At 68.2% G+C, this 45,809-nt stretch carries 43 protein-coding genes, 3 pseudogenes and 1 riboswitch; of the genes and pseudogenes, 27 read left to right on the top strand and 19 right to left on the bottom strand.

Going from position 1 to position 45,809, the window contains the following annotated elements; translation table 11 throughout:
• The 6 genes and pseudogenes from KIT86_RS12070 to thiC all read right to left on the bottom strand — a co-directional run.
• On the bottom strand, positions 1-1,093 hold a 1,093-nt coding region (locus tag KIT86_RS12070), incomplete at its 3' end, for a hypothetical protein (RefSeq protein ID WP_297398637.1).
• Positions 1,080-1,349, bottom strand: coding sequence for an acyl carrier protein (locus KIT86_RS12065; RefSeq protein ID WP_297398636.1), 270 nt, complete (start codon positions 1,347-1,349; stop codon positions 1,080-1,082). The genes KIT86_RS12065 and KIT86_RS12070, both read right to left, overlap by 14 nt.
• Positions 1,342-2,403, bottom strand: coding sequence for a 3-oxoacyl-ACP synthase III family protein (locus KIT86_RS12060; protein WP_297398635.1), 1,062 nt, complete (start codon positions 2,401-2,403; stop codon positions 1,342-1,344). The genes KIT86_RS12065 and KIT86_RS12060 overlap by 8 nt, the downstream gene beginning before the upstream one ends.
• Before the next feature lie 127 nt (positions 2,404-2,530).
• On the bottom strand, positions 2,531-2,671 hold the full coding sequence (locus tag KIT86_RS12055; protein ID WP_297398638.1) for an oxidoreductase-like domain-containing protein: 141 nt from the start codon (positions 2,669-2,671) through the stop codon (positions 2,531-2,533).
• Between the two features lie 87 nt (positions 2,672-2,758).
• Positions 2,759-2,986, bottom strand: a pseudogene (locus KIT86_RS12050) (DUF1653 domain-containing protein); the annotation flags it as partial.
• Between the two features lie 9 nt (positions 2,987-2,995).
• Positions 2,996-4,864, bottom strand: coding sequence for a phosphomethylpyrimidine synthase ThiC (thiC, locus tag KIT86_RS12045; protein ID WP_297398634.1), 1,869 nt, complete (start codon positions 4,862-4,864; stop codon positions 2,996-2,998).
• 111 nt (positions 4,865-4,975) lie between these two features.
• Positions 4,976-5,089, bottom strand: a riboswitch (TPP riboswitch).
• A 93-nt stretch (positions 5,090-5,182) separates the two neighbouring features.
• Here thiC and KIT86_RS12040 point away from each other — a divergent pair.
• On the top strand, positions 5,183-5,731 hold the full coding sequence (locus tag KIT86_RS12040; RefSeq protein WP_297398633.1) for a glycine zipper 2TM domain-containing protein: 549 nt from the start codon (positions 5,183-5,185) through the stop codon (positions 5,729-5,731).
• A 48-nt stretch (positions 5,732-5,779) separates the two neighbouring features.
• On the opposite strand, the gene KIT86_RS12035 is transcribed toward KIT86_RS12040, so the two are convergent.
• Positions 5,780-7,792, bottom strand: coding sequence for a spermidine synthase (locus KIT86_RS12035; RefSeq protein WP_297398632.1), 2,013 nt, complete (start codon positions 7,790-7,792; stop codon positions 5,780-5,782).
• Positions 7,793-7,857: 65 nt separating this feature from the next.
• On the opposite strand from KIT86_RS12035, the gene KIT86_RS12030 reads away from it, so the two are divergent.
• Positions 7,858-8,979 carry an MBL fold metallo-hydrolase gene (locus tag KIT86_RS12030; protein ID WP_297398631.1) on the top strand — a complete coding sequence of 374 codons (1,122 nt, stop codon included), beginning with the start codon at positions 7,858-7,860 and terminating at the stop codon, positions 8,977-8,979.
• 13 nt (positions 8,980-8,992) lie between these two features.
• A complete protein-coding gene (locus KIT86_RS12025; RefSeq protein ID WP_297398630.1) occupies positions 8,993-9,601 on the top strand; it encodes a DNA-3-methyladenine glycosylase I in 609 nt (202 codons plus the stop codon).
• Between the two features lie 7 nt (positions 9,602-9,608).
• Here the strand turns inward: KIT86_RS12025 and KIT86_RS12020 are convergent, their stop codons facing one another.
• Both KIT86_RS12020 and KIT86_RS12015 read right to left on the bottom strand, forming a co-directional pair.
• On the bottom strand, positions 9,609-9,908 hold the full coding sequence (locus KIT86_RS12020) for a hypothetical protein (RefSeq protein ID WP_291116509.1): 300 nt from the start codon (positions 9,906-9,908) through the stop codon (positions 9,609-9,611).
• 60 nt (positions 9,909-9,968) lie between these two features.
• Positions 9,969-10,619, bottom strand: coding sequence for a GntR family transcriptional regulator (locus tag KIT86_RS12015; protein ID WP_297398629.1), 651 nt, complete (start codon positions 10,617-10,619; stop codon positions 9,969-9,971).
• Positions 10,620-10,734: 115 nt separating this feature from the next.
• Here KIT86_RS12015 and KIT86_RS12010 point away from each other — a divergent pair, with 115 nt between their 5' ends.
• From KIT86_RS12010 to KIT86_RS11985, 6 genes are read left to right on the top strand one after another with little or no spacing between them, the layout of a single operon-like run.
• The gene (locus KIT86_RS12010) at positions 10,735-11,286 is read left to right on the top strand and encodes a TRAP transporter small permease (RefSeq protein WP_297398628.1); all 552 of its coding nucleotides are present in this window, start codon (positions 10,735-10,737) and stop codon (positions 11,284-11,286) included.
• Positions 11,283-12,572 (top strand): TRAP transporter large permease, encoded by a 1,290-nt coding sequence (locus tag KIT86_RS12005; protein WP_297398627.1) that lies wholly within the window; start codon positions 11,283-11,285, stop codon positions 12,570-12,572. Before KIT86_RS12010 ends, KIT86_RS12005 begins: the two co-directional genes overlap by 4 nt.
• 45 nt (positions 12,573-12,617) lie before the next feature.
• Positions 12,618-13,619, top strand: a complete 1,002-nt coding sequence (locus tag KIT86_RS12000) for a DctP family TRAP transporter solute-binding subunit (protein ID WP_297398626.1) — start codon at positions 12,618-12,620, stop codon at positions 13,617-13,619.
• Positions 13,616-14,584, top strand: a complete 969-nt coding sequence (locus KIT86_RS11995; protein ID WP_297398625.1) for a C-terminal binding protein — start codon at positions 13,616-13,618, stop codon at positions 14,582-14,584. The genes KIT86_RS12000 and KIT86_RS11995 overlap by 4 nt, the downstream gene beginning before the upstream one ends.
• A 24-nt stretch (positions 14,585-14,608) precedes the next feature.
• Positions 14,609-15,268, top strand: coding sequence for an RraA family protein (locus KIT86_RS11990; protein WP_297398624.1), 660 nt, complete (start codon positions 14,609-14,611; stop codon positions 15,266-15,268).
• A complete protein-coding gene (locus KIT86_RS11985; RefSeq protein WP_297398623.1) occupies positions 15,255-16,214 on the top strand; it encodes a sugar kinase in 960 nt (319 codons plus the stop codon). The genes KIT86_RS11990 and KIT86_RS11985 overlap by 14 nt, the downstream gene beginning before the upstream one ends.
• A gap of 7 nt (positions 16,215-16,221) precedes the next feature.
• Here KIT86_RS11985 and KIT86_RS11980 read toward each other — a convergent pair whose 3' ends face one another.
• The 3 genes from KIT86_RS11980 to KIT86_RS11970 all read right to left on the bottom strand — a co-directional run bounded on the left by KIT86_RS11980 (position 16,222) and on the right by KIT86_RS11970 (position 18,168).
• On the bottom strand, positions 16,222-16,797 hold the full coding sequence (locus KIT86_RS11980) for a mechanosensitive ion channel family protein (protein ID WP_297398622.1): 576 nt from the start codon (positions 16,795-16,797) through the stop codon (positions 16,222-16,224).
• Positions 16,794-17,537, bottom strand: a complete 744-nt coding sequence (locus KIT86_RS11975; protein WP_297398621.1) for an ABC transporter substrate-binding protein — start codon at positions 17,535-17,537, stop codon at positions 16,794-16,796. The genes KIT86_RS11980 and KIT86_RS11975 overlap by 4 nt, the downstream gene beginning before the upstream one ends.
• Positions 17,538-17,643: 106 nt before the next feature.
• Positions 17,644-18,168, bottom strand: coding sequence for a DJ-1/PfpI family protein (locus KIT86_RS11970; RefSeq protein WP_297398618.1), 525 nt, complete (start codon positions 18,166-18,168; stop codon positions 17,644-17,646).
• A 95-nt stretch (positions 18,169-18,263) separates the two neighbouring features.
• Here KIT86_RS11970 and KIT86_RS11965 point away from each other — a divergent pair, with 95 nt between their 5' ends.
• Positions 18,264-19,079 carry a DUF72 domain-containing protein gene (locus tag KIT86_RS11965; RefSeq protein ID WP_297398616.1) on the top strand — a complete coding sequence of 272 codons (816 nt, stop codon included), beginning with the start codon at positions 18,264-18,266 and terminating at the stop codon, positions 19,077-19,079.
• Between the two features lie 152 nt (positions 19,080-19,231).
• Here the strand turns inward: KIT86_RS11965 and KIT86_RS11960 are convergent.
• Positions 19,232-19,411 (bottom strand): annotated as a pseudogene (locus KIT86_RS11960) (IS3 family transposase); the annotation flags it as partial.
• A gap of 169 nt (positions 19,412-19,580) precedes the next feature.
• Here KIT86_RS11960 and KIT86_RS11955 point away from each other — a divergent pair.
• Positions 19,581-20,957, top strand: coding sequence for a hypothetical protein (locus KIT86_RS11955; protein ID WP_297398614.1), 1,377 nt, complete (start codon positions 19,581-19,583; stop codon positions 20,955-20,957).
• Here KIT86_RS11955 and xdhB read toward each other — a convergent pair.
• Both xdhB and xdhA read right to left on the bottom strand, forming a co-directional pair.
• A complete protein-coding gene (gene xdhB, locus KIT86_RS11950; protein ID WP_297398612.1) occupies positions 20,954-23,347 on the bottom strand; it encodes a xanthine dehydrogenase molybdopterin binding subunit in 2,394 nt (797 codons plus the stop codon). The two genes, KIT86_RS11955 and xdhB, sit on opposite strands and share 4 nt — an antisense overlap.
• A complete protein-coding gene (xdhA, locus tag KIT86_RS11945) occupies positions 23,344-24,846 on the bottom strand; it encodes a xanthine dehydrogenase small subunit (RefSeq protein ID WP_297398610.1) in 1,503 nt (500 codons plus the stop codon). The genes xdhB and xdhA overlap by 4 nt, the downstream gene beginning before the upstream one ends.
• 94 nt (positions 24,847-24,940) lie before the next feature.
• Here xdhA and KIT86_RS11940 point away from each other — a divergent pair, with 94 nt between their 5' ends.
• From KIT86_RS11940 to KIT86_RS11895, 10 genes are all read left to right on the top strand, one after another.
• On the top strand, positions 24,941-25,885 hold the full coding sequence (locus tag KIT86_RS11940) for a LysR family transcriptional regulator (RefSeq protein WP_297398608.1): 945 nt from the start codon (positions 24,941-24,943) through the stop codon (positions 25,883-25,885).
• A 25-nt stretch (positions 25,886-25,910) separates the two neighbouring features.
• A complete protein-coding gene (locus KIT86_RS11935; RefSeq protein WP_297398606.1) occupies positions 25,911-27,455 on the top strand; it encodes an ABC transporter ATP-binding protein in 1,545 nt (514 codons plus the stop codon).
• Complete coding sequence (locus KIT86_RS11930; protein ID WP_297398604.1) at positions 27,442-28,497, top strand: ABC transporter permease; 1,056 nt, start codon at positions 27,442-27,444, stop codon at positions 28,495-28,497. Before KIT86_RS11935 ends, KIT86_RS11930 begins: the two co-directional genes overlap by 14 nt.
• 7 nt (positions 28,498-28,504) lie before the next feature.
• Positions 28,505-29,425, top strand: a complete 921-nt coding sequence (locus KIT86_RS11925) for an ABC transporter permease (protein ID WP_297398603.1) — start codon at positions 28,505-28,507, stop codon at positions 29,423-29,425.
• 57 nt (positions 29,426-29,482) lie between these two features.
• Positions 29,483-30,634 (top strand): BMP family ABC transporter substrate-binding protein, encoded by a 1,152-nt coding sequence (locus tag KIT86_RS11920; protein ID WP_297398601.1) that lies wholly within the window; start codon positions 29,483-29,485, stop codon positions 30,632-30,634.
• Between the two features lie 128 nt (positions 30,635-30,762).
• Positions 30,763-31,779 (top strand): aromatic ring-hydroxylating dioxygenase subunit alpha, encoded by a 1,017-nt coding sequence (locus KIT86_RS11915; RefSeq protein WP_297398599.1) that lies wholly within the window; start codon positions 30,763-30,765, stop codon positions 31,777-31,779.
• Positions 31,780-31,792: 13 nt separating this feature from the next.
• Entirely contained in the window at positions 31,793-32,803 is a 1,011-nt protein-coding gene (locus tag KIT86_RS11910; RefSeq protein WP_297398597.1) for an adenosine deaminase, read from the top strand.
• A 72-nt stretch (positions 32,804-32,875) separates the two neighbouring features.
• Positions 32,876-33,970: a BMP family ABC transporter substrate-binding protein gene (locus KIT86_RS11905; protein ID WP_297398594.1), complete on the top strand. Its 1,095-nt coding sequence runs from the start codon at positions 32,876-32,878 to the stop codon at positions 33,968-33,970.
• Positions 33,971-34,044: 74 nt separating this feature from the next.
• Entirely contained in the window at positions 34,045-35,325 is a 1,281-nt protein-coding gene (gene guaD, locus KIT86_RS11900) for a guanine deaminase (protein WP_297398593.1), read from the top strand.
• Positions 35,326-35,503: 178 nt separating this feature from the next.
• A complete protein-coding gene (locus KIT86_RS11895; protein WP_297398592.1) occupies positions 35,504-36,145 on the top strand; it encodes a hybrid sensor histidine kinase/response regulator in 642 nt (213 codons plus the stop codon).
• A 73-nt stretch (positions 36,146-36,218) separates the two neighbouring features.
• On the opposite strand, the gene KIT86_RS11890 is transcribed toward KIT86_RS11895, so the two are convergent.
• From KIT86_RS11890 to KIT86_RS11880, 3 genes are read right to left on the bottom strand one after another with little or no spacing between them, the layout of a single operon-like run.
• The gene (locus KIT86_RS11890; RefSeq protein ID WP_297398590.1) at positions 36,219-37,229 is read right to left on the bottom strand and encodes a cytochrome d ubiquinol oxidase subunit II; all 1,011 of its coding nucleotides are present in this window, start codon (positions 37,227-37,229) and stop codon (positions 36,219-36,221) included.
• Positions 37,230-37,247: 18 nt separating this feature from the next.
• Positions 37,248-38,612, bottom strand: a complete 1,365-nt coding sequence (locus tag KIT86_RS11885) for a cytochrome ubiquinol oxidase subunit I (protein WP_297398588.1) — start codon at positions 38,610-38,612, stop codon at positions 37,248-37,250.
• 31 nt (positions 38,613-38,643) lie between these two features.
• A complete protein-coding gene (locus tag KIT86_RS11880; protein ID WP_297398586.1) occupies positions 38,644-39,243 on the bottom strand; it encodes a GbsR/MarR family transcriptional regulator in 600 nt (199 codons plus the stop codon).
• A gap of 116 nt (positions 39,244-39,359) precedes the next feature.
• Between KIT86_RS11880 and dcd the strand changes: the two genes are divergently transcribed.
• From dcd to KIT86_RS11860, 4 genes are all read left to right on the top strand, one after another.
• Positions 39,360-39,926: a dCTP deaminase gene (gene dcd, locus KIT86_RS11875; protein WP_297398584.1), complete on the top strand. Its 567-nt coding sequence runs from the start codon at positions 39,360-39,362 to the stop codon at positions 39,924-39,926.
• 62 nt (positions 39,927-39,988) lie between these two features.
• Positions 39,989-41,092 (top strand): fatty acid desaturase, encoded by a 1,104-nt coding sequence (locus tag KIT86_RS11870; RefSeq protein WP_297398582.1) that lies wholly within the window; start codon positions 39,989-39,991, stop codon positions 41,090-41,092.
• Between the two features lie 72 nt (positions 41,093-41,164).
• Positions 41,165-42,067 (top strand): neutral zinc metallopeptidase, encoded by a 903-nt coding sequence (locus tag KIT86_RS11865; RefSeq protein WP_297398580.1) that lies wholly within the window; start codon positions 41,165-41,167, stop codon positions 42,065-42,067.
• Positions 42,068-42,145: 78 nt separating this feature from the next.
• Positions 42,146-43,639, top strand: coding sequence for a DEAD/DEAH box helicase (locus KIT86_RS11860; protein ID WP_297398578.1), 1,494 nt, complete (start codon positions 42,146-42,148; stop codon positions 43,637-43,639).
• 49 nt (positions 43,640-43,688) lie between these two features.
• Here the strand turns inward: KIT86_RS11860 and KIT86_RS11855 are convergent, their stop codons facing one another.
• Positions 43,689-44,525, bottom strand: coding sequence for a symmetrical bis(5'-nucleosyl)-tetraphosphatase (locus KIT86_RS11855; RefSeq protein WP_297398576.1), 837 nt, complete (start codon positions 44,523-44,525; stop codon positions 43,689-43,691).
• A gap of 9 nt (positions 44,526-44,534) precedes the next feature.
• On the opposite strand from KIT86_RS11855, the gene KIT86_RS11850 reads away from it, so the two are divergent.
• Positions 44,535-45,629, top strand: coding sequence for a hemolysin family protein (locus tag KIT86_RS11850; protein ID WP_297398574.1), 1,095 nt, complete (start codon positions 44,535-44,537; stop codon positions 45,627-45,629).
• Positions 45,626-45,809 (top strand): annotated as a pseudogene (locus KIT86_RS11845) (peptidase); the annotation flags it as partial. The gene KIT86_RS11850 and the pseudogene KIT86_RS11845, both read left to right, overlap by 4 nt.

Here is a 45,809-nt window from a genome sequence, read left to right as displayed (position 1 = left end):
GCCTGGCCACGGCTGGGTCTTGCGTTGGCACGCCGCACAGGCGGCCTTCGTCGTCGCGCGAGGGCAGGAAGCCCGCGCGCGCGGCCACGCGCTGCGTGGCGCTGTCCTGGAGGTTCAGCCGCACGCAGCTGCAGCGCCGGGCGGCGGCTTCGCGCACCGCGTCGTGCAGCAGGCCGATGAGGGTGGCGTCGCTGTCATGGTGCCAGTCGATCACGTGCAGCTCGGGCCGGCCCTTGTCGTCGGTCTCCATCGCCCAGGCAATCAGGCCCACCACCTTGCCCTCCTGGCGCGCCACGCGCATCACCAGCGGGCGCCGCGGGTTGCCCAGCAGCCGCTGCTGCAGGTAGGCGCTGTCGCGCCGCAGGTGCACGCTGTCGGGATCGCGGGCACCGGGCACCACCAGCGCCGGATCGAGGCGGGTGGCGCCCTCCAGCGTGAGGCCGCGCGGCCGGTGGCGGCGCAGCGCGAGCCGGCGCAGGGCCAGGCCGCCGTTGGCCATGCGCATGACCAGGGGCAGGCCGGCCACCGCGGGCCAGCGGCGGCGCACGAAGGGCGCCAGGTCCAGCGGGTGGGTGAAGGTCAGGCGCGAAGGCAGCGGCTCGAACATGCGGCGCACGATGCCGGCCGAATTCTGGTTGGCGCCCACCGCAAGCGTGAAGTCGTACCGCGCGAGCATGGCCTGGTTGAGCCAGATGCCCAGGCCCGACTCCTGCGTCTCGGGCCGCACCAGCAGGTCCATCACCTGCGCGCCTGCGAGCCTCTGGCCATCGTGCTCGATGTGCAGTTCCTCTGTGCCGATGATGGCCAGCAGACGGCCCTTGGCGCGCAGGCACCACAGGTCGCCAAAACCGCCGCTGGCGCGCCCGAGCCGGTAGCGCCAGCGCAGATAGGTCTCGTCGTCCCAGCTGCCGTTGAGGTGCTCGCGGCGCAGCGCGATGACCTCTGGCAGGTCGGCCAGCAGGGCCGGGTTCAGGCCCACCTGCAACGCCGATGCGTCCAGGCCCAGGCTGCGCGCCACCAGCCGGCCCAGCTTCTCGTGCTCGGGCAATCGGGGGGCGGGCGCCACGGAGCGCCGCACGTCAGGCGTTTTCACTCAGTGCCCCGTGCACCTTGAGGAAGGCCAGCACATCGCCGATGCGGGTCATTTCGCGCGAGGCTTCGGCGGTGAGCTCGATGCCGAAGCGCTCGTCGAGTTCGGCCATCAGCATCAGCGCGCCCATGGAATCCCAGTCGTCGATGGCGTCGCGCTGCAGGTCGGCGTGCATGTCTTCCACGGGCAGGTTGAAACACTCGGCGAGCATGGCGAGGGCTTCGCTCATGGACACCTGGGTTTTGGCTTTCTCACTCATCGCAGACACCTTGATTCAATGACAGGCCCTCGCCCTCGTCGTGCAGCAGCACGGTGCGGTCGTCGATCTGGATCATGGCCGCCCCCCATGACAGGCCGACGCCATAGCCCAACAGCATCCAGTGCAGCCGCTGCCCCGGCGCGGGCGGGGCGAGCCTGCGTGTCATGGCCACGGCCACCGAAGGGCCGCCACAGTTGCCGCTGTCCTCGATGGACATCGGGACCCGATCGTCCGGCAGCCCGCTCTTTTTCATCAGGTGTTTCATGATGAAGCGGTTGGACTGGTGGAACACGAAGGCATCCACGTCGGCCACGGTCTTGCCCGCAAAGGCCAGGGTCTCGGCAATCAGCGGCGGCACGCGCTTGATGGTGAAGTTGAAGATGGCCGCACCGTCCATTTCCAGGAAGTGGTGGCGCGGGTTGGCCGGCGCCCGGTCCCGGAAGGCGCCGCCGCGCAGGATCAGTCCGTTGGCGCCGCTGCCATCGGTGTGCAGGACGAACTGGCCGCCCGCCCCGGGGGTCTCGTCGAGTTCCAGCGCCGTGGCCGAGCCCGCGTCGCTGAACAGCAGCACGGTGGCCTGGTCTTCGGGGCTCACGAAGCGGCTGGGCGTTTCGCCGTGCAGCATCAGCACGCGCCGGTGGCCTCCGGCGCGCAACATGGCGGCGGCAATGTACAGGCCGTACGGGTAGCCGGAGCAGCCCAGGCCGACGTCGAACGCGGCGCAGGTGTCGGGCAGGCCCAGGCGCTGTTGCAGCAGGCAACTGGTGGAGGGCAGGAAGTGATCGGGCGTCTGGGTGACGAAGATCAGCGCGCTCACGCTCTCGGGCGCCCACTCCAGGCGCTCCATCAGCCGCGTGGCGGCGCGAAAGCACAGGTCGGCCGAGGTGATGGAGGCGTCCACCACACGGCGCTCGCGCACGCCGGCCATGGCCACCACCTTGCGCACGTCTTCGGGCGGAAAACCCAGGGCCGGGTCGAGGTTGTCCACGGCCATCGGAGGCAGGCACGTGCTGATGCCTGCGATGCGGAAACCGCCGATGTTCGATTGGCTCACTCGACTTCCCTCGTTGATTCGGTGGCGCTCCCGGGCGCTGCGGCGGGGGGCGCTGGTTTTGTACTCCGGCCAGTATACGGAAGGGCTCCTGGCCCAGTCACCACCCGGGCCCGGGGCCGGGCATATGTCACAAAAGGCGGGCCAGCGCGTCTTCCCGCCAGTGGTGCAAAGCCGTGTAGAAGCCTTCCCAGACGCAGCCATTGCAACCCCGCCCGCAGCAGGTGGCGGGCTCGGGTGGCGGCGGGCGCAGGCTGCTGTCCAGGTCCATGCCCCGTTGCTGCGCGCGCCCGCGCAGGTGGGCGATCAGCGCGCGCGCCGTGGGCAGGTCGCCCAGGGCGACCAGGGCCGGGTCGTGCCGGGTGAAGCGGGCCTGCTCGCGCCCTTCGAACACCCCCACCTCCGCGAACATGGCCGCTGGCCGCACCCACAGGCCCCAGCCGCCATACAGCGCCCGGTACAGGGTCATGCCCTGCAGGGTTTCGCTGCAGCGCACGGTGTCCAGCACCTCGTACCAGCCACCTTTGTAGTGGCGGTACAGGCCGGGCGGCGTGGGGTTCAGCGCAGGCAGGTCGTCGTCGGTCATGCCGGGAGTTTAGGCGCCGGCCTTGACCGGGATCGAGGACACGGGCACGTAGAACTCGCCGCCCGCAGCCTTGAACTCGGCCGACTTGCCCGCCATGCCCTGTTCGGCGTAGTCGCGCACGTCCTGCGTGATCTTCATCGAGCAGAACTTCGGCCCGCACATGCTGCAGAAATGGGCTTCCTTGCTGCTGTCCTTGGGCAGGGTCTCGTCGTGGAAGTCGCGCGCGGTGTCCGGGTCCAGGCCGAGGTTGAACTGGTCGTGCCAGCGGAATTCAAAGCGCGCCTTGCTCATCGCGTCGTCGCGCGCGCGCGCGCCCGGGTGGCCCTTGGCGATGTCGGCCGCGTGCGCAGCGATCTTGTAGGCGATCAGGCCCTGCTTCACGTCGTCGCGGTCGGGCAGGCCCAGGTGCTCCTTGGGCGTCACATAGCACAGCATGGCCGTGCCCATCCAGCCGATCATGGCCGCACCGATGGCCGAGGCAATGTGGTCGTAGCCGGGCGCGATGTCGATGGTGAGCGGGCCCAGGGTGTAGAACGGGGCTTCGTGGCAGTGCTTGAGCTGTTCGTCCATGTTGGCCTGAATCAGGTGCATCGGCACATGTCCGGGCCCTTCGATCATGGTCTGCACATCGTGCTTCCACGCGATCTGCGTGAGCTCGCCCAGGGTCCTGAGTTCGGCGAACTGGGCTTCGTCGTTGGCATCGGCCGCGCTGCCGGGGCGCAGGCCGTCGCCGAGGGAGAAGCTCACGTCGTAGGCCTTCATGATCTCGCAGATCTCGTCGAAGTGCGTGTAGAGAAAACTCTCCTGGTGGTGCGTGATGCACCACTTCGCCATGATGGAGCCGCCGCGCGAGACGATGCCGGTGCGCCGGTTGGCCGTGAGGTGGATGAAGGGCAGGCGCACGCCGGCGTGGATGGTGAAGTAGTCCACCCCCTGTTCGGCCTGCTCGATCAGCGTGTCGCGGTAGATCGCCCAGCTCAGGTCTTCGGCCACGCCGCCCACTTTCTCCAGCGCCTGGTAGATCGGCACTGTGCCGATGGGCACGGGCGAGTTGCGCACGATCCAGTCGCGCGTGGTGTGGATGTGGTGCCCGGTGGAGAGGTCCATCACGTTGTCCGCGCCCCAGCGGATCGCCCACACCAGCTTGTCCACCTCCTCCTCGATGCTGGAGGTGACGGCCGAGTTGCCGATGTTGGCATTGACCTTGACCAGGAAGTTGCGCCCGATCGCCATTGGTTCCACCTCGGGGTGGTTGATGTTGGCCGGGATGATGGCGCGGCCGCGTGCCACCTCGTCGCGCACGAATTCGGGCGTGATGATCGCGGGGATGCGCGCACCCATCGGTTGGCCGCGCAGGCGGGCCTCGCGCGCCGCGTCACCGAGGTACTCGGCCATCCATTCGCGCCGGCCGTTCTCGCGCACGGCCACGTATTCCATCTCGGGCGTTACGATGCCGCGGCGCGCGTAGTGCATCTGGGTCACGTTCATGCCGTGGCGCGCGCGGCGCGGCGTGCGCTGCAGGCCGGTGGCAGAGGCGCGCAGGGCGGCGATGCGGTCTGCGTCGCGTGCTTCGTGCTTCACGCCATCGTCCAGCGCCTGGCGGACCCGGCCCGCATAGCTTTCGGTGTCGCCGCGTGCGGCGATCCACGCGCCGCGCACCTCGGGCAAGCCGCGCGTCACGTCGATGGCGGCCGTGGGCTCCGAGTAGGGGCCCGAGGTGTCGTACACCACCACGCGCTCGCCGTTGGTGAGCGCGATCTCGCGCATGGGCACGTTCACGCCGGGCTGCTGGCCGGGCACGTGGATCTTGCGGGAGGCGGGAAAGGGTTCGCGGCTGAGCGCGAGCGAGGCGGTGGGGATCTTGTCGGGGGCGTTCATGGTGGCGGTCTCCGGTTCCGGTGGATGGGGGGATGCTCCGGAGGACCGCCCCAGTGACCGCGTGCGCAGGCACCGCCCCTGCGCCAGGGCAGGGACCACGCCCGCATGCCGCCGTGGGGCATGCGCTCTTCTTTCGCCGGTACTAACCGGATCAAGTTCACGGGTTCGGCGTCAAGCCGTCTCAGCGCCGGACCCTTGCGAGTCCGTGCACCCCGGAGCAGGAGGGAGTGTACGCGGACACGCTTTGTCACAAGAACACGACAGAACAGCGATAGATTGCCCGGCAAGATGGATTCCTCAGAAAGGCAGGATGAGCACATGGACAAATCAATGATGAAGGGACTGGTCGTCGGCGGGCTCGCCACGGTCGTCATCGGCGCCAGCGGCGTCACCGGCTACCAGACGCTGATGAAGCCCAAGGAGGCCGAAGTCGTCGCCGTGAAAGAAGTGATGGAAACCGTGGTCACGCCGCGCGAGCGCTGCGAGGACGTGGCGGTGCAGCGGCAGGCCCCGGTGAAAGACCAGCACCGCATCGCCGGCACGGTGATCGGTGGCGTGGCCGGCGGCCTGCTGGGCAGCACCATTGGCGGCGGCAACGGCAAGACGCTGGCCACTGTGGCCGGTGCCGCGGCCGGCGGCTACGCGGGCAACCAGGTGCAGAAGAACATGCAGCAGAAGGACACCGTTGCTTCGGTGGAGCGGCGCTGCAAGACGGTGAACGAAAAGTCACAGAAGCTCAGTGGCTACCAGGTCACCTACCGGCTGGATGGCAAGGACGGCACGGTGCGCACCTCGTTCAAGCCCGGCGCGACGCTGCCGGTGAAGGACGGCCAGGTCGTGACCACGCCGCCCGACGCGAAGTCGTGAACAAGGCGCGGCGCAGTTGCAAGAAAGTGCAACGGCGCTGTGCCGCCCTCAGATGAGGATGTCGAACAGGTTGGAGAAGGTGTCGGTCCATGGCCGGAAACCCGGCCGGGGCTGCAGCACCTCGGCCCCCTGCAGGCGGGGCGGCAGGTTCGCCGCCTGAGCCGGGTTGACAAACACCACCCAGGAAGAGCGTCGGCAGAACGGATCGCCGTGGCCTGAAGGCAGTTCCAGCCGCAGTGCCACCTTGCCCAGGTGCTCAGCGGCCGAGGCCATCACCGGGCGCAGGTCGAGGTAGGTGTTGGTGATGTGCACCGCCAGCAAGCCGTCCGGGCGCATGTGGCGCTGGTAGGCATCAAAAGCCTCCAGCGTGAGCAGGTGGGTCGGAATGGAGTCGCCGGAAAACGCGTCCATGGCCAGCAGGTCGAAGGCCTGCGGGGCTTCGGCTTCCAGCATCAGACGGCCGTCGCCCAGCACCGGCACAGTGCGCGCCGCGCTGTCGGCGAGGAACGTGAAATGCCGCCGCGCCAGGTCCAGCACCTGGTCGTTGATCTCGTACAGGCGCATCTCGTCGCCGGCCCGGCCGTACACCGCGAGCGTGCCGGCGCCCAGGCCCACCACACCCAGCTTGCGCGGTCGGTCGGTGGGCAGGCTCATCAGCGCGCGGCCGATGCCGGTGCGCTCGCAGTAGTAGGCGGTGGCATGCCGGGGGTGGTTCAGGTATTGCTCGCCGTGCGTGATGCTGCCGTGCACCATCTTGCGCACCGGGCCCAGGCCGTCCGCGTCGGCGCTGTCCTCGATGCGCGTCTGGCTGTAGAAGTTGCGCACCACCTCGGTGTAGCCGCGCACATCGTCCAGCGAGAGGCTGGCCAGGCGCACAGCGTAGAGCAGCAGCGCCAGCAGCATGGCGCCGCGCCAGCGCGTGCGCAGCCCGGGCCAGAGCACCACCACCGTCAGCAGCGCACACAGAAACAGACCCAGGGGCAGCTCGAAATAGGCGTTGAAGACCACCGGCGCCACCAGCCCCACGAACAGACCGCCCAGCGCGCCGCCCACCGAGAGCATCAGGTAGAAGAGCGTGAGGTGGCGCAGCGGCGGGCGCCGCCGCACCAGCTCGCCGTGGCAGACCATGCAGAACACGAACACCGCCGCGCACAGCAGGCCGACCAGCGCCGGCACATCCAGGCCCTGGTTCATCGCGACATCGAGCGCGGCGAAGGCCAGCGGCAGTGCGGCCAGGAAGAGCGGGCGCACGTAGTAGCGCGGTGCGTCGAAGCACAGGATGAAGCTCAACAGGTAGAGCGCCAGCGGCAGCACCCAGAGAAAAGGCACCGGCGCCACGTCCTGCGTGAGGTGGCGCGTGATGGCCAGCAGGAGCATGGAGGCGGTGGCCGCCAGGCCGACCCACAGCAGGCATTCGCGCCAGCCGGGGTGGGGCGCCTCTTCCAGCGGCACCGGGTGGGTGGCGCTGCCGTTCTGCCGCCGCACCGTGTAAGCCGCCGTGGCCACGCAGACCAGCACGAACAGCGCATAGCCGCCCGACCAGGCCCAGGCCTGCGGCTTGACCGCAAGCAAGGGCTCGACCAGCACCGGGTAGGACAGCAGCGCCAGCATGGACGCCAGGTTGGACAGCGCATACAGCCGGTAAGGTTGTGCGCCCCCGGCCGCGAAGGCGCGTGCGCACCAGGCCTGCATCAGCGGGCCGGTGGTGGACAGCAGCAGGTAGGGCACGCCGACGGTGGTCGCCAACACCCCCAGCACGCTCCAGGTCGGCTGAGCCTGGGCGTCGAGTTTCCACGAGGGGTCGGCCACCACCGGCAGCCAGGCCAGGCTGAGCAGCAGCAGCGCCCCGTGCACCCAGGGCTGGCGCCGGGGGCTGAGCTTCTCGTGCACCAGGTGCACATAGGCGTAGCCCAGCAGCAGCTCCACCTGGAAGAACACCATGCACAAGGTCCAGACCGAGGACGACCCGCCGAACCACGGCAGGATCATCTTGGCCACGATGGGCTGGATCTGGAACAGCAGGAAAGCGGACAGGAAAACCGTGGCTGCGAACAGAGGCATGGTAGTGTGATCCTGGTCGGCGGGATGCCGGAGTATGGCCGGGCGGGCGCAAAAGGAGTGACCCCATGAACAGTTTTGGCAGACGGGCGCAGGGCGAGCGCCTGGAGCGCATGCGCGCTTCGCCCCGTTGGGACGACACGGGTTTTCGCAACCTTCACCCGGTGCTGCCCGGTTTGCGAGACCTCACCGTGCCCCGGCCCACGCTCAAGGAATTCCTGAGCGGCGGCGACCGGCGCCTGCCCGGCGCCCCCTTGCCATCGCTCGATCCGCGCGAGCGCTGGAGCCGCCCGGCCCAGAGCGGCCTGCGCGCCACCTGGCTGGGGCATTCCACGGTGCTCATCGAGATCGACGGGCACCGCGTGCTGACCGACCCCGTCTGGGGCACGCGCGCCTCGCCGTTCCGGCTGCTCGGCCCCAAGCGCTTCCAGCCCGTGCCGCTGCGGCTGCGCGAAATGCCCGAGGTGGATGTGGTCGTGGTCTCGCACGACCACTACGACCACCTGGACTACCCCACCATCCGGGCGCTCGCGCGGCACAGCCGTGTGCCCTTCGTCACCTCGCTGGGCGTGGGTGCGCACCTGCAGGCCTGGGGCGTGGCGGCCGAGCGCATCACCGAGCTGGACTGGTGGGAGAGCCATCGCGTGCCCGGCACGGGCCTGACCATCACCGCCGCGCCTTCGCAGCATTTCTCCGGCCGCGGCCTCAAGGACCGCAACGCCACCCTGTGGTCGTCCATGGTGGTCGCCAGCGAGCGGCACCGCGTGTTCTTCAGCGGCGACACCGGCCTGACCACGGAGTACGCCACCATCCGCGAGCGGCTCGGGCCGTTCGACCTGGTGATGTTGGAGGTGGGGGCCTTCCACCCGGCCTGGGGCGACATCCACCTGGGCCCGGCCAATGCATTGAAGGCGCATGCCTTGCTGGGCGGGGGCGCCCTGCTGCCGGTGCACTGGGGCACCTTCAGCCTGGCCATGCATGCCTGGGACGAACCGGTGGAGACCTTGCTCGCGCTGGCGCAGGGGCAGGGCACGCCCTTGCTCATGCCCCGGCTGGGCGAGGCCGTGGAGCCGGCTGCGCTCGAGGGCGTGACGCCCTGGTGGCGCTCGCTGGGCGCCGGCCACGAAGCCGCGAAGCTGCCCGAGGGCCCCCCGGCCCTTCAGCGAGAATTGCCCTGGCCCCTCGATTGAACAAGGCGACCTCATGGATTCGACCGTTGACGGCCCCGATGGCCAACCCCGCTGCCGCTGGTGCGCCGCCGCGCCCGAGTTCTTTGCCTACCACGACCGCGAATGGGGCTTCCCCGTCGACGACGACCGCCGGCTGTTCGAGAAGCTGTGCCTGGAGAGTTTTCAGTCCGGCCTGAGCTGGCGCACCATCCTGGCCAAACGCGAGAACTTCCGGGCCGCCTTCCACGGGTTCGATTTCAACCGGGTTGCCGGTTACACGCCGAAGGACGTGGAGCGCCTGCTGGCCGATGCAGGCATCGTCCGCCACCGAGGCAAGATCGAGGCGGTCATCAACAACGCCAAGCGCGCGCAGGAAATGGTGAAGGCCGAAGGCTCGCTGGCGGCTTTCTTCTGGCGCTACGAGCCCGCCGAGGCCAGCCTGGGCGCGCCCCAGACCGCCTCCACGTCGCAAGCCTCCACGCGCCTCTCGAAAGATCTGAAGAAACTGGGCTGGGCCTTCGTCGGCCCGACCACGGTGTTCGCCTTCATGCAGGCCATGGGCCTGATCAACGACCACGCCACGGCCTGCGTGGTGCGCCCGCAGGCCGCGCAGGCGCGCCTGCGCTTCCAGCGGCCGCGCTAGCGAGGCCTCAGAGCGGATCGGCCAGCAGCTTGGAGAGCGCGGCGATGTTGGCCGCGCTGGGCACCTGCGGCTTCATCTCGTCCTCTTCGGCCGTGGCGTTTTCGTGCGCCTGGATCGCGTTGACCATGGCGTACTGGTTCTCCCACGACAGCGTCTTGCCCTCGGGGCACAGGTCGCGCACGGTGCCGAACCAGTAGTAGCCGTCCTTGCCGCCGAACAGCGCGTCGATGCCACCGGCATCGCCCGGCTTGAGGCCATGCGCGGCCAGGATGAGCTTGAGCTTGTGGTGCGAAACGGAGTACTGCATGAGGTAAGCGCGGGGTGAGGGGTCGGCGATTGTACTGAAGGCCCGCCGCCCGCGCTGCCGTCATGCGATGCCGCAGGCCAGCAGGTAACGCGGTTCGTTTTCCAGCACATGCCCGCGCAGCAGGGCGCAGGCCTTCTCGGCGTCGTGGTCTTCCACCGCATCCACCAGCACCTGGTGGCTGGAAACCGCATTCGCGATGGGCGAGCGGTGGCGCAGCGCGGTGAGCTGGTGGCGCAGCAGCTCGTAGCTGCCGCGCAGGTAGTGGTTGTCGCAGCTCTCGAAGAAGGCCTGGTGGAAGCTCATGTCGATGCGGGCGAGCGCGGGCAGGTCCTTCGCGCGCTCGGCGACCTTCATCTCTTTCACGCACTGCGCCATGCGCTGCAGCAGCTCGCCCGGATGCGACTGCATGGCCTCGCGCAGCGCCTCGGTCTCCACCATCGCGCGGAACTGCAGCAGGTGCGAGAGCTCCTGCGGCGAGAGCGTGAAGACGAAGGTGCCGCGCTGCGGGTGGATCTCCACCAGGCCCTCGTTCTTGAGCCGCAGCAAGGCCTCGCGCACCGGCGTCTTGCTCACGCCCATGCGCTGGGCCAGCTGCGCTTCCGACACCTGTTCGCCGAGTTTGAGGTCGCCCTTGACGATGGCCTCGCGCAGCCGCTCGGCGACCACCTCGGTGAGCAGGCGGGGGCGTTCAAGCTCGAGTTGTCGGGTCATGGTGGTTGAGCAATCGTTGGGTGCAGCAGTGTAAGGGGTTTCCCCACATGCTATATCTGAGATATCAGATACTATGCAGGCAAAACCCGGATACCAACTTGGAGACAAGCCACCCATGGCGTTCAGCGACCCCCCCGTGCGGCCACTTTCATGGACCGCCCGCCTGGAGCACGGATTCGTGCGAGTCAACCAGGCCCTCATCATTCTTCTCATGGCTTCGATGGCGGTCCTCGTGTTCGCCAACGTGGTCATGCGCTATGTGTTCAACCAATCGATCTTCTGGGTCGAGGAATTCACGCAGATCCAGATGATCTGGGTGGCCTACCTGGGCGCTGGCCTGGCGCTGCGTGAAGGCCGCCACGTGGCGGTGGACATGCTGCAGGACGCCTTGCCCGCGCCGATCCGCAGGGCGATCCGCGGGTTCATCGCGCTGGCCACCGCGCTGTTCCTGCTCACCTTGACGGTCTTGGGCGTGCAGATCGCCGAGTTCACCTGGAACCAGGAAACCCCGGCCATGGGCCTGCCCGCCGGTCTTCCCTATCTGGGCATCCCGCTGGGTGCGGCAGCGATGCTGCTGCACCTGCTGCTGTTCTGGCGGCAGTTCATCGCGCGCGAGTTCGTGCAGGTGGACGACATCGGCGGTGACGGCGAGGAGGCCCACGCATGAGTGCCGTGCTCTTCATCGTCTTTGTCGTCAGCCTGGTCATCGGTGTGCCGATCGCGCTGGCCATGGGCGGCGCGGGCCTGCTCGCGCTGGTGGTCGATGGCAACCTCTCCCTCTTGTCGGTGCCACAGCGCTTTTTCGACGGCATCAACAGCTTCCCCTTGATGGCCGTGCCGTTCTTCATCCTGGCCGCCGACCTGATGACGGCCAGTGGCATCACGACCGCGCTGCTGCGCTTCGCGGGCGCCATGGTGGGGCACGTGCGCGGTGGCATGGGCCACGTGAACGTGGTCACCTCGGTCATGTTCGCCGGCATCAGCGGCTCGGCCCTGGCCGACGCGGCGGGCCCTGGCGCGGTCGAGACCCGCATGATGACGCGCAGCGGTTACGACAAGGCCTACGCGGCCGCGCTGTCGGCGGCCACGGCGGTCATCGGCCCGATCATTCCGCCCTCCATCGTGATGGTGATCTATGCGCTCACCGACAACCGCGTCACCGTGGCCGGGCTGTTCCTGGCCGGCGTGGTCCCGGGCCTGCTGATGGGCGTGGCACTGATGGCGATGAACCACTATCTGTCGGTCAGGCGCGGCTACGGCACCGTGGGCAAGGCACCGGGCTGGAAGGTGCGCCTGCTCGCGCTGTGGAAGGCCACCCCGGTGCTGCTGATGCCGGCCATCATCATCGCCGGCATCCTCACCGGCCTGTTCACACCCACCGAGGCATCGGCCGTGGCGGTGTTCTACGCGCTCTTCATCGGCCTGTTCGTCACGCGCACGCTCAACGCCCGCATCATTGCCCGCGTGCTGCTGCAAAGCGGCCTGGTCACCTCGGCGGCGCTCATCATCGTGTCGATGGCCTCGCTGTTCGCCTGGCTGCTCACCCTGCTGCAGATTCCCCAGACCATCGGCGCGGCCATTGGCGGCATGACCACGGACCCCGTGACCATCATGCTGATCGTGATGGTGTTCGTGCTCGTCTGCGGCCTGTTCATCGACACGCTGCCGGCGGTGATCATCCTGGTGCCGGTGCTGGCACCGCTGTCCGACCAGTTCGGCATCCACCCGCTTCACTTTGCCATGGCCATCGTGCTCAACCTCACGATCGGGCTGGCCACGCCCCCGGTCGGCGGGGTGTTGTTCGTCATGAGTTCGGTGGCGCGGCTGCGGCTGGAAGAACTCACACGGGCCATCCTGCCCCTGCTGGCCGCCTTGCTGGTGGTGCTGCTCGCGGTGGTGCTCATCCCGTCCTTGAGCACTTTTGTGCCCAGCCTCTTCGGCTACGCGCGCTGACCGCCGACGTTCCGCTTTTCCCCAACCACAAAGGAGACCTTCGCCATGAAATTCAAGACCCTTGTCGCTGTGATGGGCCTGGCCCTGCTGCTGCCCGCAGCGCACGCGCAGAAAGTGATCAAGTACGCCCACTTCCAGCCGGCCAAGGACGACCAGCCCAAGCACGTGGCCGCGCTGGCTTTCAAGGACCATGTCGAAAAGGCCACCAATGGCTCGCTCAAGGTCGAGATCTTCCCGGCGGGCCAGTTCGGCAAGGACCAGCCCACCATGGAAGCCCTGCGCCTGGGCACGCTGGAGATGGCCGTGGCACACGACGGCGCCATCGGCACCGTGCACAAGCCCATCGGCGTGCTGGGCATTCCTTTCCTGTACGACAACCACGAGCATGCCTGGCGCGTGTACGACTCGTCCTGGCTGCAAGGCTTTTCGGATGACATGATCAAGAAGACGGGCATCCGTGCGCTGGGATTTGCCGACAACGGTGTGCGCCACTTCACCAACAGCCTGCGCCCGATCCAGACGCCGGCCGACATGAAGGGCATGAAGATCCGCATCCAGCCCTCGCCGGTGTTCAAGGCCCTGGTTGAATCGCTGGGCGCCTCGGCCTCCGCCATTCCGTGGGGCGAGCTGCCGACGGCCTTGCAGCAGAAGGTGGTGGACGGTCAGGAAAACGGCGTGACCAACATCCTTGCCGCCAGCCTCTACCAGCACCAGAAGTACGCCACGCTCGACGGGCATGTGTGGTCGGTGCACGGCTACCTTGTCAACGACCGCTTCTACACCCGCCTGAGCGAGGTGGAGAAGAAGGCCGTCAACGAAGGCGTCCAAAAGGCCATGGCCATTCATCGCAAGATGACCGCCGATCAGGACAAGAGCGCCAGGAAGATTCTGGAAGGCGTGGGCATGCAGGTCTATGAACCCACCGCCGCTCAGATCGCCGAGTTCCGCAGGCTGGCCCAGCCGCCCGTGCGTCAATGGGCCGAAGGCGACATCGGCAAGAACTACGTGGACGCGCTGTTCAAGGCCGTGGAGGCGACGCGCAAGTGAGCGACGCGGCGAAGAAAGACCGCCTGGTGGTGGCCCTGGACGACGGCTACGCCGCCTACGACCAGGAAGAGGCCCTGCTGGGCGCCGAAGGCGCGCGCTTCGAGGTGCGCCCCTGCCGCCGCGATGAAAACGCGGCGGCGGCCTCGGTGGCCGACGCCGACGTGGTGCTGGTGCGGGAGTCGCCGGTGTCGCGCCGGGTGATCGACGCCATGACCCGTTGCCGCGCGGTGATCCGCTACGGCATTGGCGTGGACAACATCGACCAGGCCGCCGCGCGCGAGCGCGGCATCAAGGTGGCCAACGTGCCGGACTACGGCACCGACGAGGTCAGCTCGCAGGCCGTGGCGCTGGCGCTGGCCGTTTCGCGCCGCATCGGCCTGCACGACGCCGAGGTGCGCGCGGGCCGCTGGTCCACCGGTGTGCTGCAGCCCATGTTTCGGCTGCGCGGGCGCACGCTGGGCCTGGTGGGCTTTGGCCGCATTGCGCGCATGACGCTGGAGAAGCTCGCTGGCTTCGGTTTTGGCCGCGTGCTGGTGCACGACCCCAAGACCGACATGCCGGCGGGGGTGGAACACACCGACCTCGACACCCTGTTTGCCGAGGCCGACGTGATCTCGCTGCACGCGCCGCTGAACGCGCAGACGAAACACATGGTGGACGCGCGGCGCATCGCGCTCATGCGGCCCACCGCCATCCTGGTGAACACGGCGCGCGGCGGGCTGGTGGACACGCAGGCGCTGTACGAGGCCCTGCGCGAGCGACGCATCCTGGGTGCGGGGCTGGACGTCTTCGAGCAGGAGCCGCCGGGCGCGCACCCGCTGTTCGGGCTGGACAACGTGGTCGTGACCAACCACATGGGCTGGTACAGCGAAGAGGCCATGCGCGAGCTGCAGCTCAAGACGGCGCAGGAGGCGGTGCGCGTCCTGCGCGGAGAAGAACCCTTGCACTGGCTCAACCGCTGGTGACTTTTTTGACAGAACGGAGAAACGATGAACAAGGAATTGCAGGAGCTGGTCGACGGCTTCAACCAAGTGGCCGTGGCCTCGGTGGCCGACGCGGTGGACAAGGTCTGCGGCCAGCGGGGCTACATGGACACGCCGATCAAGCCGCGCATCAACGACAAGCGCCTCTGCGGCCCGGCTGCGACGGTGCTTGAATCGGCGACCGACGAGTTCGTGCCGCCCCAGCACGCGCTGGACCTGATCGACGAGGCCGAACCGGGCAGCGTGATCGTGATCTCCATCGACGGCGGCCAGCCCGACGTGGCGGTGTGGGGCGGCCTCATGACGGCCGGTGCGGTGGCCAACGGCCATGCGGGCGCGGTGCTCGATGGCGGCGTGCGCGACCTCACCGAGATCCGGCGCGACTACGGCTTTCCGGTGTACGCCCGCGACGTGAGTCCCGGCACCACGCTGGGCCGCTTCCGCACGGTGGCCTCGCAGGTGCCGGTGCGCGTGGGCGGCATCCTGGTGCATCCGGGCGACATCATGGTGGGCGATGTGGATGGTGTGGTCGTGGTCCCGCGCGCCATGGCGGCCGAGGTGCTGGCGGCCGCGCGCGAGATCGACGAGCGCGAACTGGAGCAGGCCAGGCTGATCATGGCCGAGAAGTCGCTGCGCAAGGGGCTGGCCAAATATGGCCGCATCTGAGGCGCCAGGCCGCACGGGGGCCGCGCAGATCGTGGCCCTGGGCGAGGCCATGGTGGAGTTCAACCAGACCGGGGAGAACGGGGGGCGCAGCTACCTGCAGGGCTTTGGCGGCGACACCTCCAACTTCGCTATCGCCGCCGCCCGCCAGGGCGCGCGCGTGGCCTACGTGAGCGCGCTGGGCGACGACCCCTATGGCGCCCTGTTGCGCCGCCTGTGGGACGAGGAGGGCGTGGACCACCGCCACGTGCTCACCGACCCGGCGGCCTTCAGCGCCATCTATTTCGTCACCCACGATGAAGGCGGCCACCACTTCAGCTTCTTTCGCAGCGGCTCGGCCGCGAGCCGGCTTGCGCCGGCCACGCTGCCGCGCGCGCCGATCGAAACCGCGAAGGTGCTGCACCTCTCGGGCATTTCGCTGGCGATCTCGCCCAGTGCGTGCGACGCCGGCTACGCCGCCATCGAATGCGCACGCGCGGCCGGGGCCTGGGTGTCGTTCGACACCAACCTGCGGCTCAAGCTGTGGTCGGTGCAGCGGGCGCGCGCGGTCATGACGGACGTCATCGGCCTGAGCGACATCTGCCTGCCCAGCTACGACGATGTGGTCGCCATCACCGGCCTGCGAGACCCCGACGCGCTGGTGGACCACTGCCTTCGCCTGGGCGCGAAGACCGTGGCGCTCAAGATGGGCGAGCAGGGTGCCATCGTGGCCACGGCCAGTGAGCGCCACCGCATCGCGCCCGCGCGCTGCCAGCCGGTGGACGCCACCGGTGCGGGCGATGCCTTCGGCGGTGCCTTCGTGGCGCGGCTGGTAGCGGGCGACGATCTGCCCACCGCCGGGCGCTACGCCGCCACGGTGGCGGCGCTCTCCACCGAGGGCTATGGAGCGGTGGCGCCGATCCCGCACGCTGCGCGCGTGCGCGAAGTGCTCGCGGCCGCGCGGCCCTGAGCGCCGCTCAGTCCAGCAGCGAACGCACCACCGACTCGCGCGTGCGCAGGCGCGTGGTGCGCTGGAAGAACAGGCTGTTGGGCACGCGCAGGTAAGAGGGCTCGGCATCGCCCCCGGTGTCTTCGCGCAGCGTGGTGTAGATCAGGTTGATGTCCATCACCTCGCCTGCCAGGCCGGGCTTGTCGCCGCCTTCGAGCAGCTCGATGCGGTCGCGCAGGCCGAACGGGCGCGACGTGAAGATCAGCACCGCGCAAAAGATGTTGGAGAGCACGCTCCAGGCCGCGAAGAACGCGATGGCACCCACGGCGGCGAAGCCGGTGAAGGCGGTCCAGATCACCATGCCGGAGACGCCCACGCGGTCCAGCACCAGCAGCAGGGCGGCGCCAAACAGCAGGAAAGTCACCACGCGCCGGCCACCGATCACCAGCTCCAGCGGCAGGCGCTTGTCTTCACCCACGCGGGTGATGAGGCGGTGCAGCAGCGAGCGCAGCAGCAGCGCCACGAAGACGATCAGCGCCATTTGCAGCGCGATCACGATGACGTCGATGAAAGGATGGGCGTAGGCGGGGAGAAAGTCTTTCATGGGGCGGTGGCGGCGGGGGCCACCGAGGCGCCCTGGATGCCGTGCTGGTTCAGGGAGGCCGCCACCGAGCCCGACGCCTTCATGTCTTCCACGAAACCATGCAGGTAGCGCGCCGCGTCGGCACCGCGGTCACTGGGCAGGCCCATGGCCTGCTGGATCACCATGAAGCGGCCGGGCAACAGCCGCAGGCCGGGATGGCGTTGCTGGTCGTGCTCCAGCTGCTGACGCACGCCGGCGGCCACCTCCAGCCCCTGGCGCAGGAACTCATCGACCACGGCCTGCGAACTGGCCGCGCGCACGATCTGCGCGTGCCGAAGCTCGCGCGTGAGAAACAGGTCGTAGGCGCTGCCCTTGCCCACGGTGACCCGCGTGCCAGGCCGGTCCACCTCGTCGTTGCCCTGCAGCGGGGACTCGTTGCGCACGAGGTAGCTGCCTTCGATCAACACATACGGCGCGGTGAACGCGATGCCCTCGCCGCGCAGCGGGTCGATCGCGAAGAAGCCGACATCGGCCGCGCCGGTCTTCACGGCCGCCACCGATTGGCCCGCCGTGTCGAACACGACCAGCTCGATCCCGACGCCCAGCCGCTGGGCCAGCTGGTGCGCGAGGTCCACGGAAACGCCGAACGGCTGTCCGGTGGCGGGGTGGCGGTTGGCAAGCAGGGGGTTGCCCAGGTTGATCGAAGCGCGCAGGCGGCCGGTGGGCGCCATCGCGGGTGACAAGGGGTGGGGTGCGGTCATGGCGGTGGCGAAGAGGGGCGGGTGGAGGTCCACGGCGATCGCGCGGCCCGGGGCCGGCGGCGAAAGATGACCATGGTAACGGCCCGCCCGGACCACCGGCGCGGGCTCAGGAGGCTGGCGTGTCGATGTGGCGCCCGGGGTGACGGTCGCGAACGATGGCCTGCACGAAGGCCGTCACGTCGTGGCCGAGGATCAGTCCCGGGTCCGCCTGCCCCGAGGGCAGGGTCAGGGCGACCCCGGCCGCCTCCAGCAGCGCGCCCGACGCGGGCAAGGCCAGGATGGCCTTGCCGCTGCGGTGCAGGTCGCGGATGAAATCCAGCGTGTGGCTGTCGCGCGCCAGGGCCTGCACGCCTTCGCCGCCATCGGGCAGGGCCAGCGCGTCGAACAGAAAGCCGGGTTCGTTCTGCAGCGATGCGTCCGCGTCGATGAACACGCTGTCGACGGTCCTCACCGGACCGATCCGGGGCGCCACGTAACAGGGCTGCGCTCCCAGGGCGAGCAGGGTGGCGTGCAGATCCACGGCGCTTTTGCCGACGATGCCGTGCGCGACCAGCAGCGCCACCTTGCGGGCACGGATCGACGGATCGCCGGCCAGCACGGCGCGTTCGAGGGAGGGTGGGAGCTGAGCCATACCGGCTCCCTGGGGCAAATGGCGTGCCCGGGGAATGCCCCCTCTGGAGCGGCCCTTCTTGTAGAGTTGCAGACGATTTTTCCGCAGGAGACGGCATGGCCAGCAGCAAGAAGGCGCCCTCGGGCGCGATCCGCTCGGGCGTGGGCGGTTGGACCTACGAGCCCTGGCGCGACAACTTCTACCCCAAGGGGCTCGCGCACAGCAAGGAGCTGGCCTACGCCAGCGCGCAGCTGAGCGCGATCGAGGTCAATGGCACCTACTACAGCACCTTCAAGCCGCCCACCTTTGCCAAGTGGCGCGACGAAACGCCCGAGGGCTTCGTGTTCTCGCTCAAGGCCAACCGCTTCACCACCAACCGCCGCGTGCTGGCCGAGGCCGGCGAGTCCATCGAGCGTTTCATTGGCAGCGGTCTGAGCGAACTGGGTCCCAAGCTCGGGCCGCTGGTGTGGCAGTTCGCGCCCACCAAGGTGTTCGATCCGGCGGACTTCGAGGCTTTCCTGAAACTGCTGCCGCGCGAGGTCGATGGCCTGCCGCTGCGCCACGCCCTGGACGTGCGCCACCAGAGCTTCCTGGACCCGGCCTACCTTGCGCTGGCGCGCAAGCACCGCTGCGCCACCGTGTTCACCGATTCCGACGGCTACCCCTCGTTCGCCGATGTGACGGGCGATTTCGTATACGCGCGCCTGATGCGAACCGACCCGAAGGTGAAAACGGGCTATGCCCCCAAGGCGCTGGACCGCTGGGCCCAGGCCGCGAAGACCTGGGCCGCCGGCGGCGAGCCGGCCGACGTGCCGCGTGTCGGCGGCGCCGCCCCGAAAGCCCAGGCGCGGGACGTGTTCATGTACTTCATCAGCGGCGCCAAGGAGCGCGCGCCCGCTGCGGCCATGGCGCTGATCGAACGCCTGGCTTAGCCGTCCTGCCCTTTGGGCAGACCGGGCATGTGGGTGTTCGCTTCGCCACGCCGGGCGCGCGAGAAATCCCGGTGGAGCTCGGAGAAGGCCTCGAAGCAGCCCTTGAGGTGGCCGGCCGGAATGCGGCCCGTGGCGGTCTGCGGAGTCATGCCCCGGCGCAGTTGCCGCACCCTGTAAATGCGTTTCTGGATGCGATCCTGCTTCAGGCTGCTGAAGAAGGACTCGGCAACCGCATTGTCCCAGCAGTTACGCCGCCTGCTCATGCTGGGTTCGAGGTTGTTGGCCGCACAGAAGTGCTTGAAGTCGGCGCGCCCATATGGACTGCCCTGGTCCCGACAAGATCAAATTTCGACCCCAATAGGGCTCAATGGCGGGAAGGGGCCGAACCGATCGCCCGGTGCTGCCACTCAGGGGCCTCGTTGGTGCGCTTCCGCACCTCGGTGCCAACCCAAACCACGCATGATTCCCTCTTTTACACGCGCTCAGCCCCACCAACCCGATTTGACGGCCATCGATTTGGCGGACCGGTTTGACCGAATGTGCGGGCAGCGTTGGCTGCCCGAAGAATGGTCCAATTTGAAGCGGGAAGCTGGTCTTCTTCTTCTCGGCGAGCAACCCGACCTTGACCTGCTGCAGCAACTGCAGCACCACTATCAAGAGGAGCCCGTTTCACTCCGCGGGTACTTCAAGAGCGGTCAGGCGCTGATTCGTCACCTGAACCGCGCGCTGGACGGTCTGGAAAACCTGCACGGCCCGTACGACCCGGTTCTCCTGCGGCGGCAGGTGGACGAGGTGCTGACCATGCTCGGGGAGGGTCCTCAGTATGGCCCTATTTTTCGGGATGCGGCGGCGACCGCCTTTGCGAACTTCCTGGGCTACGTCGCGGGCACCGCCATTCAGACCGCCATGGAGCACGGTTTTTGCAATGAGGGCGGCGACCTTCCCTACGAAAAGCGCGTGGCCGCCGAGTTGACCAACCGGCTGGTGCAACACGGGGTGCGTTTCGCGCTGCGAGACCTCGCCATTCCGGCCGTCAAGCAGTGCCTGGGGCTGAGGACGCTGAAGGCGCCTGCGCGTGTTCACCTGTGGATTCTCATGGTGGCCTTGGTGGTTTGTGCGTTCGACCAGATCGGCCTGGCCGTGGCGAACCAGCTACCCCCCGTTCGCCGCACCGGGTCACGGCAACTGCCCGATGTCGGGGACAGCGCCCTGCAGACCGGGCTGTTCGCGGCCACCGACTTGCTGGCGTGGACCACGATCGGTTACCTCAGCCAGCGCTTGTTCAAGAGCTGGTACCAGCAAGATCCTCTGCCCCTCATCGGCTTGCGCACCAAGGCCATCACGCACGGCATCCAGGCCCTCGGGGAAGGGCTGCTGTTGCCCGCCTGGAAGCACCACATGAACCGTGGCCTGTCGCCCGACAACCTGTGCCAGCGCGGTACGGAGCCCGTGGAGTTCCACAGTTTTGTCGCCCTGTTCGATGGCATCGAGATCGGCACGTTCTGGCTCATGACCCTGGTCCTTGGGTGCATGGACCGGCAAGAGGAGGCGCCCCTCAGTGGGGTCATCGAACACTCCGTGAGCAACCTGTCGGTGTCGCAAGGGCTGCGTGGGAACGGGTCGCAGATACCCATGGAGGGGCAGGGCGATTCGGTCGTGATCAGCGAGGTGCCCCGTTCATGGCAACCACTCGGGGTTCAAGGAGTTCAGAACATCATCGTCGACGACGACCAGCACGAAGCCAGCGATGAGGACCTCGAGGAGCATCGCGGGCTCGGAATTGACGGAGGTGGTGTCAGGTTCCAACATGTCACCCCCCCCAATCTTGAAGTGCTGGACGCCTTCCGGGTGGGGCTGCAGCAACAGCCCTTCGTCTAGGCCTCCACTGCCTTCAGCACTTCTTCCGCCGTGCCCGGCGCGTTCATCGCCCCGGGCCGGCCGCCGGCTTGACCCACCGCATCGCGCAGCGCTTCGAACACGCTGATCGCCAGCATGAACGGCGGCTCGCCCACGGCCTTGCTGCCGTGCACGTTGTCCTCGCGGTTGGCCTCGGGCCAGAGTTCGACCTTGAAATGCGCCGGAATGTCGCCGGTGGCCGGGATCTTGTAGGTGCTGGGCGCGTGGGTCGCCAGATAACCCTTGTCGTTCCACACCAGCTGCTCGGTGGTGAGCCAGCCCATGCCCTGAACGAAACCGCCTTCGATCTGGCCGATGTCAATGGCCGGGTTGATGCTGTGGCCCACGTCGTGCAGGATGTCCACCTTGAGCACGCGGCTCTCGCCGGTGAGCGTGTCGATCGCCACTTCGGTCACCGCCGCGCCGTAGGCGAAGTAGTAGAAGGGCCGGCCGGTGAGGGTGGTCTTGTCGTAGTGGATCTTGGGCGTGCGGTAGAAGCCGTCGCTCCAGAGCTGGATGCGGTTGGCGTAGGCCGCGTGCACCACTTCCTCGAAGGTGCGCGTGCCGGTGGGCGTGATCACCTGGCCGCCTTCAAAGCGCACCGCGCCCGCGCCGCAGCCGTCCAGCCCGGCGACGAAGGCCGCGAGGTTGTCGCGCACGTGGCGGGCGGCGAATTGCGCGGCGCGGCCGTTGAGGTCGGTGCCGCTGGAGGCGGCGGTGGCGCTGGCATTGGGCACCTTGCTGGTGTCGGAAGCGGTGGAGAGCACGCGCTCGAAGGGCACCCCCAGCTCGTCGGCCACGATGGCGGCCACCTTGGTGTTGAGGCCCTGGCCCATCTCGGTGCCGCCGTGGTTCACCTGCACGCTGCCGTCGGTGTACACGTGCACCAGCGCGCCGGCCTGGTTGAACAGGGTGGCGGTGAAGCTGATGCCGAATTTCACCGGCGTGAGCGAGAGGCCTTTCTTGATGACCGGGCTGTTGGCGTTCCAGGCCGCGATCTGGCCGCGCCGCTCGCGGTAGCGGCTGGTCTGCGCCAGGGTGGTCATGAGCGGTTCGAGGATGTTGTCCTCGACCTTCATCTGGTAGTGCGTGACGTTGCGGCTGTCGATGCCGTAGAGGTTGCGCAGGCGCACGTCCAGCGGGTCCATGCCGAGCGCCTGGGCGATGTCGCTCAGGATGCGTTCGATCACGATCACGCCCTGCGGGCCACCGAAGCCGCGGAAGGCCGTGTGGCTCTGGGTGTGGGTCTTGCAGCGGTAGCTGGAGATCGTCACGTCTTCCAGGAAGTAGGCGTTGTCGGCGTGGAAGATCGCGCGGTCGGCCACGGGACCGGAGAGGTCGGCGCTGAAGCCGCAGTTGGCGAGCATCTCCAGGTCCAGCCCGCAGAGCAGGCCGCTGTCGTCGAAGCCGACGCGGTAGTGGTAGGCGAAGGGGTGGCGCTTGCCGGTGATCATGAAATCGTCGTCGCGGTCCAGCCGCAGCTTGACCGGGCGCTGCAGCTTGCGCGAGGCCACGGCGGCCCACACCGCGAGGTGCCCGGCCTGCGTTTCCTTGCCGCCGAAGCCGCCGCCCATACGCCGGCATTCCACGGTCACGGCGTGGTTGTCAATGCCCAGCGCGTGCGACACCCAGTGCTGCACCTCGCCCGGGTGCTGGGTGCTGGAGTAGACCCACCACTGGTTCTGCTCCAGCGGCAACACATAGGCGATCTGGCCTTCCAGGTAGAAATGCTCCTGGCCACCGACCTCGAAGCTGCCCTCGAGCTGGTGGGGCGCGCGGGCCAGGGCAGCGGCTGCGTCGCCGCGCTTCACATGCACCGGCGGCAGCACGTAGCTGGCCTGGGCATGGGCCTGGTGCACCGAGAGCACGGCGGGCAGGGGTTCGATGTCGAGCTTGACCAGGCGCGCGGCGCGGCGCGCGGTCATCACGTCGTCGGCCACGACCACGGCCACCACCTGGCCGGTGAACTGCACCGTCTCGCTGGCGAACACCGGCTCGTCGTGCGCGAAGGCGGCCAGCGTGGGGTCGCCGGGGATGTCGCTGGCGCCGAAGACGCCGCGCACGCCGGGCATCGCCAGGGCGGCCGAGGCGTCCACCCCACGCAACTTGCCGTGGGGCACGTTGGAACAGACCGGGGCTGCGTGCAGCGTGCCGCGCACCTCGGGGATGTCGTCGATGTAGGTGGCGCCGCCGGCCACCTGGGCGCGCGCGCTTTCGTGGAAGCGCGAGACCCCGGCGGCGCGCGCACTCGCCGGCGGCAGGGGTGCCGCAGGGCGGGCTTCGGCCACGTCCTCGGGCGGAGCGACAGCGTCCGCGCGGGACGAGATCACCACCGGCGCGGGGGTGGGGTTGTTGGCGTCGCGTGCGTTCATGCCAGTGCCTCCAGCGTTGCCGCGTTGAGGTTTTCCAGGTTGATGTGCTGCAGGCCCTGGATCTCCAGCCAGAAGCGTTGCAGCAGGTTGCCCAGCACCGCCTGGCGGTAGGCGGCGCTGGCGCGCATGTCGGAGATGGGCTGGAACTCGGCGCGCAGTGCGGCCACGCCGGCTTGCACCGTCTCGGCCGTCCACGGCCGCCCGCGCAGGGCGGCTTCGGTCTGGCGCGCGCGCGCCGGCGTGGCGGCCACGCCACCCGCGCCGATGGAGACCTGCGCCACCACGCCATCGGTCAGCGTCATCTGGATCGCCAGGCAGACGGCGGAGATGTCGTCGTCGAAGCGCTTGCTGATCTTGTAGGCCTTGAAGGTCTCCCCGGCCGTGGGGCGGGGCACCTTGATCCAGGCCAGCAGTTCGTCGGGCCGCATCACGTTGGTGCGGTAGCCGGTGTAGAGGTCTTCGAGCCGCAACTCGCGGTGGGCGATGGCGCCGCGTTTCGCATCCCAGCGCATCAGCACCACGCTGGCGCCCAGGCCGATCAGCAGGGGCATGGAGTCGCCGATGGGCGAGCCATTGGCCACGTTGCCGCCCAGCGTGCCCGAGTTGCGCACCGGCAGGCCGGCGAAGCGCTGGGCGAAGGTCTTGAGCTGGGGGCGGTCTTTCACCAGGGCGGCGTAGGCGTCGGTCAGCGTCACGGCCGCGCCGATGGCGATGTGGTGCGGGTAGTCTTCCACCCGGCGCAGCTCGCGCACGGCGGTCACGTCCAGCACCTGTGCAAAGCGCTTGTGCATTTTGGTGACCCACAGGCCGACGTCGGTGCAGCCGGCGACCACCTGGGCCCGGGGGTGGGCGGCGCGCTGCTGCAGCAGGGTGGCCAGCCGGGTCGGGCGCAGGTAGGCGCTCGGGGTGCCTTGGCGGTTCTTGTCGAGTGCCTGGAGCGCTGCCACCGTGGCGGCTTCGTTCACGCCGCAGCCCTCGGGCAGCGGCAGGCCGCCCATCTGCTGGGCGGCGTCCAGGATGGGCCGGTAGCCGGTGCAGCGGCACAGGTTGCCGGAGAGATCGGCCTGGGCCTGGGCGCGGTCGATGCCTTGTCCCCCCTGGGTGTTCTGGTACATGCCGAACAGGCTCATCACGAAGCCCGGGGTGCAGAAACCGCACTGGCTGCCGTGGCACTGCACCATGGCTTCCTGGGCAGGGTGCAATTCGCCGCTTGCGTTGGCCAGGTCTTCCACGGTCCAGACCGCCAGGCCGTCGACCGAGTGCGCCAGCCGGATGCAGCTGTTGATGGCCTTGTATTCCAGGCGGCCGTCCACCGCCTCGCCCAGCACCACCGTGCAGGCGCCACAGTCGCCTTCGCCGCAGCCCTCCTTGGTGCCGGTGCAGTGCAGGTCTTCGCGCAGCACCTCCAGCAGGGTGCGGTCGGGGGCCACGTGGTGCAGCGTCACGGGCTGGCCGCGGCGCAGAAAGGTCAGGGTTTGTGCGGATATTTCGGTGCTCATGCGTGCCAGCATAGCGCCGCGCCCTTGGCACAACATATGCTCGGCCATATGTCCAAAATGCCCAAAACACCATTCACCCACATAGGACAAGGGTATGAAATACATGTCCATGTTCGACAAGATTGACCTGCACCTGATCCGCGTGCTCCACACCGTGCTCACCGAGCGCAGCGTGTCGCGCGCCGCGCTGCGCCTGGGCATGTACCAGCCGGCGGTGAGTGCGGCGCTCAAACGCCTGCGCGAAATGGCCGGCGACCCGCTTCTGGTGCGCTCGGGCTCGGGCATGGTGCCCACGGTGGCCGGTCTGCGCATGATCGAGCCGGCGGCCGACATCCTGCGCAGCGCCGAGGTGCTGTTCTCCGACGCGCGCAGCTTCGATCCGGCCACCGCGCGCCACAGCTTCAGCATCGCCGCCAGCGACTACCTTGACCCCCTGTTCCTGCCGCAGCTGGTGACGCAGATCAAGAGCCAGGCGCCGAACTGCCCGATCGACATCCACCCGCTCTCGCGCGACTCCGACTACCGCAACCACCTGGCCCAGGGCGATGTGGACGTGGTGATCGGCAACTGGTCGCAGCCGCCCGACGACCTGCACCTGGGCCGCCTGTTCGGCGACGAGGTGGTCTGCCTGGTGTCCAGCCAGCACCCGGCGGCGCGCCGGGGCTGGGACGTGGAGGCCTGGCTGGGCGCCGAGCACATCGCGCCCACGCCCACCCACCCTGGCGCTCGCGGCTTTGTGGACGAGCACCTGGCCACCCTGGGCCTGGTGCGCAACATCACCGCCCGCTGCCCCCATTTCGGGCTGATCCCGGCCATGGTGGCCGGCAGCCTGCTGGTGCTCACCACCGGGCGCCAATACTGCGACCGTTTCACCGGTGTGCTGCCGGTCAAGGTGCTGCCCAGCCCGGTGGAGTTCCCGCGAATGATGTACTACCAGCTCTGGCACGAGCGCACCCACGCCTCCAAGGCAGGGCGCTGGCTGCGCGATCAGGTCAAGGGCGTGGCCGCCTCGCTGAAGCGCCCCGACGCCGAGAGCTGAACCCACAAGACCCAGAAGGAGACCCATGACCACGACACGATTGCAACTCAGCGGCATCACCAAGCGATATCCGGGCGTGGTGGCCAACAGCGGCGTCTCGCTCACCGTGCAGCCCGGCGAAGTGCATGCCGTGCTGGGCGAGAACGGCGCCGGCAAGTCCACCCTGATGAAGATCATCTACGGCTCGGTGAAGCCCGACGAGGGCACGGTGATGTTCAACGGCCGGCCGGTGCACATCCGCAACCCGCAGGAAGCGCGCGCTCTGGGCATCAGCATGGTGTTCCAGCACTTCAGCCTGTTCGACACGCTCACCGTGGCCGAAAACGTCTGGCTCGGGCTGGACAAATCGCTCACCCTGCCGGAGGTGAGCGCCAGCATCACCGCCAAGGCCACGGAGTACGGGCTGGACATCGACCCCTCGCGGCCGGTGCACACGCTCTCGGTGGGCGAGATGCAGCGGGTGGAGATCATCCGCGCGCTGCTGACCAACCCGCAGCTGCTGATCCTGGACGAACCGACCTCGGTGCTCACGCCGCAGGCGGTGGAAAAACTCTTCGTGGTGCTGCGAAAGCTCGCGGCCGAGGGCTGCAGCATCCTCTACATCAGCCACAAATTGCACGAAATCCGCGAGCTGTGCACGGCTTGCACGGTGCTGCGCGGCGGCCAGGTCACGGGCGTGTGCGACCCGCGCCAGGAAAGCAACGCCTCGCTCTCGCGCCTGATGATCGGCGCCGAACCGCCCGCGCTGGAGGTGCGCGAGCTGCATGCCGGCGCGGCGGTGCTGGAAGTCAGCGGCCTCACCCTCAAGAGCGACGATCCCTTCGGCACGCACCTGGCCGACATCGCGCTCACGGTGCGCGCGGGCGAGGTGGTGGGCATCGCCGGGGTCTCGGGCAATGGCCAGAGCGAGCTGCTGTACGCGCTCTCGGGCGAGGACCGCCGCGCACCGGCCGGCAGCATCCGCCTCGGCGGACAGGATGTGTCGCACGCCGGTCCGGGCCGGCGCCGCGCCCAGGGCCAGCACTTCGTGCCCGAGGAGCGCCTGGGCCGGGGCGCCGTGCCAACGCTTTCGCTCTCGCACAACCTGCTGCTCTCGCGCCAGAACGCGCTGGGGGCGGGCGGGTGGATCCGCGTGGGCGCGCTCAAGGCCCAGGCGGCCGACATCATTGCGCGCTACAAGGTCAAGGCCAATGGGCCGGACGCGGCCGCCAAGTCGCTCTCCGGGGGCAATCTGCAGAAGTTCATCGTGGGCCGCGAGATCGAGGCCAAACCCAAGCTGCTGATCGTGAGCCAGCCCACCTGGGGCGTGGATGTGGGCGCGTCGGCCCAGATCCGCGGCGAGATCCTCAAGCTGCGCGACGCGGGTTGCGCGGTGCTGGTGGTGAGCGAGGAGCTCGACGAACTGTTCGAGATCAGCGACCGCCTGCACGTGATCGCCAAGGGGCGCCTGTCGCCCAGCCTGGACCGGGCCGAGGCCACCATCGAGCGCATCGGCGAATGGATGTCCGGGCTGTGGGACACCACCGCCACCCACCACAAGAAAGAGGAGACCGCCCATGCTGCGGCTTGAAGTCCGTCCCCAACCGTCGGCGCGCTGGGGCTACGCCTCGCCGCTGCTGGCCCTGCTGATCACCGTGGTGATCGGCGTCATCCTGTTCGCCGTGCTGGGCAAGGACCCGGTGCGCGGCCTGCAGGTGTTCTTCTGGGAGCCGATCAAGAGCACCTACGCGCTGTCCGAACTCATGGTGAAGGCCACGCCGCTGCTGATCATCGCGCTCGGGCTGGCGGTGTGCTTCCGCTCCAACGTGTGGAACATCGGCGCCGAGGGGCAGTACATCATCGGCGCGATCTTCGCCGCCGGGGTGGCGCTGACCGCCGACAAGAGCACCGGCGCCTGGATCGTGCCCGCGGTGCTCGCCGCCGGTGTGCTGGGCGGCATGTTCTGGGCCGGCATCACCGCGCTGCTGCGCGACCGCTTCAACGCCAACGAGATTCTGGTGAGCCTGATGCTGGTCTATGTGGCGGTGCAGGTGCTCAACTTCCTGGTCTACGGGCCGTGGAAAGACCCGATGGGCTACAACTTCCCGCAGACCAAGACCTTCGAGTCGGTCACGCAGATCCCGCGCCTCATGAGCGGCTCGCGCGTGACCATCGGTCTGCTGATCGCGCTGGCTGGCGTGGCGGCGGTGTGGGTCTTCCTGTTCCGCACCTACGCGGGCTATGCGCAGCTGGTGGGCGGCCTCGCACCGGCGGCGGCGCGTTATGCGGGCTTCTCGTCGCGCAAGGCGCTGTGGATCGCCTTGCTGACCTCGGGCGGTGCGGCCGGCCTGGCCGGTGCGCTGGAGGTGGCGGGCCCCATCGGCCAGCTCACCCCCTACGTGCCGGCAGGCTACGGCTTCGCCGCCATCATCGTCGCCTTCGTGGGGCGGCTGCACCCGGTGGGCATCGTGTTCTCGGCCATCCTCATGAGCATGTTCTACATCGGAGGCGAGCTCGCGCAGTCGCGCCTGGGCCTGCCCAAATCCATCACGGGTGTGTTCCAGGGGCTGCTGCTGTTCGCGCTGCTGGCCTGCGACACCTTGATCGCCTACCGCGTTGTCTGGAAAAAGTGAGCAAGACATGGAATCCATCGCACTCCTGATCGCCGCCTCGCTCAACGCGGGCACCGTGCTGGCCATTGCCTCGCTGGGCCTGCTCATCAACGAAAAAGCCGGCATCGTCAACCTCGGTGCCGAAGGCATGATGCTGTGCGCGGCGCTGGCGGGTTTCGCCACCGTCGTGCACACCGGCAGCACCACGCTGGGCTTCGCGGCCGGCATGGCCGCCGGGGCCCTGCTTGCGGCCATCTTCGGTGGCCTCGTGATCTGGCTCAACACCAACCAGTACGCCACAGGCCTGGCACTCAGCCTGTTCGGCGCGGGCTTCTCGGCCTTCGCCGGCACCAGCTACGTGCAGGAGAAATTGCCCGAGCAGACCCGCCACGCGATCCCGCTGCTGGGCGACATTCCGCTGATTGGCCCGGCGCTGTTTCGCCACCACCCCATGGTCTACCTCTGCGTGGCGCTGGTGATCGGCCTCATCTGGTTCCTCTACCGCACGCGCGCCGGCCTGGTGCTGCGCAGCGTGGGCGAGAGCCCCGAGTCCTCGCATGCGCTGGGCTACCCGGTGCGCCGCATCCGCCTGGTGGCGGTGATGGCCGGCGGTGCGCTCTGCGGGCTGGCCGGTGCCTACGTGTCCACCGTCTACACGCCACTGTGGGTGGAGGGCATGATCGCCGGCAAGGGCTGGATCGCGCTGGCGCTCACCACGTTCGCCACCTGGCGGCCGGCCCGCGTGCTGCTGGGGGCCTACCTTTTTGGTGGCGTGACCATGCTGCAGTTCCACCTGCAGGGCATCGGCGTCAACGTGCCCAGCCAGTTCCTCACCATGATGCCTTACATCGCCACCATCGTCGTGCTGGTGCTGATCTCGCGCAACCCGACTTGGATCCGAATCAACATGCCGTCCTCCATTGGGAAACCCTTTTACCCGGGCGCATAATCTTTTCTGTTTTTTGCATAGTTTCCGCTCCACCCTTTCCCAACAAAGAGGTTATCCATGACAGACCTGAGCAAACGTTCCCTGATGAAGGTTGCCGCGCTGACCGCGCTGACCAGCGCCGTCCTGATCGGCTGCGGCAAGAAGGAAGAGGCCGCCGCGCCTGCTGCCCCGGCCGCCGCGCCCGCCGCCGCCCCGGCGCCCAAGGCCGAGCCGCTGAAGATCGCTTTTGCCTACGTCGGCCCGGTGGGCGACGGCGGCTGGACCTTTGCGCACGACAACGGCCGCAAGGCGCTGGAAAAAGAATTCGGCGACAAGATCGTGACCAGCTTCGTCGAGAACGTGCCCGAGAGCGCTGACGCCGAACGCGTGATCCGCGACCTGGCCGGCCAGGGCAACAAGCTGGTCTTCGGCACCACCTTCGGCTACATGGAGCCCATGCTCAAGATCGCGCCCGACTTCAAGGACGTGAAGTTCGAGCACGCCACCGGCTACAAGACCGCCGAGAACATGCGCACCTACGACAGCCGCACCTACGAAGGCGCGTACATGGCTGGCGTCATCGCCGGCGGCATGACCAAGTCCAACACCCTGGGCGTGGTGGCCTCCATCCCCATTCCCGAGGTGATCCGCAACATCAACAGCTTCACGCTGGGCGCGCAGTCGGTGAACCCCAAGGTCAAGACCAAGGTGGTGTGGGTCAACGGCTGGTTCGACCCACCGAAGGAAACCGAAGCCGCGACCTCGCTGATCAATGGCGGCGCGGACATCCTGTTCCAGAACACCGATTCGTCGGCCGTGCTGCAGACCGCCGAAAAGCTGGGCAAGCGCGCCTTCGGCTGGGATTCCGACATGACCGCCTACGGCCCCAAGGCCCACCTGGGTTCGGCTGTGATCAACTGGGCGCCTTACTACATCAAGGCCACCAAGGACGTGCTGGAAGGCACCTGGTCCACCGGCGGCGTGTGGTGGGGTGTGAAGGAAGGTGCGATCGACATGGTCTCCGTGGCCGAAGACGTGCCGGCCGAACTGAAGGCCAAGGTCGATGCCGTGCGCAACGGCCTCAAGGACGGCAGCTTCTCGATCTGGAAGGGCCCCATTCTCGGTTCGGACGGCAAGGAAGTCCTGGCCAAGGACGCCGTGGCCGATGACAAGTTCCTCGGTGGCATCAAGTTCTACGTGAAGGGCGTCGAAGGCAAGGTCCCGAACTGACCCACCCCTGCCGCGCTTCGCGCGGCCCCTTCGAGGGGGCGGCACGTGCGGGCCGGCAGAGCCCGACCCGCCGTGCCCCCGGGCAAGAAAGCCGCCTGCGGGCGGCTTTCCTGTTGGAGTGACCCACGATGATCGAACCCCAACTCTGGCACCCCGTGATCGCATCGAACCAGGTGCGCGACCAGCCGGTGGCTTGCACGCTGCTCGGGCAGGCACTGGTCCTCTGGCGCGATCAGGCATCCGACGCCTCCCACGTGCACGCCTGGGCCGACCGCTGCCCGCACCGGGGCGCCAGGCTCTCGCTGGGTCGGGTGCTGATCGGCCTGCATGGCACCCGCCTGGAGTGCCCTTACCACGGCTGGCAATACGGCGGCGATGGCGGTTGCCGGCACGTGCCCGCCGCGCCCGACTTCGTGCCGCCTGCCAGCCACGGCGCCACCGTGTTCGAAGCGCGTGAGCAGCACGGCCTGGTGTGGGTGCGGCTGCAGGCACCGTCGCAGCCCCTGGTGGCGTCGCTGGCCGACCCACCCGCGTTCGCGCCGGGCGACGACCCGGCCTGGCGCGCCGTGTTGTGCGGCCCTTACGAACTCAACACCAGCGCGCCGCGCCTGGTGGAGAACTTCCTGGACCTGAGCCATTTCGGCTTCGTGCACGAGGGCTGGCTGGGCGAACGCGGCCACGCGCAGGTGCAGACCGGCGCGGTGGAAGAGGGCGAGGCAGGCCTTGTGGTGCGCGACGCCCTGGCCTGGCAGCCACGCGCCTACGCCAGCGCACAAGCGGGCGCCTGGGTGGCCTACCGCTACGACGTGCCGCACCCGTTCGCCGCCATCCTGCGCAAGGACGCCACCGAGGGCGACCCGGTGAGCAACGCGATCGCGCTCTTCATCCGGCCCGACGGCCACGAACGCTGTACCGCCTGGTTCGTGATGGCCACGCGCGGCGACAGCTCGACCGACCAGGAATTGATCGCCTTCCAGGACGCGGTGTTCGCGCAGGACCGCCCCGTGGTGGAATCGCAGTCACCCCGCGCGCTGCCGGTGGGCCGCACCGCCCCCGTCAGCGAGGTGCACGGCCCGGCCGACCGCGTCTCCAGCGCGTACCGTCGCCATTTGAAACGCCTGGGCATCGAACTGGGCACCTGCTGATGAAGGACATGACATGACCACCACCCCCGCCCAGCTCGCTGCCGCCATCCCCAAGGCCGAATTGCACATGCACATCGAAGGCTCGCTGGAGCCCGAGCTGATCTTCGCGCTCGCCCAGCGCAACGGCCTGAGCCTGCCCTATGCCAGCGTGGATGCGCTGCGCGAGGCCTATGCCTTCACCAACCTGCAGAGCTTCCTCGACATCTACTACGCCGGGGCCAGCGTGCTGCTGCACGAAGCCGACTTCCACGACATGGCCTGGGCCTACTTCCTGCGCGCCAAGGCCGACAACGTGGCGCACGCCGAACTCTTTTTCGATCCACAGACCCACACCGCGCGCGGTGTGCCCATGGCCACCGTGATCCAGGGCCTGGCCAGCGCGTGCGCGCGCGCCCAGGCGGAGCTGGGCGTGAGTGCCGCGCTGATCCTGTGTTTCCTGCGCCACCTGAGCGAAGAAGACGCGTTCCAGACGCTGGAGGCCGCCTTGCCCTACCGCCAGCACTTCATCGGTGTGGGCCTGGATTCGAGCGAGGTGGGCCATCCCCCATCCAAGTTCTCGCGTGTCTTCGCGCGATGCCGCGAGCTGGGTTTCCATGTCGTCGCGCATGCGGGCGAAGAGGGCCCGCCGGCCTACATCTGGGAAGCGCTCGACGACCTGAAGACCGAGCGCATCGACCACGGCGTGCGCTCGCTGGAAGACCCGGCCCTGGTGGCCGAGCTCGCGCGGCGGCGCATTCCGCTCACCGTGTGTCCGCTCTCCAACCTCAAGCTCTGCGTGGTGGGAGACCTCAGGGACCATCCGATGAAGCGCCTGCTCGATGCCGGCCTGTGCGCCACCGTCAACTCCGACGACCCGGCCTACTTCGGCGGGTACATGAACGCCAACTTCGTGCAGACCGTGGAGGCGCTGGAGCTCACGCGCGAGGAGGTCATCACCCTCGCGCGCAACAGCTTCGAGGCCAGTTTCGTCAGCGCCGCGCGGCGCGCCGAGCTCATGGCCCTGCTGCACGACGCCGTGGCTTAAAATAGCGCCCCAGCGAGCCCGGTGCTTCCCCGGCTCGCTTTTTCATTCACGGAAGCCATGTAGAGGAACACCATGTACAAAAACCTCGTGGCCCGGTGCGCGTGCGCGCTGGCGGCCGCCAGCTTTTTATTTCCCTTTTCCACCACCGCCCGGGCCCAGACACCGCCGCTCAAGGCCGCGTTCGTCTATGTGACGCCGCTGACCGAAGCCGGCTGGGTGCGCCAGCACGAGCAGGCCCGGCTGGCCGTGCAGGCCGCGCTGGGTAACAAGGTCGAGACGCGCTATGTCGAGAACGTGGCCGAAGGCGCCGACGCTGAGCGCGTGATCCGCGACCTGGCGCAGCAGGGCCACCGCATCATCTTCACGCCCAGCTTCGGCTACATGGAGCCCACGCTCAAGGTGGCGCGCGAGTTCCCGGACGTGAAGTTCGAGTCCATCACCGGCTACAAAACCGCGCCCAACGTCGCCACCGCCAATGCGCGCTACTACGAGGGCCGCTACCTGGCAGGCGTGGCGGCCGGCCGCATGGCCACGCAGGCGGGCTACATCGCCGGCTTCCCCATCCCCGAGGTGATCCAGGGCGTCAATGCCTTCACCCTGGGCATGCGATCGGTCAACCCGCGCGCCACCGTCAAGGTGGTGTGGCTGGGCGAGTGGTTCAACCCGCCGCGCGAGCGCGACGCGGCCATGACACTGATGAACCAGGGTGCTGAGGTGCTGGCCTTCCACACCGGTTCCACCGCCGTCATGGTCGCCGCACAGGAGCGCGGCAAGCTCGCCGTGGCCTACCACTCCGACATGCGCCGTGTCGCGCCCGACGCGCAGATCGCGGCCGTGACCCACCTCTGGGGCGACTACTACACCCGCCGCGTGCAGGCCGTGCTCGATGGCACCTGGCAGAGCGCCAGCGTGTGGGGCGGGGTGAAGGACGGGATGATCCGCGTCGACGGCTTCGGCAGCAAGGTGCCGGCCAAGGTGCGCGACGAGGTCCAGGCGCGCCAGGCCGACATGGCCGCTGGCAGGCTCGCTGTGTTCTCGGCAGGCAAGGCCGCCGTGCGCGACAACCAGGGCAAGACCGTCATCGAAGCCGGGAAGTCGCTGGACGACGGGCAGATCCTCGGCATGAACTGGCTGGTCGAAGGCGTGCAGGGCTCGGTCGAGCGCTGAGCCTCGGCCCGCGGTATGGGCGTTATCGGGGGCGCGATATGCCCCGAGCCGCCCAAGGCGTTAAGCTGCGCGGCATGAACGCCTACCGTGCCGCCCTTCTGCGATTCGACGACCAGCAACGCCCCGTGTACGACGCCGATGGCCTGCTGGTCATTGGCCCCGATGCCCAGGGCCGGCGCGTGGTGCGCGCCGCGGGTGACCACGCCACCTTGATCGGCAACTACCCAGGCGTGTCGGTGGAAGACCTGAGCGGCCAACTGATCGCACCCGGCTTCATCGACATGCACGTCCACTACCCGCAGACGGACGTGATCGGCGCACCCGCCGCTGGCCTGCTGCCCTGGCTCGAGAACTACACCTTCCCCCACGAGTCGCGCTTTCACGAGCCGGCCCATGCGCGTGAGGTGGCGACCTTCTTCCTCGACGAACTCTCGCGCAACGGCGTGACCACCGCGCTCACCTTCGCGACCTCGCACCCGGCCTCGGTGGACGCGATGTTCGAGGCGGCGCGCTCGCGCGGCCTGCGCTTCATCACCGGCAAGGTGCTGCAAGACCGCCACAGCCCCGATGGCGTGCGCGACCAGACCGAACAAAGCCTGATCGACACCGAGGCGCTGATCCAGCGCTGGCACGGCGTGGACCGCCTGGGCTACGCGATCACGCCGCGCTTCGCGCCCACCAGCACGCCCGAGCAATTGCGTGGCGCGGGTGAACTGGCGGCGAAGTACGGCGATGTGTGGGTCCAGTCGCACGTGGCGGAAAACCGCGACGAGGTGAGCTGGGCGGCCGAACTGTTCCCAAAATCGCGCAGCTACCTGGGCGTGTACGGTGACTTCGGCCTGCTGCGCCAGCGCGCGGTGTACGCCCATTGCATCCACCTCGACCAAGCCGACCGCGAGCTGATGGCCGCCACCGGCACCGCTGCCGCCGTGAGCCCGACCAGCAACCAGTTCCTGGGCAGCGGTTTCTTCGACTACCTCGCCGCCGACGCGGCTGGCATGGGCTACGGCCTGGCGAGCGACGTGGGCGGGGGCACCAGCTTCTCGCCCTTTCGCACCATGCTCGCGGCCTACTGCGTGGGCCGCGAAGGCCAGACCAAACAAGGCCTGAGCCTCACCCCTGGGCAGCTGTGGTGGCAGCACACGGCCGGCGCGGCGCGCGCTCTGGGACTGGAAGGCGTGGTCGGTAACCTGCAGCCCGGCCACGAGGCGGACTTCGTGGTGCTCGATCCGCAGGCCACACCCTTGCTGGCGCGCAAAACCGCGCAGGCCAACAGCCTGGATGAACTGCTGTTTGCGTTGATTGTCCTGGGGGATGACCGGGTGGTCGCGCGAACGGTCATTGCTGGCGGCTGAGAGCCAGCGCACCTTGACCGTGAGGCCGGGACGCCATTTCAGTGGCACGGGTTAGCCCAGCGCGAGCACGCCGCCGCAGCCGAAGGGCCCGCCGATCATGTCCCTGGCGATTTGGGCGAAGGCGACTTCCTCCACCGCGAAATTGGTCGCGCCATAGTTGCCAGGCGCACGGCCCGCTGTGATCCTGATGGACGTGGAGATGCCCGTTCTCGGCGGCATGGCCGCCACCCGGCAACTGCGGGAGATGAGCGATGGGGTGCGGAGCATTCCCGTGATTGCGCTCACAGGTCATTCTTCGGCGCAAGACATGCAAGCCGCGCGGGATGCGGGGATGGACGGTTTCCTTTCCAAGCCCGTGAACGTGGTGGCCTTGCGCAAGGAGTTGGCTCGGCTGATTGGGCAGCGACCGGTGGGCGAGGTGTCTGCCTCCCCCGCATCGCCATCATCCGGGGGAGTGGCTTTCACGGCCGCCGGTTCGCTGCTGGATGCCGAGCGCATCGCACTGCTCAAACGCATGAACATCATGGTGGACCTGCTACCCGACGGCCTGGCTCAGGTCAGGGAGCACGTCGGCCAGTTGGAGGAAGCTGTGCGGCGCAACGACCTGTCCGCTGCCCGCCAGGCTTTGCATTCGCTGGTGGGCCTGAGTGGTGAGTTGGGTGCTCGCGCCATGTTCGAGATCACCAAGCACCACTCTCGTGCGGTGGGGGGCAACGTCTGGCCGTCCGAGCCGAACTGGCTGGAGCAGCTGGTGGCGCTCACACTCGAATCCGAACGGGCGCTTCAGGCGAGTTTCTCGGGGGACGGCGCGGCGCCCTGAGCCCACCTTGATTCTGCTCGCTGAAGAAGAGGGGGCGCGATGACCGCATGGCGGTCGTCGCGACGTGGCGGGTTCAGTTGTACGTCAGCGCCCGCGCCTTGCCCCAGAAGACTCGGTACATGTAGATGGTGTAGATGATGATCACCGGCAGCGTGATGGCCACGCCGATGAAGATGACGGTGAGCGAGCCGGTGGACACGGCGGCCTGCCACACGTTCATGCGTCCGATCACGATGTCCGGAAAGATGCTGTACGCCAGGCCGAAGAATGCCAGCACGAAGATCAGCACGGTGGCCGCAAACACCATCCAGCCGTAGCCTGCTTTCACCACATTGGGGTGCGTGACGACCCAGCGCACCGCGAAGAAGGCGATCGCGCAGCTCAGGGGGATCGGCATCAGGCCGAACACCTCGGGCACGCTGAACCACTTTGCCACCACGCCTGGGTTCACCAGCGGGGTGGCCGCCGAGATGGCCACCAGCGCAATGCCCATGGGCCACAACACGCGGGCCGCCCAGCGCACCGCGTGGGCCTGCAACTCGCCTTCGGTTTTCATGATCAGCCACCCCGCGCCGAGGAGGATGTAGGCCGCCGGCAGCGTGAGCGCAATGCCCAGGCTGAAAGAAAGGCCCAGCCAGCCCTTGTCGAAGCCGGTGATGTAGCTGCCGAGCATCCAGCCCTGCGAGGCGCTGGCCAGCAGCGAGCCGGTGAAGAAGGCACGGTTCCAGAACGGCACGTACTTGGTGGGCGCTTTCACGCGGAAGTCAAACGCCACGCCACGCAGGATCAGGCCGATGAGCATCACGGCCACCGGCAGGTACAGCGCCTGCAGCACGAGGCCGTGCGCCATCGGGAAGGCCACCAGCAGCACGCCCACGCCGAGCACGAGCCAGGTTTCGTTGGCGTCCCAGAACGGGCCGATGCTGGAGATCATGGTGTCCTTTTGCTCCTTGCTTTCGGCCAGGGGCAGCAACAGCCCCACGCCAAGGTCGTAGCCGTCGAGGATCACGTAGGCCAGCAGGGCCAGGCCCATCACGGCCAGAAAGATGAGGGGCAGCACTTCGGCCCAGGTGGTCATGTTCATGGGGTGTTCTCCGTTCGTTCAGACGCCGGCCTTGCCGAGTTCGGCGCCGTGGGGCGCTTCGGGGGCATGCTTGAACGGGTGTTCGGCCATGTACTTGAGCACGCCGACGTAGGTGATGAGCAGCAGGCCGTAGACGATGAGGTAGGCCGTGAGCGTGGCCGCGATCATGGGCGAGGGGGTGCTGGTGACCACCTCGGCGGTGCGCAGGTGGCCGTACACGAGGAAGGGCTGGCGGCCGATCTCGGTGACGTACCAGCCCGAGAGCGTGGCCAGCCAGCCCGAGAAGGTCATGCCCGCCAGCACGTAGAGCGCGGGCTTGGGCAGGTCCATCGAACCTTGCGGCTGGCGGCGCCTGCGCCAGAGCAGCCAGGCCGAGGCCCAGGCCACGACCAGCATCAGCGAGCCCACGCCCACCATCACGCGAAACGCCCAGAAGATCGGCGCCACCGGTGGATGGGCGTTCGGAAACTCGTTCAGGCCCTTGAGTTCCGCGTCCATGTCGTGCGCCAGGATCAGGCTGGCCATCTTGGGGATCTTCAGCGCGTAGTGCGTGGTGCCGGCGGCCTCGTCGGGGATGCCGAACAGCGTGAGCGGCGCGCTCTTCTCGGTGTGCCAGATGCCTTCGAGCGCCGCGATCTTGGCGGGCTGGTGCTCCAAGGTGTTCAGGCCGTGCATGTCGCCGGCCAGGAACTGCAACGGCATGGCCACCGAGGCGGCGATGATGGCCGTGCGCAAGGCCTTGTGGGTGCCGCCCGTGGCACTTCCCTTGATGAGCTGCCAGGCGCACAGGCCGGCGATGAGGAACGAGGCCGTGAGGGCCGAGGCCAGCAGCTTGTGCGCCAAGCGGTAGGGGAAGGAGGGGTTGAAGACGACGGCAAACCAGTCGACCGGGATGAACTTGCCGTTCACGATCTCGAAGCCCGCGGGGGTCTGCATCCACGAGTTGAGGCTCAGGATCCAGAACGCCGACATGGTCGTGCCGAAGGCCACCAGGAAGGTGGCGACCAGGTGCACGCGCTCGCTCACGCGGCCCCGTCCGAAGAGCATGATGCCCAGGAAGCTGGCTTCGAGGAAAAAGGCGGTCAGCACTTCGTAGCCCAGCAGCGGGCCCGCAATGTCGCCCGCCCGCTCCATGAAGCCCGGCCAGTTGGTGCCGAACTGGAAGCTCATCACGATGCCGGAGACCACGCCGAGCGCGAAGCTCAGCGCGAACACCTTGGTCCAGAAGTAATAGGCCTCTTCCCACGCCGGGTCGCGTGTCTTGATGTGGCGGATGCGGAAGTACAGCAGGAACCAGCCCATCGCGATCGTGATGGTCGGGAACAGGATGTGAAAGCTGATGTTCGCCGCGAACTGGATGCGCGAGAGGAGCAGGGCGTCCATGGAAGTTCTCCTGGGTGTTCTTCTTGAGGGCTCAGGCCGCGTCGGGCAGCTTGTCCGGGCGCGCGCTGCGGGCTGCGCCCTTGCCCGTGAGCCGATCCTTGAGTTCGAGCACGCGCGTGACGGTCGCGCCCATGCCCATGAGCTGCATCGCGGTCTCCGGGGCCAGCTTCTGCACGTCGTCGAACCAGGTCATGAGGCGGTCGATCAGGTCGTGCATCTCGCGCATGCGGGCCTGGGCATGGCGCTCGGCGTCGGTCTTGGGCGTTTCCAGCAACGCCGTGCGCAGCATGGACAGGGTGGGCTCCACTTCGCGCCGGCGGCGCTCCTCGGCCAGCACGCGGAAGATCTCCCACACGTCGGCCGGCGCCTCGAAGTACTCGCGCCGGTCGCCCGGTTGGTGGCGCAGGCGCACCAGGCGCCATGCCTGCAGTTCCTTGAGGCCCATGCTCACGTTCGAGCGCGAGAACTCCAGCGTCTCGGCAATCTCGTCGGCATTGAGCGCGTTGGGCGAAATGAACAGCAAGGCATAGATCTGCCCCACGGTGCGGTTGATGCCCCAGCGGCTGCCCATTTCGCCGAAGTGGGCGACGAACTCGCGGTTGAGGGGAGGGAGGTGGTCTTGGAGTGGCATGGCGGGAAATGTAGTTGGTTTTGCCTGAAGTTTCAGTAATTACTGAAATTCCGGGAATTTCATGGGGGTTCTAGCCGCGCCGGCGCGGGCAGGCGCGGCACCTACAATCGCGCCCCATGAGCATCAAAAGCGACAAATGGATCCGCCGCATGGCCGAACAGCACGGCCTGATCGAACCGTTCGAGCCCAATCAGGTGCGGGCGGTGGATGGCAAGAAGGTCATCAGTTACGGCACGTCGAGCTACGGCTACGACATCCGATGCGCCCCGGAATTCAAGGTGTTCACCAACATCCACAGCACGGTGGTGGACCCGAAGAATTTCGACGAGAACAGCTTCGTGGACATCCACAAGGACGTCTGCGTGATCCCGCCCAACAGCTTCGCGCTGGCGCGCACGATGGAGTACTTCCGCATTCCGCGCAATGTGCTGACCATCTGCCTGGGCAAGAGCACCTACGCGCGCTGCGGCATCATCGTCAATGTCACGCCCTTCGAGCCCGAGTGGGAAGGCTACGTGACGCTGGAGTTCAGCAACACCACGCCGCTGCCGGCCAAGATTTACGCGGGCGAGGGCTGCGCCCAGGTGCTGTTCTTCGAGAGCGACGAGGTCTGCGAAACGTCGTACAAGGACCGGGGCGGCAAGTACCAGGGCCAGGTGGGCGTGACACTGCCCAAGGCTTGATGGTCAGCACGCCTTGACCCAGGTCAAGGCGGCCGGGCAACCTGCCCGATAGCATGCCGGGCATGTCACGCAATCCGCCCGGTTTCTCTTCCCCCGATCCCATTCCCGTTGGTCAACCGCTGCCGCACCGCAAGGTGATCCGCGGCTGGCTTGCGCCGCTTGTCGAGCGCCAGACCGCGCGGGCCATCGCTCTGCTGGTGTTTGACTGGGTGGTTTTCGCCGCGCTCATGGCGGGGACCGTCCTGTTCGCCGCCGCATGGGCCAAGCTGCTGTGCGGCCTGGCGGCGGGCTTCATGATCGGCAGGCTGTTCATCATCGGCCACGACGCCTGCCACCAAAGCTACACGCCGCACCGCGGGCTCAACCGGGTGCTGGGCCGCGTGGCCATGCTGCCCTCACTCACGCCCTACAGCCTGTGGGAGGTGGGGCACAACGTGGTGCACCACGGCTACACCAATCTCAAGGGCGTGGACTTCGTTTGGGCGCCGCTCACCCGGCGGGAGTTCGACGCGCTCTCGCCGATGCGCCGCGCCATGGAGCGCGTGTACCGCAGCGGCTTCGGCCCGGCGCTGTACTACCTGGTGGAGATGTGGTGGCACCGCATGTTCTTCCCGCGCAAGACCTACATGGGCACGCGGCGCGCGGAGTTCGTGTGGGATGGCGTGTTCGTCAGTGCCACGGCGGCGCTCTGGATCGGGAGCCTGGTGGCCGCGGCCTCGGCCACGGGCCAGTCGGTGTGGCTGTTGCTGGCCATGGGCTTTGCGGTGCCCTTCCTGTTCTGGAACGCCATGATCGGTTTCGTGGTCTATGTGCACCACACGCACACGGCGGTGCAGTGGCACGACGACAAGGCGGCCTGGGGCCGCGCCGCGCCCTTTGTCTCGACCACCGTGCACCTGACCTTCCCGCTGCGCATCGGCGCGATGCTGCATCACATCATGGAGCACACCGCGCACCATGTGGATATGAGCATCCCGCTCTACCAGCTCGAAGGCGTGCAACGGATGCTGGAGGACGCGCTGCCGGGCCGCATCATCGTGCAGCGCTTCTCGTGGCGCTGGTACTTCGACACCGCGCGCCGCTGCAAGCTCTACGACTTTGGGCGGCGCTGCTGGACCGACTTCCAGGGCCGCCCGACCAGCGCCAGCGCGCCCGCCATCGCCTGAGCCCGGGCGGGGCCATGCCCGCTTCATAATGGGATGCCGGCACCCGCACCGAGGTGGCCGAGGAGGCATGCCATGAAGTGGGAAAACAACCGCCAGTCCGATCAGATCGAAGACCGCCGCTCCGACCCTGGGGGTGGTGGCCTGGGCGGCCTGGGGGGTGGGCGGCGCGTGGGCGGGCGCGGCATCGGCCTGGGCACCATCGCTGTGGCGCTGGTGGCGGGCTGGATCTTCGGCATCAACCCCATGACCATCCTGGGCGTGCTGGGCGGCGTGGGCGATGGGGCGCCCACCGCGCAGGTGGAGACCACCCAGGGCCCGACGCAGGCGCCCACCGACGACATGGGCAAGTTCGTGGCAGCCGTGCTCGGCGGCACCGAGGATGTGTGGGACCAGGTGTTCCAGCAGGCCGGAGCGCAGTACCAGAAGCCTCGCCTGGTGCTGTTCAGGGGCGCCACACCCACCGCCTGCGGCACGGGCCAGTCGGCCATGGGTCCGTTCTACTGCCCGGGCGACCAGAAGGTGTACATCGACCTCAGCTTCTACGACACCTTGCGCCGCCAGCTCGGCGCGCCGGGCGATTTCGCCCAGGCCTACGTGATCGCTCACGAGGTCGGCCACCATGTGCAGAACCTCATGGGCATCACCGACCAGATGGAGCAGGCGCGCCGGCGCGTGGGTGAGCGGGAGTACAACGCCCTGTCCGTGCGGCTGGAGTTGCAGGCCGACTGCTTTGCCGGCATCTGGGCCCACCACAACCAGAAGAGCCGGGCCATTCTGGAGCCGGGCGACGTGGACGAGGCGCTCAACGCCGCGGCCGCGATCGGCGACGACGCACTGCAGCGCAAGAGCCAGGGGCAGGTGGTGCCCGACAGCTTCACCCATGGCACCAGCGCGCAGCGCCAGCGGTGGTTCAACACGGGGCTGCAGAGCGGCAGTGTGCAGTCCTGCGACACCTTCAAATCGGGCAGTGTCTGAGGCCTGGCGCAGCCCGCCGACCCGGATTTGGGCGAAAAACGGTCAAAGTGCGACAATACGTGGCTAACTTTGAAGCCAATGACCCAATCCTTCTCCGAACTTTCCCTCTCGCCTGCCATTGAGCGAGCCGTGGCCGAAATGGGCTACGCGACCATGACGCCGATCCAGGCGCAGGCGATTCCGGTGGTGCTGCAGGGCCGCGACGTGATGGGCGCCGCCCAGACCGGCACCGGCAAGACCGCCGCGTTCACGCTGCCGCTGCTGCAGCGCATGCTCAAGCACGAGAACGCGTCCACCTCGCCCGCCCGCCACCCCGTGCGCGCCCTGGTGCTGCTGCCCACGCGCGAGCTGGCCGACCAGGTGGCCGAGCAGGTCAAGCTGTACGCCAAGTACACCAACCTGCGCAGCACCGTGGTGTTTGGCGGCATGGACATGAAGCCGCAGACGGCTGAGCTGAAAAAGGGTGTCGAGGTCCTGGTGGCCACGCCCGGGCGCCTGCTGGACCACATCGAGGCCAAGAACTGCGTGCTCAACCAGGTCGAGTACGTCGTGCTCGACGAGGCCGACCGCATGCTGGACATCGGCTTTCTGCCCGACCTGCAGCGCATTCTGAGCTACCTGCCCAAGCAGCGCACCACGCTGCTGTTTTCGGCCACGTTCTCGCCCGAGATCAAGCGCCTGGCCAACAGCTACCTGCAGGACCCGGTGACCATCGAGGTGGCGCGTTCCAACGCCACGGCGTCCACCGTGGAGCAGCATTTCTACCGCGTGGAAGACGACGACAAGCGCGGCGTCCTCAAGCAGATCCTGCGCGAGCGCGGTCTCAAGCAGGCTTTCGTGTTCGTCAACAGCAAGCTTGGCTGCGCGCGGCTGGCGCGTTCGCTGGAGCGCGAAGGGCTCAACACCACAGCCCTGCACGGCGACAAGAGCCAGGACGAGCGGCTCAAGGCGCTGGAAGCCTTCAAGAGCGGCGCGGTGGACCTGCTGGTCTGCACCGACGTGGCCGCGCGCGGCCTGGACATCAAGGACGTGCCGGCGGTGTTCAACTTCGACATCCCGTTCAACGCCGAAGACTATGTGCACCGCATTGGCCGCACCGGCCGTGCGGGCGCTTCGGGCCTGGCGGTGTCGTTCGTGAGCGGGCGCGACACGCGCCTCATGGGCGACCTCGAGAAACTCCTGGGCAAGAAGCTCGAGCTCGAGGCGCTGGAATTCGAAGCCGACCGCCGCCCGGCAGGGCGCTTCAACGACGGGCAACGCGCCTGGCAGCAGCCCGAAGGGCAGGACGCCGAACGCCGCGAGAGCCGCGACATTCGTGAGAGCCGCGAAAGCCGCACCCCGCGCGAGGCGCGAGGCGCATCCGATTCGCGCCCGAGCCGCGCACCGCGCGCGCCGGCCGATCCGCTGTTCGACAAGCCTTACGAACCGAGCGCCGCGAGCGAGACCCCGCCCTCCTGGGAAGTGTCGCAACGCGCCGCCGCGCGCACGGCTTCGCCCAACATCAAGACGCGCCGCAAGGTGCCCGCCTTGTTCAAGAGCGCCCCCGCACCGGCGCCTGCTCAGGAAAGCTGAGGGCGAAGCCCTTGCCTGAGCCTGCCAGGCGGCTTGAGCCGCCGCACTTTCAGGGCTTGCCGGGCTTGCTGGCCTGCTCGCAACGCACCGAAAACCGCTCCACCTCGCCCGGCACATCGGTGATTCGGGCGGCCGTGAGGCAACCGCCCCACACACACCCCGTGTCCAGCGCCTGCAGGTCGCGGCGCTGCACCGCGCCCAGCGTGGACCAGTGGCCAAACGCCACCGGCACCCCCTCGGTGCGCCGGCCCGGCACGTCGAACCAGGGCATGAAGCCTTCGGGCGCCGCGCCCGCGCTGTCCTTGCTGTCGAACTCCATCACGCCCTGCGCGGTGCAAAAGCGCAGCCGGGTGAAGGCATTGACGATCACGCGCAGGCGGGCCGCACCGCGCAGGGAGTCGCTCCACAAGGGGGGCTCGTTGCCGTACATCTCATGCAGGAACGCGGTCCAGTCGGCGCCGCGCAGCACGGCCTGCAGTTCGCCGGCCCGTGCCAGTGTGCCGGCCACGTCCCATTGCGGCAGCACCCCCGCGTGCACCATCAGCCAGCCATGCTCGAACAGGGCCATGGGCCGCGCGCGCAGCCAGTCGAGCAGCGCATCGCGATCGGGCGCGGCGAGGATGTCGCCCACCGTGTCGCTTCTGTGCGGCTTGCGCACGCCATGCGCCGTGGCCAGCAGGTGCAGATCGTGGTTGCCCAGCAGGCTGTGCGCCGAGCCCTCGAGCGCGATCAGCCGGCGCAGCACGGCCAGCGAGGCCGGGCCGCGGTTCACGAGATCACCCAGCAGGTACAGCGTGTCGCGGCTGGGCGAGAAACCGATGTCGTCGAGCAGGCGGCCCAGCGCGGCGTCGCAGCCTTGCACATCCCCGATCATGTAAAGTGCCATGGGCCGATTATGGACACCCTCCTCATTGTTTTTCTGACGCTGCTCAACGGGGCGTTCGCCATGTCGGAGCTGGCCCTGGCGTCGAGCCGCAAGGCGCGCCTCGCGGCCATGGCCGAGGCCGGCGACAAGGGCTCGGTCACCGCGCTCAAGCTGCTGGAGAACCCCACGCAGTTCCTGTCGTCGGTGCAGGTCGGCATCACCTCCATCGGCATGCTCAATGGCATCGTCGGCGAGGCCGCCTTCAGCGGTGACCTCGGCCTGTGGCTGCAGGCCAAGGGGCTGAGCGAAGGCACGGCCAACGTGCTGTCCACCGGTCTGGTGGTGGCGATCATCACCTTCATCACCATCGTCTTCGGTGAGCTGGTGCCCAAGCGCATCGGCCAGCTCTACCCCGAGGCCGTTTCGCGCTGGGTCTCGCGCCCCATGGCCTTCGTGGCGCAGGCCGCCAAGCCTTTCGTGTGGCTGCTCACGCACACCACGCAGTGGGTGCTCAAGCTGCTGCGCATCGACACGAATGCGGTGCAGCACGTGACCGAAGAAGAGATCAACGCCAGCCTGGAGGAGGGCGTGGACGCCGGCATCATCGAGGAGCACGAGCACCAGATGGTGCGCAACGTGTTCCGGCTCGACGACCGCCAGGTCGGCTCGATGATGATCCCGCGCACCGAGATCGTCTGGCTCGACGCCGGGTCCACGCGCGAGCAGGTGCTGGCGCTGATCGAGCATGTGCAGCACTCGCGCTATCCGGTGTGCCGCGGCGGCCTGCTCGACGTGCTGGAGGCGATCACCGGCGAGTTCACCACGCCCACCGCGGAAGACTCCTGGGCGGTGCGCCGCGAGGACGGCAGCTGGCTGTTCGACGGCCTGATCCCGGTGCCGGAGCTGAAGGACCGCCTGGCGCTGAAGGCCCTGCCCGAGGAGGACCGCGGGCGCTACAACACGCTGGCCGGCATGATCATGCTGCTGCTCGGGCGCCTGCCGCTGATCACCGACGCCGTCGAGTGGTCCGGCTGGCGCTTCGAGGTCGTCGACCTCGACAGCAAGCGGGTCGACAAGGTGCTGGTCAGCCCACTTCCCGAACCCCCCTCCCCCGAACCGACATGATCGTCAACGCCCTCCACCGCCAGGCCCGCCCCGTCGACGCCGAGATCGACCGCCGCACCGCCGTCAAGCTGCCGACGCAGGACTGGTCGCATCTGGCCGGCACCAACGCGCTCTTCCTGACCGCCGCCGAATGCGTGCAGGCCGCCTGCGACTATCCGATCGTCTTCGTCCGCGCCGGCG

Source organism: Hydrogenophaga sp. (assembly GCF_026125825.1).
Taxonomy (GTDB): Bacteria; Pseudomonadota; Gammaproteobacteria; order Burkholderiales; family Burkholderiaceae_C; genus Hydrogenophaga.
This window is presented reverse-complemented; position numbering and strand designations above follow the sequence as displayed.

Coding starts and splice junctions, on each gene's coding strand:
- KIT86_RS12065 (WP_297398636.1), bottom strand. CDS start 1,349: ATGAGTGAGAAAGCCAAAACCCAGGTGTCCATGAGCGAAGCCCTCGCC.
- KIT86_RS12055 (WP_297398638.1), bottom strand. CDS start 2,671: ATGGACCTGGACAGCAGCCTGCGCCCGCCGCCACCCGAGCCCGCCACC.
- thiC (WP_297398634.1), bottom strand. CDS start 4,864: ATGAACGCCCCCGACAAGATCCCCACCGCCTCGCTCGCGCTCAGCCGC.
- KIT86_RS12040 (WP_297398633.1), top strand. CDS start 5,183: ATGGACAAATCAATGATGAAGGGACTGGTCGTCGGCGGGCTCGCCACG.
- KIT86_RS12035 (WP_297398632.1), bottom strand. CDS start 7,792: ATGCCTCTGTTCGCAGCCACGGTTTTCCTGTCCGCTTTCCTGCTGTTC.
- KIT86_RS12030 (WP_297398631.1), top strand. CDS start 7,858: ATGAACAGTTTTGGCAGACGGGCGCAGGGCGAGCGCCTGGAGCGCATG.
- KIT86_RS12025 (WP_297398630.1), top strand. CDS start 8,993: ATGGATTCGACCGTTGACGGCCCCGATGGCCAACCCCGCTGCCGCTGG.
- KIT86_RS12020 (WP_291116509.1), bottom strand. CDS start 9,908: ATGCAGTACTCCGTTTCGCACCACAAGCTCAAGCTCATCCTGGCCGCG.
- KIT86_RS12015 (WP_297398629.1), bottom strand. CDS start 10,619: ATGACCCGACAACTCGAGCTTGAACGCCCCCGCCTGCTCACCGAGGTG.
- KIT86_RS12010 (WP_297398628.1), top strand. CDS start 10,735: ATGGCGTTCAGCGACCCCCCCGTGCGGCCACTTTCATGGACCGCCCGC.
- KIT86_RS12005 (WP_297398627.1), top strand. CDS start 11,283: ATGAGTGCCGTGCTCTTCATCGTCTTTGTCGTCAGCCTGGTCATCGGT.
- KIT86_RS12000 (WP_297398626.1), top strand. CDS start 12,618: ATGAAATTCAAGACCCTTGTCGCTGTGATGGGCCTGGCCCTGCTGCTG.
- KIT86_RS11990 (WP_297398624.1), top strand. CDS start 14,609: ATGAACAAGGAATTGCAGGAGCTGGTCGACGGCTTCAACCAAGTGGCC.
- KIT86_RS11985 (WP_297398623.1), top strand. CDS start 15,255: ATGGCCGCATCTGAGGCGCCAGGCCGCACGGGGGCCGCGCAGATCGTG.
- KIT86_RS11980 (WP_297398622.1), bottom strand. CDS start 16,797: ATGAAAGACTTTCTCCCCGCCTACGCCCATCCTTTCATCGACGTCATC.
- KIT86_RS11975 (WP_297398621.1), bottom strand. CDS start 17,537: ATGACCGCACCCCACCCCTTGTCACCCGCGATGGCGCCCACCGGCCGC.
- KIT86_RS11970 (WP_297398618.1), bottom strand. CDS start 18,168: ATGGCTCAGCTCCCACCCTCCCTCGAACGCGCCGTGCTGGCCGGCGAT.
- KIT86_RS11965 (WP_297398616.1), top strand. CDS start 18,264: ATGGCCAGCAGCAAGAAGGCGCCCTCGGGCGCGATCCGCTCGGGCGTG.
- xdhB (WP_297398612.1), bottom strand. CDS start 23,347: ATGAACGCACGCGACGCCAACAACCCCACCCCCGCGCCGGTGGTGATC.
- xdhA (WP_297398610.1), bottom strand. CDS start 24,846: ATGAGCACCGAAATATCCGCACAAACCCTGACCTTTCTGCGCCGCGGC.
- KIT86_RS11940 (WP_297398608.1), top strand. CDS start 24,941: ATGAAATACATGTCCATGTTCGACAAGATTGACCTGCACCTGATCCGC.
- KIT86_RS11935 (WP_297398606.1), top strand. CDS start 25,911: ATGACCACGACACGATTGCAACTCAGCGGCATCACCAAGCGATATCCG.
- KIT86_RS11930 (WP_297398604.1), top strand. CDS start 27,442: ATGCTGCGGCTTGAAGTCCGTCCCCAACCGTCGGCGCGCTGGGGCTAC.
- KIT86_RS11925 (WP_297398603.1), top strand. CDS start 28,505: ATGGAATCCATCGCACTCCTGATCGCCGCCTCGCTCAACGCGGGCACC.
- KIT86_RS11920 (WP_297398601.1), top strand. CDS start 29,483: ATGACAGACCTGAGCAAACGTTCCCTGATGAAGGTTGCCGCGCTGACC.
- KIT86_RS11915 (WP_297398599.1), top strand. CDS start 30,763: ATGATCGAACCCCAACTCTGGCACCCCGTGATCGCATCGAACCAGGTG.
- KIT86_RS11910 (WP_297398597.1), top strand. CDS start 31,793: ATGACCACCACCCCCGCCCAGCTCGCTGCCGCCATCCCCAAGGCCGAA.
- KIT86_RS11905 (WP_297398594.1), top strand. CDS start 32,876: ATGTACAAAAACCTCGTGGCCCGGTGCGCGTGCGCGCTGGCGGCCGCC.
- guaD (WP_297398593.1), top strand. CDS start 34,045: ATGAACGCCTACCGTGCCGCCCTTCTGCGATTCGACGACCAGCAACGC.
- KIT86_RS11890 (WP_297398590.1), bottom strand. CDS start 37,229: ATGAACATGACCACCTGGGCCGAAGTGCTGCCCCTCATCTTTCTGGCC.
- KIT86_RS11885 (WP_297398588.1), bottom strand. CDS start 38,612: ATGGACGCCCTGCTCCTCTCGCGCATCCAGTTCGCGGCGAACATCAGC.
- KIT86_RS11880 (WP_297398586.1), bottom strand. CDS start 39,243: ATGCCACTCCAAGACCACCTCCCTCCCCTCAACCGCGAGTTCGTCGCC.
- dcd (WP_297398584.1), top strand. CDS start 39,360: ATGAGCATCAAAAGCGACAAATGGATCCGCCGCATGGCCGAACAGCAC.
- KIT86_RS11870 (WP_297398582.1), top strand. CDS start 39,989: ATGTCACGCAATCCGCCCGGTTTCTCTTCCCCCGATCCCATTCCCGTT.
- KIT86_RS11865 (WP_297398580.1), top strand. CDS start 41,165: ATGAAGTGGGAAAACAACCGCCAGTCCGATCAGATCGAAGACCGCCGC.
- KIT86_RS11860 (WP_297398578.1), top strand. CDS start 42,146: ATGACCCAATCCTTCTCCGAACTTTCCCTCTCGCCTGCCATTGAGCGA.
- KIT86_RS11855 (WP_297398576.1), bottom strand. CDS start 44,525: ATGGCACTTTACATGATCGGGGATGTGCAAGGCTGCGACGCCGCGCTG.
- KIT86_RS11850 (WP_297398574.1), top strand. CDS start 44,535: ATGGACACCCTCCTCATTGTTTTTCTGACGCTGCTCAACGGGGCGTTC.